A 57,295-nucleotide genomic window follows, 5' to 3' on the forward strand; every position below is an offset into this window, starting at 1 on the left:
GAAATTCCAGAAGGAAATGTTTCTAACATTCACGAAGCAAGACAACGAAAAAAAGAGAAAGTAGAAACCCAAAAGGAAGAAATTCCTAATATGGATGAAAGGGCCGCTCAAAGCAGGGCTGCAGGAAATACCCAACAACCCAGACCGCAGGTAACCGAGACCATTACAAGAAACCAACCTAAAATTGGCCGTAATGACAAGGTAACTATCAAAAATGTTATGAGTGGTGAGAATAAAACCTTAAAATATAAGCAGGCCATTCCGCTTATAGAAAAAGGAGATTGGGTGCTTGTAAATCAATAAGCTTATTTCAACAAAATAAAAGAGCTGTCTATAACTTCTAAATCATGAAGGCATATAGACGGCTCTTTCTTTTTTACACGTTTTTTTTGAATAAATTAGCTTTCTAAACCATTCATCAAATAGAAAAATGAAAAACTACCAAATAGAAATAAAGTGGGGCATAATCTTCTTTTTAATTTCTTTAGTCTGGATGTATTTTGAAAAACTAATGGGATGGCACGATGTGCTAATTTCCAAACACCCTATTTATACCAATTTCTTCGGTTTAATTGCAATCGCAATTTACTTTTTCGCCATGTACGATAAAAGAAAGAATTTTTTCCGCGGAAAGATGAGTTGGCAACAAGGTTTTGTTTCGGGCGTTATTTTAAGTATTGTTATCGCCCTGCTCTCTCCTATTGGCCAGCTTATTACCCACTACCTTATTTCTCCAGATTTCTTTAAAAATGCTATAGAGAATAGCGTAGCAAGAAATGCTATGCAAGCTGAAGATGCTGCCGCCTATTTTAATTTAAGCTCTTATATAGTGCAATCTATTGCAGGAGCCTTAATGTTTGGCGTGGTAACGGCGGCCATTGTTGCTCTTTTTGTAAAAAGAAAATAATTAAGCCTTTCTTAATTTAAGCAGGTAATTTGGGTCTGGACAATTTTGCAAATAAAAATCCAGGTCTTTTCTTGAAGTTACCCCCGGAAAATCACCTATTTTTTCATCCAAATCTTCAATAATCTGGAAATGTAAATGTGGGGCATAATCGCCATTTTCTTCGGCAGTTCCCAACTCCCCTATTTTCTCACCCTTTTTAATAGGCATTTCGGATTTTAGGTTCTCTAACGAGGCCCTACTTAAATGCCCGTAAAGTGAATAGAATTTCTTTTCCTGAAAACTATGTTCTATAATTATTGTGGGGCCATAATCGCCAAAGTTGTTATTATCGTTAAAACTATGAATTTTACCATCCAAAACCGCTAATACATCGGTATGGGCATCGGCCCAAAAGTCTAAACCTAAATGAATATTCCTATTAGAATCTTCATCCTCTGAAGCGGTAAAAAGTTCACTCCTTCTATAAAGCTTCCTAACCTCAGAATAACCACCAAAAGCCACTTTTTTCCCGAAGCTATTTAAGTACTCGGTTATATAATTAGAGAAAGCCCGGGAAGAAGAAACATCTACTTTCCCGAGCTCTATATTATTTTCAGATAAATCAATAACTATATAATCTTCTTCTTTTAAATTCACATCCAAAACCTGGGTAAACCCTGAAGTGAGCTGCGACAAAAATTCAGAAAAATTAAGCCTTTCCATAAGCGATTTTTCAAACCAGTTTTCTCGATAATAGAGAGCTACTTTTTAGAATCGCTAAAATTAAACTTTGCAATCTAATTTAACAAGACTTCGCTAAAATTAGCTTTAATACTAATATTCCCGCCTGAATCCTTAGCCTTATGATAACCGCTTAGTTTCTTATTATCATAAGACTCACTGCTGGTTAAATTTAATGCATTTGGGTGCTTAATATCGCTTTGTGTACCACTGTATATAAAATTGAAAGCCGAACCGGGCAAACCTAATGCCAAATCACTATTCTCTAAATTTATATCGAGGTTTTTAAAATTGGTATCAAGACGTAAGATATTTAACTCTCCAAAATTACCCGATAAAATACCAGTATCTTCCAATTCATCAATATTCACATTACTTGAATTTGAAGTGAGTTTAATGCTTTTAACTTTTTTAATAGTAAAGTTCTTTACATACTTAGCATCCATAATTCCATAAGACCAGTAATTGATATTAACCGGAGTATAAGCTGCTTCTACGCGGGTGCTTTTTCCTCCTATCCTATTTGCATTAAGTCTACTATGGGAAAGTTTAGCTCGTAAATTATTGCTGGTTCCTGAAAGTTTAACCCCGCCGTGTCGCACATCAAGCTTAAGCCTGGCATTCTTTGGAATATGCAGCTTCAGGGTCTTTTTAGCTTTAGAATCATGTAATGCAATTACCTTAGGTTCTCCTTTTGCAGATTCCCCAAAGCGGGCTTCCATTTGTGCTCCAAATGCCTCGCCCCAGGCTTCCATATCTTTCCCAAAACTTTCTGCCCATTCTTCCATCGACTTTTCAAGCTCCTTCTCGTTTATGTTCATTTTCATTTCAAAATTCTTTTCCCACTTTTCAGCGTTTTTCTCAAACTGGCTGGCCCACTTTTCCATAGATTTCTCAAAGTCCCCGTCAAGATTTGCTTCCATTTCTTTTTCAAATTTCGCAAGATATTTATCTCCATCTTTTTGGTAAGCTTCATAATCAAACTTAATTTCACCCATTTTCTCGCTAAATTCTGGAGGTAGGGGTGCGCCAAAACTTTCACCCATACTCTCCATTAACGGAGTCACCAAATTGTTTAATAGCGGCTCCAACATCTGCGGAAGGCTGGACAAAGGTTTTTCCAAACCGCTAAGATCTATATCCCCGTTCCAGAGCATCCCACCTCCCGATGAAATAGTAATTACCGAATTATTCCCTGAAGTATTCAAATCCCAGGAAGCGAGAAGCTCTTTTGTTTTTTCTTTTGTAGTATCATCGACTTCCAAAATGGCTTGTATTTGAACTTCATCTCTATCCCAGTATCCCACTTCTATATTGGTGTGACTGGCATCTATTTTCACCTCTACATCGTTAGAAGTTTTATAGATTTTATCCAATTTATTTAATTGGGCACTAAGCGTTAGCGGAAGGCAAAGTGCTAGTGCGAACATTAAATTATACCTCGTAGTTTTCATATTCTTTATCTTTTAATTCCTTGATTTCTTTTAATTTATTCTTCAATTTATACAGCAGGTCTAATCTTAATTGAAGATTTGCAATCATTGCTTCTAAAGTTTCTTCGTTTGGCCCGGTTTCTTTTATTTCAATATTTAAACGTTGATATTCTTTGTCCAGCTCGGCCATTTGCTTCATAAAAGAATCTATAAGCGCTTTATTCTCTGGGGTAATATTAATTTTAGAAAGCTCAATATTGAGGCTTGCCATATAGTAATCTTCTATTTTCTTGAATTCCGGGGAAACTTCACTTAGTTGAAAACTATTTTCATCGGGCTCTAATCTTGTTTCCTTTTCTCTAGAAGTTTCTTCTTCGGGAGTATCTACCACCGCCGGATTATCTGTAAAATTATCTCCATTAGAATTCAAGAAAAAGAATCCAACCCCCAGCGCGACAATAAGTATCGCAGCTATTTTTAGAAAAAAGAAAGATTTGTACTCCTTCTTCTTTGGAAACGCACTTCCCAAGCGGTCTTCAAAGCGTTTCTGATGCCCTTTGGGTAAAGTATTGGGTTTGGGCTCCTTATCGTTCTTAAACATTTCCCTAATATCCTGTGCCATTTTTTATAGTCTTTAATTCTTCTTTCAATTTTTTCTTACCTCTGTGTACGAGGGTCCGCGAGGCTACCGGACTAATATTTAAAATCTCCGAGATTTCTTCATGATCATACCCCTCCATTAAAAACAACATCAAAGGGTACTTATATTTCTCGGGAAGATTTTCCATACTTTGTTTTATCTCTTCCATTCCAATCCCGTCTGCTACTTGCCAATTATCCTCTTCCTCGGCGGTGGTAAGCACCTGTTCATTTATGGCTACTAATTCCATTTTCTTCGCCTTCAACTTGTCTATACATTTGTTAATTACAATGCGCTTAAGCCAGGCACCAAATGTAACTTCTCCCGTAAACTGCTGTAGTTTGGCAAAGGCTTTTATAAAAGCTTCCTGCATAGCATCTTCTGCTTCAAACGGGTCTTTCAAAAAACGTAAAGCCACATAATGCATCCCCTGACAATATTGATTATAGAGCTTTAGCTGCGCTCTACGATCATTATTTTTACAGGCTTCAATTAGTTTATGCTGTATCATTTTTGATGGTTGGTTTTCCCCCTTTAATAAGGGTTTTAATATGCTGGATACAAGCAGCTAAACATTTTGGTTGGTCATCAAAACACCCGACTTTTACCAGCTTGGTTTCATTATAAAGACGAAGCTATTTTTCTAATGTTGCAAACTTATCTTCAATTTTATTTTAAATTACACTTTTTATTATAGTTAGCTCTTAAAGAAGTTTGCACGTTTTTTGAATGGGTTATTGTAAATTGTATAAAAATGAATAAAAAAGTGAAATCTTTTTTAAAAATAGCAGGTGCAATTCTATTGTTGGCTACCCTTACCATACTTATTATGCGCTATAGTACTAAAGCCCATAGCCCTGAAGATACGGTATCTTATACCGATAAAGATTTAAAAATTGAAGTGTTTTATAACCGACCATACAAAAAAGAAAGGGTGATTTTTGGAAATCTTGTTCCCTATAATAAGGTTTGGCGTACCGGTGCCAATGAAGCTACTACTTTTGAAACCAATAAAGACATTTGGGTGGACGGTTCTCTTTTAAAAGCGGGAAAATATACCTTATGGACAATCCCCATGGAAAATTCCTGGAAAGTGATTTTTAACAACAAAATGTACCCCTGGGGTATAAACCTGGAAGAACAGGCCTATCGCAACCCTGAGTTTGATGCTTTAGTTCTGGAAGTTCCCACAAAAAATCTAAAAGAAACTGTGCATCAATTTAGTATTATTCTCGACGAGGAAAATGAATTGATTTTTCTAAAATTAGCCTGGGACAAGACCCTGGTTAGGGTCCCAATTAAACCGGAAAAGACATAAAAAAGACTGTTTGCAGTTTTAATTAAGATCTCGTCATTCTGAATTTATTTCAGAATCTAATATTTGTTTTGAACGTATTAGAACCTGAAACCAGTTCAGGTTGACGAAGAAATAAAACTTCAAACAGTCATTAAATTTTTAAATAAAAATGCTACTAATCTTCGTCTACCAAAAGGTTAAGTGTTACATCTATATTATCTCTAGTACCTCTGGAGTAAGGACAAACCACGTGAGCCTCATTTACTATTTTTTCCCCTGTTTCCACATCTACCCCCGGTAAATAGCAGTCTAAGACTACTGCAAGTTGTAGATTTCCCTCTTCAGTTTGCCCCAGTTCTACAACTGCGCTTACACTAAGATCTTCCCCCAGCTCAATATCATGTTGGTTTTTAGCTACCAACTGCAGCGCACTTCCAAAACAGGCAGAATATCCCGCACCGAATAACTGCTCTGGGTTGGTGTAATTTCCGCCATCACCGCCCATAGATTTAGGCATACTAAGCTGTATATCGAGTATTCCATCATCACTTTTCGCGTGACCTTTTCTTGCTCCTTTGGTTGTTACTGTTGTTTTATACAAGTTTTTCATGATTATTTGAGTTATATTAATTAAGGCTGAATATACCAAGCAAAAACAAGGCTTACAAAGAACGAATTCATAAATTTGTCATAAATAACCTTATTTTGAATAAAAAAAAGCACCCATCTGCACTTCATGAGTCTGGAAGTAAACCTACTTCAGCAAATGTAAACCCAAAATCTGTTGAAAGGATTAGAGCTTCAAGAAAACAAAAGTTTTCAGAAGAAAATCTTCTTCAGCAATTATTGGGTGGTAACAAAACGGCTTTAGGACGTGCGATTACCTTAGTAGAAAGTAATCAATTTTCTCATAGGGAAAAAGCGCAGAAACTTTTGGAAGCTGCTTTACCTTATTCTCAAAAATCTATTAGGATAGGCATTACCGGCGTTCCAGGGGTGGGAAAAAGTACTTTTATAGAAAGCTTTGGTTCTTATTTAATTCAACAAGGAAAAAAAGTAGCCGTACTGGCGGTAGACCCAAGCAGCAGCGTTTCCCACGGAAGTATTTTAGGAGACAAAACCCGTATGGAAAATCTGGTAAAGGAAGATCATGCTTTTATAAGGCCATCGGCCTCGGGAACTTCCCTTGGTGGTGTAGCCAAGAAAACACGGGAAAGTATCATATTATGCGAAGCAGCAGGATTTGATGTGATTTTAATTGAAACCGTTGGTGTAGGCCAAAGCGAAACTACCGTACACAGTATGACCGATTTCTTCTTACTGTTGAAACTCGCCGGCGCCGGAGATGAACTACAGGGTATTAAACGCGGAATTATAGAAATGGCCGATGCTATTGTAATTAACAAAGCCGATGGAGATAATATAAAGCAAGCACGTGAGGCAAAATTAGAGTTTAATAGAGCGCTACAACTATACCCGGCAAAAGAAAGTGGCTGGAAGCCTAAAGTAAACCTAAGCAGCGCACTGGAGCAAACCGGAATAGATAATGTTTGGGAACTTATTAAAGAATTTGAAAAGCAAGGAAAAGAAAATGGCTTCTTTCTAAAAAACAGAAAAGAACAGAACAAATTCTGGCTTTTACAAACTATAAACGAACATTTAAAAAACCGTTTTTATCAAAATCCGGTAATGAAAAAAGAACTCGAAACCCAGTTAAAAGCCATTGAGGAAAATAAAGTTACCGCCTTTGCCGCCGCCCGTCTTTTACTTAAAAAATTTGAGAATATATCCTAGGATTTTTTAAATGCCTGCGACTGTACCCATTGATGAAGCTTATAAAACAGGAAACCTAAAAGTGCTCCAATTAACATGCCTACAATGATATCTCCGGGATAATGGACTCCAAGATAAACCCTGCTATAAGCTACAAGTAGCGCCCAGGCCACAAGCCAAAAACCTATTTTTGGGATATGTTTTTTAAATAATAAGCTAAGAAAAACTGCTACTCCCATAGAATTTGCCGCGTGGGCAGAAAAGAAGCCGTAAGACCCACAACGTACCGCTACAAAACGTGCATATTCCATAATCCCTTCCTGTCGGCAAGGCCTAAGCCTTTCAAAACCGTCCTTAAACACGTTCCCCAATTGGTCTGTCGCTGTGATTAAAAGCGTAATAAAAACGACAGTAATTAGACTGGGTTTCCATCCAAAATTCTTAAAAATTAAAAATAAAAGAAGTGCATAAAGCGGTATGGCAGTCCATTTATCGGTAATAAGCAACCATAGCCAATCCCAGGATTCGTTGCCAAGGTTATTAAGCCAAAGAAATACCTCGTGGTCTAATTCAATTAATCTCTCCATTAATCTTCTTCGTATCTTGCTATTTCCCTATCATAAAATGCTGATGCCTCTTTGATAAGGTTTTCAGTTTCGTTCTCTAATTCCTTTTCGTCGTGTTGGTCAAACTCTTCTAACCATTCTACCTCATCGTTTTCAAGGTTGATAATAAATCGCGGAAATTCGGTATGTATCACGAAAATGGCCGTAGGATAATCAGTATTATCACCGAGTAAAAATTTAGGGAAATCCATAGTTATAATTTTGATTGTGCAAGTTCAGACTCTTGCAAAATAAGTTTTTTTGATAAATAGTTGAATCGAATGTACAACATTAATGCCGAAGCCGAGAGTCCCGCCAGGAGTCCCAACCAAATCCCCATACTTCCAAGATTTTCTGCCTTTCCATAATACCATGAGATTGGAAAGCCAATAATCCAATAAGAAATAAAACAAATAAAAGTTGGAATCTTTACATCCTGAAGCCCTCTTAAGGCTCCTAAAATAACAACCTGCAAACCATCACTTAGCTGGAATAAGGCCGCTATAATCAATAATTGAGCTGCCAAAATAATAACTTCTACATCATCTATATAAAACATAGGAAGCCAATCTTTTAGTAAAATAAATCCAAGGGCAAAAACAGCTTCAATTAAAAATACCAATAAAAAAATAGACATCGCTATTCTCCTTAAATCTTTAAAATTGGCCAATCCCTTTTGGTTACCTACCCTTATTGTAGCAGTTACACCAAGACCAACGGCTATCATAAAGGTCATAGACGAAAGGTTTAGGGCTATTTGGTTTGCAGCCTGTGGGTTTGTACCAAGTAAACCGGCTAAAAACACCGTAGCCGTAAATATCCCCACTTCAAAAAGCATTTGAAGGGCCGTTGGCAAACCTAGATCTAATATTTTTCTAAATATTTCAGAGTTTATAGATTCCTTCTTTCCCCATTTAAAATATTCAGAAAATTTCTTTTTTCGCCTCAAAATCTCCCATACAAACCAAAGCATAAAAAAGCGAGATATTAAAGTACCAATAGCGGCACCTTCCAACTCTAATCTAGGAAAGATCCAAATTCCATAAATAAGAAGGTAATTGAATAATACGTTCACCAGGTTAGCGATTATAGTCGCATACATGGCATATTTAGTTTGGGAAAGCCCATCTGCAAATTGCTTAAATGCCTGAAAAATCATTAAAGGAATCATTGAAAAAGCAACTATATTCAGATAGGGAATAGCCAAAGCCACTACCTCTGGCGGCTGATCTAAATAATGCAACACCGGCTTTGCTATTAACAAAGCAACAAACAATAAAACACCATTAATGGTACATAAAATTACGCCATGATGAAAATAACTACGTCCTTTTTGAATATCCTGAGCACCATCTGCTTCGGCAATTAAGGGTGTGATGGCGAAAGAAAAGCCAATACCAAGGGAAAGGGCTATAAATATCATGGAATTTCCCAATGAAACTGCGGCGAGTGGCGCAGCTCCCAACTGCCCTATCATTAAATTATCTACCAGGCCTACCAAAACATGACCCAACTGGCCAAGCATTATTGGAAAAGCAATGTGTAGATTTTTACCGAATTCTTTAGTGTAGGCGCTTAATTGCAAAACATAAATTTTGGCCGCAAAGATAGCAGGATTTTATGGTCGCAGAATGTAAAATGACATAAAGAATAAATTAAATTTATTATCTAGAGCTTTTTATCTGTTTGAAGGTTTATATGCCGCATTCCATACTTATCTACCAAGTAAATAAGAGAGGTCATAGTAGCTGCACCTAGCTCCAGTTCCCTTTTATTTACGTGTTCAAAAGTGTCTGTAGCAGCATGGTGATGGTCGAAATATCTTTGGGAGTCTGGCCTTAATCCTGCCAGCACAATATCTCCTTTTTTTAATGGACCAATATCGGCACCGCTTCCACCTCTTTCAAAATAATGAATCAAATATGGTTTAAAAAGCGGTTTCCAACTTTCAATTTGAGCAAATTGAGCATCATCGGCTTCAAAGGAAAATCCGCGTGGGGTAAAGCCCCCTGCATCACTTTCAAGAGCAAAAATATGATTCTCATTTTTGCTGTGTGCTATTTCGGCATATTTGTTCCCTCCACGTAAACCGTTTTCTTCATTCATAAAAAGCACCACTCGTATGCTCCTTTTAGGTTTATAACCGGTTTCTTTAAACAAACGTAAAACCTCCATAGATTGTACAACCCCGGCACCATCATCGTGAGAACCATCTCCAAGATCCCAGGAATCCAGGTGACCACCTACTACTATAAATTCTTCAGGAAACTCACTTCCGGTAATTTCGCCTATAACATTGTAAGATTGTACCTCTCCATGGTTTTCTGAACTTAATTTGTAATAAAATTCAAGGTCTTTTTTAAGCTTTAAGATACCCGAAAGATATTCGGCATCCTTGGTGCTTATGGCAGCAGCCGGAATTCTTTGGTCATTGGGTAAATCTCCGTAACTCATAGAACCGGTATGCGGATATTCATCTATCTTATGACTTAACGAACGGACAATCACTCCTACTGCACCATATTTTGCCGCCGCCTCGGCTCCGGAATAACGCTGATCTACACAACCACCATAAGCTTCAAAAGTCTGAATAAGCTCGGGTTTCATTGGGCGGTTATAAAAAACTATTTTACCCTTTATATCGTCTTTATAATTCTCCAGGTCTTCAATCCCATTTACTTCTAGTACCCTGGCTTTTAAACCTCCGGGACTTGTTGCGACCGATCCTCCAAGTGCCGTAATATTAACTTCAGTAGTCATTCCCGGACCGGTTTGAATATAAGCATGTTCTCGTGCACCACGTGTCCATTTGGGAACCATAACGGGTTGCAACCAAACTTTATCGAGACCAAGATCCTCTAATTCGGCTTTGGTAAACTCTACCGCTCTTTGTGCGCTTAAGGAACCAGATAACCTTCCTCCAATATTATTAGAAAGATGATCTAACCATTTATAGGCCTGCCCTTTTACCAAAGCCGAATTATAAAATTGCCGAATTTTAATGGAATCTTCTTTAACTTCATGGTTTTGGGCAATCAAACTTACACTAAATAGAATGCTGAAGGCGGTTATAATGTATCTTCTCATATTAGTTTCTTTAATTTACTAGGTAATCGAGATTTTAATGCGTTGAAATTTATTTTGTTTACTTAATGGCCCATTGCAGCGAAGAAAATTAATAAAATAAATCTTCCTTTGGAAGTTATTGTTGAAGCCTATATTTTTTGTTTGATTACTTCACTACATTATCGCAAAAGGATAAACAAAGAATATGCCCAAAATTTAAGAAACTACAATACATTTATACCTGCAGTTTATAAGCTTCAAAAAATATAAATTTTATATCTTCGCCGCTAAATTCTAGAGGTTTGAATAAAGCAGAAAAAGAGGAAATTATCACCAAAGTCACCCAGCTTTTAAAAGAAATCCCATCTTCCATGGATATCGTAAAAAAAGGTGGAGACCGGCATAAACGTTTTGAATATCTGGCAACTCATATGGTAGAAAAGGCCATTGAGAAAGATGCTCTTATTATTTCTAAAAACCGCATGGGAATTGCCATTTTATTTAAAACCAGCAAAAATGATGATAATTTCTTAAAGGATATCTGGACGCAAATCAAGCTTGTTTTAAATGTAACAGGAGTTAAAAATGCCTACCGCATTGTTAAAAACCAGAATTATATAAAAAAGCAACGCCCACAAAAAGGGGAATATCTTTATTGCTGGTTCTGGGGGATTCTGGCCGAGTCTCGTGGAGCTGATACCCAGGTAGGCAAAGAGATGAAAGATGAGTTTTACAGGCAGGCAAAAGAATATCAAATCCCTCTTTATGCCGAAACAAGAATGCGTAAAAATGCACTGGTTTATCAGCGCTTCGGTTTTGAGTTGTTTCACGAATGGGAACACCCAAGTGGGGATACTATGTATTTTTTAAGATACACCCCACCTGCAAAAGACTAACGTTTTTTTTAAAACTTACTTCCAAATAATTTTACATCTTCTTCGGTTATTTTATCTCCTCCAAGGATAATTAGGCGTTCTACTACATTGCGCAATTCCCGTATGTTACCTCGCCAATCATAAGCTTTAAGGGTTTTTAAAGCATTTTCCGTAAACTCTTTTTTAGTAGTACCATGCTCTGTAGAGATTTTTTCGCTAAAATAATCTATAAGTAAAGGAATGTCTCCGCGACGTTCGTTTAAGGAGGGTACTTCAATTAAAATTACAGCTAAGCGGTGATAAAGGTCTTCCCTAAATTTCTTTTCTTCAATTTCCTTTTTAAGGTCTTTATTGGTAGCTGCTACTACACGAACATCTACTTTAATATCTTTACCGCTGCCTACTCGCGAAATTTTGTTTTCCTGAAGTGCTCGCAATACTTTGGCCTGAGCCGAAAGACTCATATCGCCAATTTCGTCAAGAAAAATTGTACCACCGTTGGCCACTTCAAATTTCCCTGCACGATCTTTATTAGCCGATGTAAAAGCTCCCTTTACATGACCAAAAAGTTCACTTTCTATTAATTCTGAAGGGATAGCAGCACAATTTACTTCTACCATGGGTCCCTTGGCCCTATCGCTTTTTTGGTGCAACCAATGGGCTACCAACTCTTTACCGGTACCATTTTGCCCTGTAATTAATACACGGGCATCGGTAGGAGCCACCTTTTCTATTACCTCCTTAATACGTTGAATTTCTTCTGATTCGCCTATCATTTGAAAATTCTTGCCAACCTTTTTCTTTAGGCGGGTATTCTCTACTACCAGCTCTTTGCGGTCTAGAGCATTTCTTACTGTATTTAATAAGCGATTAAGGTCTGGTGGTTTCGATATATAATCAAAAGCGCCCATTTTCATGGTATTTACTGCGGTTTCCAGGTCTCCGTGACCAGAGATCATCACCACTGGAACTTCGGGCTTAATTTTCATGATTGCCTCCAGCACTTCTACTCCATCCATTTTTGGCATTTTGATATCACAAAGTACCAGATCAAAATCCTGATCTTTTATTTTTTCAATTCCTTCAAGGCCATCTACAGCTTCTTCTACTTTATAGTCCTGATTTTCTTCAGTAAGAATTTTCACTAAAACCCTTCGTATTGCTGCTTCGTCCTCAATTAATAAAATATGTGCCATATTATAAAATACTAAATTTTAAACCACTACGGGCATAGAATGTATTGGTATCGTCTATTGTATATAAATCTTCCCGGTCTTTATCCCGCAATCGAATATCGTTCATTACAGTATAACCGGTATATAGATAAAATGAAATATTATCGGTAAAATTATATTGGTATCCCAACCCACTTAATACTATGGTCATAGACATACTCTCTGCAAGCCGGTTGGAGTTAGGCTTTGTTTGCGGATATGGGTTAAAGTTTTTTTGAAGGTTGGAGAAAAAACCGTCTAGAGTAACAAAGCCCTGCATCTGGTGCTTATCATTAAAATAATGTATTAAGTTGGTTTTTGGAATACCAAGGGCATAAGACCATTTTTCATCAAAGCGTTTATAGTAATTTACTACAGGCAAAGGGAAAGGATATCCTGTGGTGGTAGAATAACTTAGTCCCAAAATTAAACGCCAGGGTTCTATATAACGTTCATCTTCTTTTATTTTAATAAAATATACAGAGCCTGTATAAATAAAATCGTCTCTAACCATCTCATTGGTTGTAAAGTTGGATGCAACTTTCACCCCAGTCTCAACGCCAAAACGCCATATGTTGTTCATTTTAAAAGTATAGCCTATTTTACCGGTAAAAGATTGAAAGCGATCCAGGTTATTTGTTGAAAAAGCTTCATTGTTTTTATACTTAAAGTTTACATTTCTATATTCTACCCCCGGTACCAAATAAGCATCGTTTTCATTAAGTTTTATCGGAAAATTCACAAATGTCCTAAACCTCCTAAATGAATTATCTGAATCAGATTGAGGGAAATAAGTGTATTCTATCCTGGCTAAATCTGTAGTTTGTGAAAAAGCCGGAAGAGTTACCGCCCCCAGTAAAAAAAAAGCTGTAAGGATAAAAAATTTATTCATTCTTTGCTAAGTTTTGGGTATAAGCTTTATTAGGGTAGAAATGTACATCTCGCTGTGGAAAAGGAATGCTAATATTATTCCTCCTAAATTCTTCATCTATTTTAAACCTTAGCAGGCTCTTTATTTTAGGGTCTACAAAGCTATCTTTTACATAGAAATGTAGGGAAAAATTAAGGGACGAATCTCCGAAAGCATCAAAAAGCACAAAAGGCTCAGGACTTCCCATAACATCTTTATTTTCCAGCGCACACTTCAATAAAATATTTTCAACTTTTTTTGTATCGCTTCCGTAGGCAACCCTCACATTAACAGACTCCCGGGTAGTTTTATGATTTTGTGTATAATTAAAAATCACATCACTCATAAATTTATGATTTGGTACAATCATCACCTTATCGTCTCGCGTTAAAGCCCGGGTGGTTCTAAGCTTTATTTCAAAAACCCGACCTACTCTTCCTTCCATTTCAATAACATCGCCTACTAAAAGAGATTTATCTAAAATAATAAAAACTCCTCCAATAACATCCTGAAACAATTCCTGTAAAGCTAAACCTATACCTACAAAAAGTGCAGCCGATGCTGTTAAGATTATGGTAATATTTATACCGGCTGAACTTAACGTAACAAGTATCACTACCAGGTAGACAATGTATTTAATAAATTTAAAAATGCTTATAAACTTAAGCTTATCTGTCTCTTGAAGCTTATTGGTAATAAAAGACCTTATTAACCTTAGCACAATACTGGTAATTACAAAAGCGAAGATTACCAATAGGATATTTCCTATAGTAATATTCACCGCATTTTCACCGGTTTTTATAGGAAAAAGCACAAAATCCCAAAACTCTATAAGGTTACCCCATATATCTTTTTCAACAACTTCTTTTATAACTTCTGTAGCTTCCGGGTTTTCCTGGTTCTGCATCTTTTAGTATTTAAGCCATTTAAATAATTCTTTGTAACTCGCTTTTTTACCATACATAAGAATTCCCACCCTATATATTTTGGCAGCCAACCAAACCACCGCAAAATTAGTTACGATTAAGATTGCAATTGAAATTGCTAATTCCCACCAGGGAACCCCAAATGGGATACGCATTAACATTACGATGGGCGAAGTGAGCGGAATCATAGAAAAAATAGTAGAAATGCTGCCATGCGGATTTTCTATTACCGAAAAGAAGCCCACATAAATCCCTAGCATTAATGGCAAAATAACCGGGAACATAAATTGCTGGGTATCGGTCTCACTATCTACCGCCGCTCCAATTGCAGCATAAATTGCACTATATAAAAAATAGCCGCCAATAAAATAAATAAGAAAAAATATTACCAGACTTAAAATTGGTAAATTAAGAATATCTACCATTAACTGAGCTATCTCGGGTTGCGCTATTTGTTCAACCGTCCCTAATTGGGATTTCTGAACTGTAAAGACATCTATTCCCAAAATGTAAAATGACAGGCTTGCCAACACACCAGCCAAAAGCACCCAAATACTAAATTGGGTAATTCCTGCCAGGGAAGTCCCCAGTACTTTGCCCAGCATAAGCTGTATTGGTTTTACCGAAGAAACTATAATCTCAATAATTCTATTGGTCTTTTCTTCAATAACACTACGCATCACCATATTTCCATAAATGATAATAAACATCATCAATAAATAACCTGCAGCACCCCCAAAGAACATTTTAATATAATTAGACATTTTAGAAGTTTGTTCTCCCGAAAAATTCTGGATTTCAATTCTAACCTCTGTCCTGGCATTGTTCAACTGGTCTACATCAATACCTCTCTCTATAAGTTCTTTTCGGGTTAACCTATCGGCAATGGTTTTCTCTATAGCCTGTATAGTCCCTAAACCGGGCGATTCATTCCCAAAAAACTGAATACCTTCAAGATCTTTCCCAATATTTGAAGGAATATAAATGAGGCCGTAATACTCCTGCTCATTCACCATTTTTTTTGCCTCTTCTAAAGATTTACCCGATAAATCTAAATATTGAACCTCCTTTTGGTCTTTAAATTCTGAAGTAAACATTTGGGTCTCATCGTACAATCCAATAATGCGCTGTTCACTACTATTAAGCATACTCAAATAAGCTATTAATGCAAACATCCCTATCAATATAAGCGGGCTCAGAAAAGTCATAATTATAAAGGTCTTATTCCTTACCCTTGCCAGGTATTCGCGCTGAATTATTAGCTTTAGGTTACGCATTTTGAGTGACCGTTTTAATGAATATATCGTTTACTGAAGGAATAACTTCTACAAAATGATTTACACGGGCCTTTTCTATAAGGTACTCCAATAACTGGTTTGGTGTTTCCCGGTTATTTAACTGAATTGTTACTTTAAGATCGTCGTTTATGCTCTTAAAGTTTGTATTTCCGACTACAAATTTCTCTTTCAAATCATTTAAAAGCACCATATTATTTTCAGACTCCAGGCCTACTTCGTAAGTATTGGACTTATAGGCTCGTTTAATCTCTGAAACCTTACCATCTAACAATTTATTTGATTGATGAATTAAAGCCATATAATCGCACAACTCTTCTACACTATCCATACGATGTGTGGAAAAAAGTATTGTTGCACCCTCCTCTTTTAACTGAAGGATTTCATTTTTAATTAAACCGGCATTTACAGGATCGAAGCCACTGAATGGTTCATCAAAAATCAACAATTTAGGTTGATGTAAAACCGTGATAATAAACTGTATTTTTTGTGCCATCCCTTTAGAAAGCTCCTGAATTTTTTTGTTCCACCAGCCTTCAATTTGCAATCTATCAAACCAATACTTTAGACGCTCTTCGGCTTCCGTTTTAGAAAGTCCCTTTAACCGGGCAAGATAAAGTGCCTGCTCCCCAACTCTCATAGATTTGTAAAGTCCGCGTTCTTCGGGCAGGTAACCTATATGCGCTACATCCCCGGGTTGCAAAGGTTTACCGTCTAAATAAACCTGCCCTCTATCTGGCATGGTAATTTGGTTAATTATTCTAAGAAGTGTGGTTTTTCCTGCGCCATTTGGGCCTAAAAGACCAAATATACTACCGCGTGGAATAGCTATTGAAACATTATTTAGTGCAGTAAAATTGCCAAATTGCTTATAGATATTTTCTGCGACTAAGAGGTTTTCCATATAGAAAATTGATATAAATAAATTGCTCGTTACAAGACTTATAGAAGGCTAAGGTTAAGAAACCCCAACCATAGCTTTGAATTAAAGGTTTTACACTTGTTTATGGGGTGAACCAGCCAAGAGCATGCTCACGAGATATTCTTTCGAAAAATTGTTTAATCTTCGAGACAAGCCTCAGGGCGTTTTAAGCTCGATTATCGAGTAAATATATTGAAATAGCTTGAGAGATGTTTTAGATTAAGAAAAAATTTGCTTTTCTAACTGCCCAAAAACAGAAAACCCACCCTTAAATAATTAAGGATGGGAAAAAAATTGCTATGAAAAAGAAAAATTATCACTAAAAGACTTAGTGATAATCAAATATATAAATTTTTTCTTAAAAGCGAGGTTCTAAGAAAACATATCTTTTACTTTCTCAAAAAATGATTTATCACTTTTCTCTGGGTTAGGCCTAAAATTATCATCTTCTGCCATTCTTTCAAAGAAATCGCGCTGTTCTTTATTAATGTTTTTAGGTGTCCATACATTTACATGTACCAGTAAATCTCCTTTTCCGTAACCATTAAGACTTCCTATACCTTTTCCTCTAAGCCTAAGAATTTTTCCAGATTGTACACCTTCTTCAATCTTTATTCTCACTTTTCCTGTCACGGTATCTATTTCTCTTGAAGATCCGAGCACAGCTTCCGATAAGCTAATGTATAAATCGTAATGAAGGTTATCGCCTTCCCTTTTTAGACTATGATGCTCTTTCTCTTCTATGGCCACAAGTAAATCGCCGGCAATTCCATTTCCGGGCGCCTCATTTCCTTTTCCGGAAACTTTTAGCTGCATACCATCTTCAACTCCTGAAGGAATTTTAATAGATACTGTTTCTTCTTTTTGTACCAAACCATGCGCATCTGCTTCAGGTGGCCTCTTATCTATTATTTGTCCAGAACCACTACAAGCGGTACAAGGAGAAGCTGTTTGCATTCTACCCAAAATAGTATTGGTAACACGTGTTACCTGCCCGGTACCTTTACAGGTAGTACAGGTTTTATAAGTAGTACCGGGAGCCTGAACCTTCCGTTTTACTTTTATCTTTTTCTCGGCACCTTTCGCTATTTCTTCCAGTGTAAGGCTTACCCTTATTCTTAGGTTACTTCCTTTTGCACGCCTTTGGCCACCACCAAAGCCGCCACCAAAACCAGAAAAGCCACCGCCTCCGCTAAAGCCGCCACCAAAGATATCTCCAAACTGGCTGAATATATCGTCCATATCCATACCGCCAAAGCCACCGCCACCACCGGCGCCACCTTCAAATGCCTGATGACCAAACCTGTCGTAACGGGCACGTTTATCTTCGTTGCTTAGTACTTCGTATGCTTCAGCCGATTTTTTAAATTTCTCTTCAGCCTCACTATCTCCCGGATTTTTATCTGGGTGATATTTAATGGCCATCTTTCGGTATGCCTTTTTAATTTCGGCAGTAGAAGCTCCTTTACTTATGCCTAATATGTCGTAATAATCTTCTTTCATGGTCTCGTTTTGCGAATTCTAAAAAAGCTGATTTATTTCCCGGTTACTACCTTAGGATATCTAATAATACGTTCCCCAAGTTTATAACCTCTTTCTACTACATCAACTATCTTGCCTTTAAGTTTATCTTTAGGCGCAGGTATTTGGGTAATGGCCTCGTGAAGCTCAGAGTCAAAAGTATCTCCCTCTTTCACCAGCATAGGCTCAAGACCTTTACTCTTAAGGGTTTCTTTTAGTTTGTTATGAATAAGTTCTACCCCATGGACCAAATTTTCATCTCCCTGTTTACGAAGCTCATTTAAAGCCCTGTCAAAATCATCCAGGACTGGCAACATGGCGGTCATTACTTCCTGATTGGCAGTTTTAAATAACTCTAATCGCTCTTTTGAAGTTCTTCTTTTATAGTTTTCAAATTCAGCAAAAAGCCTTAAAAACTTATCTTTTTCCTTTTTAAGATCTTCTTTTAATTTTTCTTCCTCAGTAAGTTCAGGCGTTTCCTCTTTCGCTTCCTTCTTTCCTTCTTCATTTTCAACTTCTTCTATAGCCTCATCTATAACGTCTTCTACTTGATCTTTTACAGGTTTATCCTGTAGTTCTTCATTTTTATTCTTGCTCATTTTTTCTTGCATTTTAATATATGCACAACGGGTCAAAATCATTGCCAATAATGATTCGGTGTCAAAATGTCATTATTACTATTTAATATTTTTTTAGCATTAAGCTTTTTCTAGTTTATGTAATTTCGCAACCTAAATAAAAACCAAATTTCTAACACAATGAAAAAATCAATTTTAAGCACTTTAATGATTGCAGCTTTTTTAACTGTAGTTGTAGGGTGTAAAAACGATAAAAATAAAGCAGAAACTTCTGATGCTAAAGATGCCGCCACTGCGCAGGCAGAAGCTATGGAGTTTAAAGTAGACACCGCAGCCTCTATCATTGAATGGAAAGGAAGCAAGCCAACCAATACCCATACCGGGACTATAAAATTTACCGAAGGTACTTTTAGTGCTAATGATAGTATTATTGAAAGTGGAAGTTTTGTCATTGATATGCTATCTATTAACGTTACCGATCTTGAAGGAAAAGATAAAAAGGATCTTGAAGCTCACTTAATGGGAACAGTAGAAGGGAAAGAAGGTGATTTTTTTAATGCTCCTAAATACCCGGAAGCTACCTTTGAAGTAACCGGAATTACTGAAAAAGAAGGTGAAAAACTTTTATCTGGCAATCTTACCATTAAGGATAAAACCAAAAATATTACTTTTCCGGTTAGCATAAGCCAGTCTAAAAATAGTATCGAAATTAGCAGTGAAGAGTTTAGTATAGATAGAACCAACTGGAATGTAAACTTTGGATCTAAATCTGTTTTTGACGGATTAGGAGATAATTTTGTAAGTGATGATATCATTTTAAAAATTAACCTAAAAGCTAATAAAGCTTAATAAGGTTCACATCTATTGAAATAGAAAAAAGGCTGTCGATTTTTTTTTGACAGCTTTTTTTTATTCCTAATTCCATAAGCTTTCTATTAAGCCAATAAATCTTCCAACGCTTTGGCAAGGTTTACATATTTAAAATTATACCCCTCCTGCTCTATCTTGTCACTGCTCACCAACTGGCTGGATAACACAAGGTGAGACATTTCTCCTAAAACAAGTTTAAGGGCTACTTTTGGAACATTTGGCAACCAAACCGGTTTCCCCATTTTTGAAGCTACCTCGTTCACTAATTCTTTATTAGTTACAGGATTGGGGGCCACAGCATTATAAACTCCGTTTAATTGATTTTCTAAAGCAAACATAAAAATACCGCTAATATCGTCTATATGAATCCAGGACTGCCATTGTTTCCCACTACCAAGTGGTGAACCTACATTAAAATTCACAGGCTCTTTGAGTTTTTGTAACATTCCACCATTTTGCGCAAGTACAAGGCCAACTCTAATCTTGGCAACCTCCAGCCCCAAATCCTTAAAATTATCTACAACCTCTTCCCATTTTACTACAACCTCACCTACAAAAGAGTTATCTACACCTTTATCTTCTTCGGCATATAATTTTTCTAAAGAACTGGGGTAAATCCCAATGGCACTTGCAGAAACCAGGTATTTCACCTGGTGCTTGTTTTCCTGTAAGCATTTGTAGAGTAAGTTTGCTGTTTCGGTTCGGCTTTTTAGAATAGTTTTTTTTTGTTTCGGTGTCCAGCGTTCAGCAATACTGGCACCTACCAAATTAATAATAGCATCAACACCTTTTATGGCATCACTATCAATTTCATTATTATTTGGATTCCAGTAAAACCCCTTATAATTTTCTTTACTTTCTAACTTTTCTTTGCTGGTAGAAAGATAGCAAACCTCTATTCCCTTGTCTAGACATAACTGACTAATTTTAGATCCAATTAAGCCAGTAGCCCCTGTAATTAATACGCGCATTTTTCCTTACAAGATAACAACAAGAATAAACCTTAGCTAAATATTACCACCTATTTAACAGGAATATTCGCTAGTTTTTTAAAGCTCTTAACATTTCACGTTTACCTGGCGGGCCTGGAAGCCTTTCTACTATAAATCCTGCCGTTTGCATAGCCCTTCTCACGCTTCCCTTTGCCGAATAAGTTACCAAAACACTATTTTTTTTCATAGCGGCAAACATTTTTTCGAAAATTTCTTCAGTCCAAAGCTCTGGTTGAACCCTGGCTCCAAAAGCATCAAAAAACACTAAATCATACTTATCACGATCTTCAATATCCTCAAATCGCTTTTGCTGTTTTTCAAGCTGAAAAGATTCGGAAATAGTCGCTACCTCATTCCACAATATTTCATGCATTTTATGAAATGAATGCAACTGGTTTTCTGCGGAAAGCATTTCAGCGTAATTCAAGGCATCTATTTCATTCTTAGCTACAGGATAGGCTTCTACTCCTGTATAATTTATATTTAGCTTAAGCTTTTTAGCTTCCAAAAAAGTGATAAATGCATTAAGGCCGGTACCAAAACCTATTTCTAATATAGAAAGTTTATTCTCCTTATTTAAGCCAACCCAATATTGCAATCCCATTTTTATAAAAACGTGTTGTGCTTCCTGTATGGCACCATGTTTAGAGTGGTATTGCTCATCCCACTCGCTTAAATGTATGGTAACCGACCCATCGCCGGTTTTTATTATTTTTCTTTCCACTTTATTGTTTTAGAAGTACCGCATTAGCTACAAAAGCCCTGGAGCTTTTTGGTGAAGTAATCGCAGCTATTTCTGCTTCAGACTTTCCCTCATCTTCTGCATAATGCTTTTGATCTTCAACCGACATTTCATTTAAAAAAGCTTTCCCTTTAACGATTACCTCAGTGTTTTCAATATTTTTTGGAACAAAAAAGCCGTAATCTTTAAAAGTTACCCTTACATCATTTTGTTCGGGGAGCTCTACCACCATCCAACAGCCCTTCTTTTTACAAACGCTCTTTATTTTTGATGCAAATTTAATCTCCAGAGTGTCACCGGGTTTTAATGAAGTATACCTTTCAAGGGCCTCAGCATTCGTTAGGCTATTTTCAGGTGAAATCTTTTCTCCATAAGAATTGTAAGAAACAGGAGTTGATTGGTCTATTACCTCAACCTCTGTTTTAGATTTTTCTCCTTTACAGGCTACAAAAATTAACGATAAACCAAGGAGGAACACAATTTTTCTCATATTATTATATTTAGTTAAAACACTGTAAGCAAACAAATTTACCAAAACTTTAGATTTTGATTCTGTTTTAATTTAGGTAAATTTGTGTGCTAAATTAATGATAATGAAATACGATACTAACCAGCTTGAAATAAACAAAGTCCAAAAGTCTAAAATTGAAGAAGTAAATTTTGACAATCTGGTTTTTGGCGAAATTTTCACAGACCACATGTTTGAATGTGATTATGATAATGGCCAATGGCAAACCCCTAAAATTAGACCTTATGGTTCCATAGAAATGGATCCATCGGCAAAAGTATTTCATTATGGACAGGCTGTTTTTGAAGGAATGAAGGCTTATAAGGATGAAGACGATCAAATTTGGCTTTTTAGACCGGAAGAAAATTTTAAAAGGATCAACAAATCCAGCGCAAGGTTAGCTATTCCGGAGTTTCCGAAAGAATTTTTCTTTAGCGGGCTGGAAGAATTGTTAAAATTAGATAAAGCCTGGATTAAAAAAGGATTTGGAAACTCATTGTACATTCGCCCGTTTGTTATTGCTACCGAGGAGGGCGTTTCTGCAAACCCGTCAACCAAATATAAGTTTATGATTATTTGTTCCCCGGCACAAGCCTATTACAGTGGCGAAGTAAGGGTTCAATTTTCAGAGAAATATAGTCGTGCTGCCAATGGTGGGGTCGGTGCCGCAAAAGCTGCCGGAAATTATGCCGCGCAATTTTACCCAACCAATCTTGCTAAAGAGGCCGGTTTTCAACAAATAATTTGGACCGATGCCAATACCCACGAATTCCTGGAAGAAGCAGGAACAATGAATATTTTCTTTAGAATTGGCGACAAACTAATTACCGCGCCTACAAGCGATAGGATTTTAGATGGAGTTACCCGAAAAAGTGTCATAGACCTGGCTAAAGATCTTAATATTGAAGTAGAAATAAGAAAAGTAAAAGTTTCTGAAATTGTAGAGGCGGCAAGAAATGGCGAGTTAAAGGAAATTTTTGGTTCTGGTACCGCAACGGTAATCAATCCTATTTCTGGCTTTGGATATAAAGACGAAAAGTTTGAACTTCCTGAGCTGGAAGATTCTTACGGAAAGTCATTTAAAGATCAGCTAATGAAAATTCAATACAACCAGGCCGAAGACAGACATGGTTGGAGATATTTGATAAAGTAAAATACCGGTATTTTCACAAAAAACAAAGAAGCTGTCTGAGAAGGCTTTAAAACCGTCACTTGAATTTATTTCAAAATCTAAGGTGGTGGTAATTAAAAGCAAGTTAGAAGTTGAAAAAAGTTCAGCTTGACGAGAATAGACTTTTCAGACAGCCTCTTTTTAATGGAATTAAAATTATCTTAATCTTTAAGTACTTTGGCTATATTAGGCTTTACATAGCCCGGCCCTTTAATTACTTTCCCGCTTTCATTATATAAGGGTTTTCCGTCTTTATCAAGCTTGCTCATATTACTTGCCTGTATTTCATTAAAAATTGCTTCAATTTTGTGTTCTAAACCGTGTTCTATAATAGTTCCGTACAAAACATATAACATATCACCCAGGGCATCGGCCACTTCCGTAAGGTCTCCCCTATTCACAGCCTCAAGGTATTCTTCGTTTTCCTCTTTCATTAACTCGTAACGTAAACGGTTCTTGCCTTTACCCAGGGAGGCTCTCGGTTCTTCAGAAATGCCTAATTTAAAGACCTTGTGAAATTGCTTTACTGCAGAGAGTCCTTTCTTCATTTTAATAAATTTTAAATCGATTATAGATTAAGCCTAAAACCTTAACTTTGCATAAAAGTATATAAAAATGTTTAGCACCGGCCAACTCGTTTTCGCAGGCTTATTTATAGTTGTTTTTGTAATTGTTATTACACTTAGTTACAAAAAAGATACTTTATTACACAAAAAGCAATATAAAGGAAGTATGTGGGTACTTGTAGCTTTTCTTGCTTTTATAGGTTTACTGTTTATACTCAAAACATTTTTGAATCCCTAAATACCTTATTTACAAAATATTGTTAAAATAAGTATCTTCGTTACCAAACCAACTCCTATGAAAATTTTAAAATACCTTTTCTTTCTCCTATTGATAGTAATTATTGCAGGGTCCATTTATATAGCCACAAAAGATGGAAATTATCAAATTGAAGAAACTAAAGTAATTACCGCTCCGGTAGAAATGGTTTTCCAGGAAGTAAATGAACTTAAAAACTGGGAAAATTGGGAACCATGGTCTACTGAAAACGATGATATGATTATTGAATATGGAGCAAAAACCAGTGGTGACAGCGCAAGTTATTCCTGGAAAAGTGAAGCTGCCGGCGATGGTGAGATAAAAACCATTTCTGCTAAGCCCTATGCTGAAATTGAACAGGAACTTGTTTTAAAAACACCTTTCGGAGAATCTACAAGCCAGGTATACTGGGAGTTCAATGAAATTAAAGATGGAACTGAAATTATTTGGGGAATAAAAGGACAACAAAGTTTTATGGAAAAACTGGCCTTTGTTTTTCAGGAACAAAGTATAACCGAAATGATGCGCCCAAAATTTCAGGAGGGACTTAACAATATAGAAAATGTAATCTTAAATAAAATGGACACTTATACCATTAATGTAGATGGCGTTATTCAGCATGGTGGTGGTTATTATATGTATACCACTACGGCAAGTAAAATTAGTCAAATAGACAAAAAGATGGCATCTATGTTTAGTGAAGTTTCTGGCTATATGGATAAAAATGAAATTGAGAAAAGCGGCAATCCTTTTATACTTTATAATCAATGGAACGAAACGGCAGGAACAGCCATTTTTTCGGCGGGAATATTTACCCCCAGTGAAGTTATCACTCCGGCCAATAGTGAAATTCTAACAGGGCTAATGCCTAATCAAAAGGTTCTAAAAACCACCTTAAAAGGGGATTATAAGAATCTTAAAGAAGCCTGGAACACTGCCTATAATTATATACAGGCCAATGAACTTGAAGTAGCCGAAGATGCCAATAATTTTGAGGTTTACTTAACTTCGCCCGAAGAGGTTGCAAATCCGGCTAAATGGATTACCCATCTTTATATTCCAATAAAATAAACCTCTATGTTTAAACAGCTATTATTGATTTTTGTAGGTGGTGGCCTGGGTAGTACATTTCGATATCTAATCAGTAAAAGTTTAAATTCTGAGCGTTTTTTTATACCCTATGGTACTTTTACCGCAAATATCCTTGGTAGTTTATTACTTGGTTTAGTGCTGGGCTATGCCGCAAAACATAATTTCCTTAATTCGAATACCGTTCTATTTCTTGCCGTGGGTTTTTGCGGGGGCTTCACTACCTTCTCTACCTTTGTCTTTGAAAATCAATCGCTCTTGCGGTCGGGAGATTATCTAAATTTCTTTTTTTATGCCTTTGGAAGTATAATTATTGGAATTTTAGCTGTTGTTCTAGGTCTTTTCCTTGGGAAACTCTCTTAACATACTCAAAAATTTTACAAACTACATAATTTTACCACTTTTCAAAAAACAACCCCTAATTTTATAGGGGTTGTTTTTAAATATTCAATATAAATTAACCAATACCCCCTATTTTTCTACAATAAAACCGATATTTTTATACTTTTATACAAACTAAAAGTAGATTTGTATGAAGAAAATAGAGGCAATAATTAGAAAGTCTAAATTTGATGAAGTTAAGAAAGCTCTCCACGAAACCGAAGTAAATTTTTTTACATATTGGGATGTTACCGGGGTAGGTAACGAAAAGCAAGGTCACGTTTATCGCGGCGTATCTTACAGCACCAGTGATATTCAACGACGCAAAATCTCTTTAGTAGTATCAAATCATAATTTAGAAAGAACGGTAGAAACCATCTTAAAAGTTGCATACACCGGCTCTGTGGGAGATGGGAAGATTTTTGTAAGCCCGGTAGAAGAAGCCTACCGTATAAGAACTAAAGAAAAAGGAACCGATTCGCTTTCCTAAATATCAACTCATTAAAAAATTTATCCTTATGGAATTACTTACTACTAACAATGTTTGGATGATGGTATGCACCGTCCTGGTATTTTTTATGCATTTAGGCTTTTCTCTTCTTGAGGTAGGACTAACCAGGCAAAAAAATGCCATTAACATCCTATTTAAAAATGTTTTTATTATTTGCGCGGGCTTATTAACTTATGCTATACTTGGATTTAACCTTATGTATCCAGGCTCATTTTTAGCAGGTATTATTCCCGATCATTTCTTTGACCTATTTGGGTTAAACGCCCCGATAACAGATGGTGCTTTAGATCTCACCTATAACAATGGGTATACCTACTGGACAGACTTCCTTTTCCAGGGCATGTTCGCTGCAACGGCAGCAACTATAGTTTCCGGGGCAGTGGCTGAAAGAATTAAGCTGGGAAGTTTTATGCTTTTCTCTATAATCTATATTGCCATTATTTATCCTATTATAGGTTCCTGGAAATGGGGTGGCGGATTTTTAGACGAAATTGGTTTTTACGATTTCGCCGGTTCCAGTCTGGTACATTCTGTAGGTGGATGGGGGGCCTTAATAGCTATTTACCTATTGGGTGCTCGTTTAGGTAAGTTTGGAAAAGATGGCCGGTCTCACGCCATTCCCGGACATAATATTCCTTTGGCAACGGCAGGTGTATTCATTCTATGGTTAGGTTGGTTTGGGTTTAATGGAGGCTCTGTCCTTTCAGCCGATCCTTCCCTAACCTCTATTACCCTTGTAACCACTTGTCTTGCTGCTGCATCTGGTGGGCTTGCTGCTTTTTTAGTTTCTACCATAGCTTATAAAAACTACGACCTAACCATGTTCCTAAACGGAATTTTAGGTGGGTTGGTTGCTATAACTGCCGGTGCAGATCTTATGTCTCCGCTAGAAGCTGTACTTATTGGCTTGATAGCCGGAGGAGTTATTGTATTTGGAGTTTCCTTAATCGATAAACTTAAACTGGATGATCCTGTTGGTGCGGTAGCCGTTCACCTTGCGTGCGGAATTTGGGGTACGCTTGCCGTAGGAATCTTCGGAACCCTGGCCGGTTTTGACCAGTTTCTTACCCAGCTAACAGGTGTGGGCATTATTGGTGCTTTTTCCTGTATTTCTGCTTATGTAATTCTCTCGGTTATTAAATCTACAATGGGACTAAGAATGGAAGAAAAAGAAGAAACCGAAGGTCTTGATACTCATGAACATGGCATGAATGCCTATGCTGAATTTGGAACAGCGCATAACAGATAAATAAACTACCTCAGTGCAAGCGCACGAGGCATTCGTTAAAAACAAATTTTTAATTTCGAGGCAAGCCTGATGGTATTAAGCCTTTATTATAGAGTAAATAAGTAACCGATTGAGATTATCGGGGGCACTTATTTAAACTTTTACACACCTGCCTTTATAGCTATTTCCCAATAGTTTTGAGTAGGCACTATAGGAACAAGAAAGTCTAAAGGCTTTATTAGAATTCACATAAATGAAATCACCCTCCGGTATCCTTAAATCAAGGTGTCGTCCGCCGGAGTAGGTGGTTTCTCTATTGGTAAGATTTGTAAACGGCAGAAACAGCTAATCATAGGATTCCGAATCTGAAATTAAATCCTAATAAAAAAACATTCAAATTAAACCCCCTTCCATTAGTGCTAAAGTATAATTCTTCATATTTCACTTAAACCGGTGTTCTTAGTACCTTATTTTTCAGTTTAAAAGAAACTTCAGACGCAGTTCTTAAAAAATGAACTATCACATTAAAAGTTGAATCAATTTTAAAAATACAGGTCTTTAAATTCAACTAAATCTTCTTTTGAAAACAGAATACGTTCAGGATACTTAAATCTCATCTTCATATCCCGCTGAAACTTGACTGTAATCTTTGGTTGTTAATTGAAGTATGGAGCAGCATTAAGAAATAAAAGCTTAATGATTTCATGTTAACTACCTGCCTTGTAATACTTTGCTGTACCCAGATACTCCCTAATTTTATCATTATATGCTTTACTTAGTTTTAGATCTAAAATACCTTCAATATTATATAGGGCATCCATATCCTTATAACCGGTTTTAAGTAAATCCTCAAGGTAAAGTAAAGCCGTTTCGTGATCTCCATCATGTCCCGCAATTTTAATAATAGTAAGATAAGCTGCAGGATCGTCTTTAGCGAAAATAGTGCGAAGCACACTCACAAAGATTTTGGATTTTGCTTTTGCCTGGGAGTTTATATATGCATTATAATAGGTTTCACTATAATTATCTAAAAACCCAAGAAGCCTACTAGCCATTTTTTGTTTGGGACCGGTTAATTTCTCTGATTGTTGCTTTAATTCTTCAACCTGGGCCACCCACCAACCTATATTTTCAAAATTGGAAATCGCCACATCGGCATCTAAATAATAAACATACTCCTCCTGCTTCTCATTTTCTGTATTGATAGCGTTACGATAATCACGTCTTTGTTGCTTAAAAGCTTTATTGCGCCTAATATTCTTTATTTGGTCACCCAAATCTACTTCAAGGCCAAAACCGTCATACTTGTCTTCAATTTGCTTTAATTTTTCAAAGGATTGATAATAATTGCGAGTACGCCTTAAAACCTGGGCATACTCAACTTCGGCATTATAGAGGGCTGTAATTAAATCTAAATCTGCAGGCCTTTTCCCATTTTTTATAGCTTGCAATGTAAAGCCTGCAACAGCGTTTTCTATCACATCCATGTTAGGCCATTCGGTTTTACCGTTACACGAATAAAAATTAATTTCTGTAGGAAAATTCTCTTTATCCAAAATATCTTTTATTTCAGTCAAAACATTCTTAGTATACTTATCATCACAGGCCACCGCGCTAAAAAAGAACTCTTTTCCAGTATTCAAATAATCAGTATTCAACCAGGAATTTTCTACCGCTAATACTCCTGCTATATTATTATAAATAAAAGGCAGTGCACTAGCTAATTGCCCACCTTCTGCCAGCCCTGCTAAAAAAACCTGCTCCCTATCTATAGCAAACATGCCATCTACCCGGTTAATGAGTGGTGCTATTTTAGTAATGTTGTTTTTTAAAGAATCTTGTTTAAGGTTTATATTAGACGCTGCAATTATATAAGATTGCTTTTCGGCTATGGTTCTAAAAAATTGGGCAGTTGACCGCCCCCTACCCTGAGGATCGAAAACAAAAATTACAGGCCATTCTTTCTTTTCATCAAAATTTCGAGGAAGATAAATTGCAAAATCGTCTTCTAAGGTATCGCTAACCGGAATTGAATCTACAATAGTACCGAAAGGAATTTTAAACTCCTGACTATTTCCCAATTGAGGAATAAAGATTAAAAGTAAAATTAGAAAAGGAATCTTTTTTATCATAATATGGTATAATTAGTATAAATATAAGCATAGATATCAAAGATCGTGCATAAAAAAACCCTCATCATTAGATGAGGGCTTATAAATGTTATATAGGATATCTTTTATTTTTTAACGCGTTGTAACCTTAAGTTGTCGTTTTTAAAAAAGAGGCGTGCAACTAGAGACACTACCAGTAAGTCTGCAAAGACTAGAAATAATACTCTTACTACTTCAATCCCTTCAAAGTTTAAACCTGAAAATCCTATTGCACCGGTTAAGGCTGCCATAATTAGAAATAACGTACTATACTTTCTCATAATGCAATTTCTTTTAAACAAAAATAGCCAGAGTATAGTCGTGGTAATATTAATAAAATTACAATTTGCTATTATTTAACTAAAGACAATACAAGCTTCAAAATATAGTTAAAATAGACTCAAAAATTCAAACAATTTAACTGAAGTATATAAAACAGAACAAAAATATTCTTCTATAGCCTTAATAACTAAGACAAAATCATCCCTAATTTTTAAGGGAATTTGGCATTATTCTTATTTATAGGAGCAAAGGCTACCACTTGAGAAAGAACGATATGTGTTTTGGTCTCACCATAAGTAATTAGTTTATCTATTAATTCTTCTAAATGAGACTGGTCTCTTAAAATAACTTCCATTATAATATTTTCGTTCCCGGTAATACGATAACAATTAATCACTTCCGGAAACTCCTTTACCTTTTCTAAAAAAGGTTTTAACCTCCCCATAAAAGCACGAAGAGTGATCACGGCTTTTAACTGATGCCCTGTTTTATTGTAAGATATTTCAGTTTTATAGCCTTTTATGATCCCCGCATCCTCCATTTTCTTCACTCTTTCTGCTACTGCCGGGGAACTTAAACCTATTTCCCTCCCAATTTCCGCAAAAGAATATCGGGCGTTTTCCTGTAGGCGAGTTAGAATAGCCCAATTAAGCTCATCAATTTGCATATTAAAGTTTTATTTAAGTAATACCATCTAATCAAAGGTAAAATATAATTCTAAGTTTAAAACATTAAGTCAGGCTATTTAATTTCTCGCTAATTTTATACTGAAATTAATATTTTATGGCGCAGGTATTTCCCAACAATACAACTCAAACCCCGGTTTATCGTAAAGCATTGGAAATCTTTAGGCTTTCCAGGGCAATGGCTGTACATTTTACGCAAGACAAACACATATTGGAAATGAGTATTTCCAATTGCCCCAAAAACAGGTATGCCGGAGACCTTATAAATGAATCCCTTCAACTGGCTCCGGGTGTTGCCTCTATAGCTACGGCTAAAAACTATAGCTCTAGATTAGAACGTGTTAGAAATATTAGAAAAGCAAGTAAAAGCCTAAAACTACTTTGTAAAAACCTGGAATTTTCTGGTGTAAGGGAAAGTGAGTTTTTAGTTTTATTGAAAAAAGAAATTCATCTTTTTGATAAAATGATTGCTGAGTGGATTCAACAACTTAGAAAAATTTAGTATATCTAAGCTTGTTATTCATAAAAAGCAATTTTAATACCTTCTATAAGCATATTAGTTCCAATAATAGCTATAATTAAGCCCATTATTTTTTCGATCACAACAATTTTATTCTGACCTATAAATCGTACTAAATACTCACTGGAAATAAAAGCGAGGTGATTTAAAAACATAATTAAAGCAAACATGGCCACCACAATTCCCATATCCATATAACTGGCAGTTGTAGTATAGTTTACTGCAGTTACAATAGTTCCTGGCCCGGCCAGAATTGGAATTGCCAGTGGAGAGATAGAAATGCCTTCGTTAAAATCTACTTCTGTCTGGTTATCAATACTTGACTGTTGTGCCCTTATCATTTCAAAACCTACAAAGAATACCAAAATCCCACCCGTAATTTTAAAGGCGGGAATAGTTAATCCAAAAAGCTGAAAAATATATTTCCCCAACAATACAAAGCCTGTTACAATCACAAAAGCCGTAAAAGTTGCCTTCTTTGAGATAAACCGCTTTCTTTTACCATCGGCCTGCTTTGTTAGGCTTAAAAAAATAGGAATATTCCCTACCGGATTATTAATTGCAAAAAATGCGGTAAACGCGCCTATGGCATATAACCAGATATTTTCCATAGCAATATGTTTTTGAAACTTACGCAGTTACAGGTTAAAATTAATAATTTGCAAAACTAATCTGAAATTTTAGCTCTACCCAATAAAAAGGATAAAAGTTTTAAGTACTATGCAATTAGATAATTATAGAAAACTACCATTATTTCAAAAAGCAGAAGAAATCTGCAGCATGGTTTTCCCGAATTGTAGACTTCATCCAGGAAGAAAATGAAATACTAAAAAGCACCGGCGATTTTATGATGGCAAATGCTTTAAAACTGCCGGCTAAAATTGCAGATACCGAAACAAATTCACAAACATTTTGCCAGTAAAGATCCCTATTTCGCTGCGATCTTCGGGATAAGCGATTCGCACACTTTTCCAAAGCTATGGCTTTGGAAAAGTGGCTCTCTGCTTACATATTTCTTCTATACTGCCCGCCAACCTCGAACATTGCCTGGGTTATTTGGCCCAGGGAGCAAACCTTGGTGGCTTCCATTAATTCTTTAAAAATATTCTTGTTTTTAATAGCTGCCTCTTTAATTTTCTCTAAAGCTTCTTCGGCCGAATCCTCCTTGGCTTTATGCAGGGTATTCAAAGTTTTAAGTTGATGCTGCTTTTCTTCTTCTGTTGCTCTAATTACTTCTCCCGGGGTTACAGTGGGAGAACCGGTAGAACTTAAAAAAGTATTTACACCAATAATTGGGTAATCGCCATTATGTTTTAAAGTTTCATAATGCAAACTTTCCTCCTGAATTTTACCGCGTTGGTACATAGTCTCCATAGCACCAAGCACACCTCCCCTTTCGGTAATTCGGTCAAACTCGGTTAAAACGGCTTCTTCCACAAGATCGGTTAATTCTTCAATAATAAAAGAGCCCTGAATTGGATTTTCATTCTTGGCAAGTCCTAATTCCTTATTAATAATCAACTGAATCGCCATTGCCCTTCTTACCGAAGCTTCTGTAGGTGTTGTAATAGCCTCATCGTAAGCGTTGGTGTGAAGCGAATTACAGTTATCGTAAATAGCATAAAGCGCCTGGAGGGTTGTTCTAATATCGTTAAAATCTATCTCCTGGGCGTGTAATGACCTACCAGAAGTTTGAATATGATATTTTAGCATTTGTGCTCTGGGGTTTGCCCCATATTTATGCTTAAGTGCTTTAGACCAAATTTTACGTGCCACCCTTCCTATTACCGCATATTCGGGGTCAATTCCGTTAGAAAAGAAGAACGAAAGGTTTGGACCAAATTTATTGATATCCATTCCCCTGCTTAGGTAATATTCAACATAGGTAAACCCATTGGCCAAAGTAAATGCCAACTGGGTAATTGGATTGGCTCCGGCTTCAGCAATATGGTATCCTGAAATTGAAACCGAGTAGAAGTTTCTTACTTTTTCTTTTATAAAATACTCCTGTACATCTCCCATTAGCCTTAAAGCAAATTCTGTGGAGAAAATACAGGTATTTTGTGCCTGGTCTTCTTTTAAAATATCGGCCTGTACAGTACCGCGAACCACATTCATGGTTTTCTCCTTTATCTCCCGGTAGACCTCTGCCGGTAGTACCTGGTCTCCGGTAATTCCCAATAGCATTAAACCAAGTCCATTGTTACCTTCGGGCAACTCACCGCGATAAGCAGGACGATCCAGATTTCGATCGTCATAAAGCTCTTTATATTGTTCTTCAACCTTATTTTCCAATCCATGCTCCTTAATATACTTCTCGCATTGCTGATCTATGGCTGCATTCATAAAGAAACCAAGCAACATAGGTGCCGGCCCGTTTATGGTCATACTTACCGAAGTCATCGCATCGGCCAAATCGAAGCCTGAATAGAGTTTTTTAGCATCATCCAAACAACAAATAGAAACCCCTGAATTACCAATTTTCCCATAAATATCGGGACGTTTATCCGGATCATTTCCATAAAGCGTAACCGAATCGAAAGCGGTTGAAAGCCTTTTTGCAGGCAAGCCCATACTCACGTAATGAAACCGCCTATTGGTTCTTTCGGGGCCACCTTCACCGGCAAACATACGGGTAGGATCTTCTCCCTGTCTTTTAAAAGGGTAAAGACCGGCGGTATAAGGAAATTCTCCCGGAACATTTTCCTGAAGGCACCATTTTAAAATATCACCCCAGGCTTTATATTTTGGAAGGGCAACTTTTGGAATTTGAGTATGCGAAAGCGATTCGGTATGCGTATCTATTTTTATCTCTTTGTCGCGAACCTTAAATGAATAAATGGGCTCTACATATTTATTTACCTTTTCCTGCCAGCTCTGAATCACTTCCCAGTTATAAGGATCTAAATCCATTTTCACACGATCAAACTCTGCAAAAAGCAATTTTAGAAAATCCTTTTGAGAGTCCTGAGAAAACACCATAATCTCTTCCTGATCAAGACCGTGCTTTTCTAAGTATTTAGATTGATTACCTGTCATTTCCAAACCGGAAACCGACTCGATTGTTTTAAAAACTCCGTATAGTTTTTGCGCTACTTCTGCCTGGTTAGCGGCTTTTTCGTCGTAACTCCTGTTATTTTCAGCAATTTCTGAAAGGTAACGGGTTCTTTTGGGCGGAATCACAAAGATTTTCTCACTCATTTCAGCTGAAATCTCAAAAGTAGAATCAAGATCGGCTTTTGTTTTTTCGACAAGCTTATCCATAATTTGGCGATACAGGGTATTCATACCCGGGTCGTTAAATTGGGAAGCTATGGTTCCAAAAACCGGTAATTTCTCAGCATCTTCATGCCATAATTGATGATTTCGCTGATATTGTTTTTTTACATCCCGCAAGGCATCCTGTGCACCGCGTTTATCAAACTTATTAATAGCTACCAAATCAGCAAAATCAAGCATATCAATCTTCTCCAGCTGGGTAGCGGCACCAAACTCAGGGGTCATCACGTATAAAGCCACATTAGAATGATCCATAATTTCGGTATCACTTTGACCGATTCCTGAGGTTTCCAGGATTATCAAATCAAATTCGGCTGCCTTCAGTACTTCAACAGCCTCTGCCACATATTTTGAAAGTGCCAGGTTAGATTGGCGGGTAGCCAAAGAACGCATATAAACGTGTTTATTGTTTATAGCATTCATTCGTATTCTATCGCCCAGCAAAGCCCCACCGGTTTTACGTTTAGAAGGGTCTACTGAAATAATCCCAATATTTTTCTCCGGAAAATCGCTTAAAAACCTACGTACCAGTTCGTCTACTAAACTGGATTTTCCCGAACCACCGGTTCCGGTAATTCCAAGTACAGGAATTTCGCTGCTTTTATTATTATCTCTTATAGGCTGAAAATGTTCTATAAAGGTATCGTGCCTGTTTTCGGCCAAAGAAATAAGTCTGGCAATTGTATTTACATTTTTATTTTTTAAATCTGAAGCAACAGAGGTTTCTTCAACTAAATTGGGCGTTTCAGAATCTACGCGCTTCACCATATCATTAATCATTCCCTGCAACCCCATTTCACGGCCATCATCCGGGGAGTAAATACGGGTAATTCCGTAGTCCATCAACTCCTTAATTTCTTCAGGAAGGATTACGCCTCCGCCACCACCAAAAATAGCGATATGACCGGCATTTTTCTCCTGAAGCAAATCGTACATATATTTAAAATATTCGGTATGGCCACCCTGGTACGAGGTCATGGCAATAGCCTGTGCATCTTCCTGTATAGCGCAGTTAACCACTTCATCTACACTACGGTCATGACCAAGATGAATCACCTCAACCCCGGTAGATTGAATAATACGACGCATGATATTTATAGCCGCATCGTGCCCATCAAAGAGCGAAGCCGCGGTTACAATTCTTATTTTATTTTTAGGTGTATATGGCTTTTGTTGTTCCATTGCTAATTATCTCTGAAATTTTGAGCTGCAATTTACGAAAATTGTAATTCTAAAGCGGCTGCTATGATATTAATATAATTCTGAATACTACTATTCTGAAACATTCGGAAATGTGTAATTTTAAAACCTTAAAGCCTAATCATGTCTAAAATCACCCTTTTAATTCACTGCCCCGATACTTCTGGAATTATCGCCCATGTTACTTCCTTCTTTTATAAAAGACAGGGAAATATTTTTTATATAGACCAATATGTAGACCGGGAGAATACGGTTTTCTTTATGCGTTTAGAATGTGAATTTACCAAGCAAACCAATATTAGGAATATTAAAAATGAGTTTAGGGAAACTGTAGTAGAAAAATACAAAATGTCATGGGAAATATACTCAGACCATACTAAACCTAGAATGGCAGTTTTTGTTTCTAAATACGACCATTGCCTTTACGACATTTTAAGCCGGTATAAATCGGGCGAACTCGAAGTAAGTATTCCTTTAATTATTAGCAATCACAAAGATCTTGAGCAGGTAGCCAAAAATTTTGGGATTCCGTATTATCATATTCCGGCAACCGCAAATACAAGGGAGGAGGCCGCTAAAACCCAGCTTGAATTACTTCAAAAGGAAAACATAGATTTTATTGTTTTGGCCCGGTATATGCAAATAGTACCCAAATCTTTAATAGCGGCCTTTCAGAATAAAATAATCAACATTCATCATTCTTTTCTACCTGCATTTGCCGGAGCCAAACCCTATCACCTGGCCTATAAAAGAGGGGTGAAAATAATTGGAGCTACCAGCCATTATGTAACCGAAGAATTGGATGCAGGCCCTATAATTGAGCAAGACATTACACGAATTTCGCATAGTCACTCAATTAAAGATCTTATTTTAAAAGGTAGGGACCTGGAAAAAATTGTCCTGGCCAGGGGTATAAAATATCATATTGAAAGAAAAACCCTTGTTTACAATAATAAGACTATAGTTTTTATCTAGACGATACTTTCCCGGACAGTCTTTGATCTAAAAAATGATACATTTGCAAATTAGCTCGAAAAAAATCTACCGGGCATTACAATAAAAAAATGGAATTAGAGGCAAGCCCCAGTGCATAAAGTCTCGATTATCAAGAAAAAAATCGTTATGAAAAAACTAACTCTTATCTTTTGTGTTTTATTGTTTTCATCCTGTGCCGAGCTTCAGCAAATCGCCAGTCAATACCCGCAGGTTGGTGTTAGTAATACAGAAATAGCTTCCGGGTTACGCCAGGCGCTGGATATGGGTATAGAGAAGCAGGTGAGCAAACTTACCAAAGAAAATGGCTTTTATAACAATGAATTAGTTAGAATAACTTTACCTCCAGAATTACAAAAAGTAGATAAAACACTTCGTGATGTAGGTTTAGATGCTTTGGCCGATGAAGGCCTAAAAGTACTAAACAGAGCTGCCGAAGAAGCCGTTAAAGAAGCGACCCCAATTTTCGTGAATGCTGTAAAGGAAATAAGCTTTAATGATGCCAGGAATATTTTATTGGGACAAAATAACGCAGCCACCTTGTATCTTACCAATAAAACTGAAAAACCACTTTACAATAAATTTAATCCGGTTGTAACCAATTCACTCGAAAAAGTTGGAGCCACCAGGGTTTGGAACAATATTATTACTCGATATAACAACTTACCCCTAACTAATAAGGTTAATCCAGACCTTGCAGATTATGTTACCAACAGAGCCCTTGATGGTGTTTATACAATGATTGCGGTAGAAGAAAAGGAAATAAGGGAAAAAGTAGCTGCAAGGAGTACCCAGCTTTTACAACGTGTTTTTGCATTACAGGATAGTCAATATTAAACCTCAACATGGTGCCCTAAAAAAACAACCAATCTCACAGTGAAGGGAATTATATAATATTTTAACATTTAAAAAGCTAAGTATAAATATTTTAGAGGAAGATTAACGCATACTTAGTAATGCTTTGTGGTTGTGCAGCTTAACTTTGCAACCAAGACAAAAGCAGTATTATGTTTAAAATCTTTGAGACAAAATCTAAGGAAGAATGCCTTTGTGATAAGTATAAGAGCCTTATGCACAAATCTTATAAGGTGGCTCTTACCGATAAAGAAGAGAGCGACCGATTAAATGCAAGAGCAAAAAAAATTTTAAAAGAGCTTAAAAGAATGCGGTACGATAAAATAGACCGCTAAAAATTAAGTGCTTTAAAATAATCCATCGCTTTTACTAGCCGGGAACCGTACCAACTAAAATATTCACCATCTACCAATTTTATTTCAATATTTAATTCTGAAAAGTAAGGTTTATGCTTCTCTGCGAATGGAAAGGGCTCAGACGAAAGCAACAATAAATCGGGTTTTTTAGCTTTTATTTCCTGTAAAGAAGTTTCGGGATATCTAGAAGTGTTAAAAACATTTTCCAGTTTATTCAATTTCAAAAGTTCATCTACAAAAGTATCTTTCCCCGCCACCATTAAAGGTTCTTTCCAAATAAAATAAGCAATCCGTTTAGCGGGTTTATGCTTTAGTTGTTCCTGAAGTTTCCCCATTTTTTCCCTAATGGAACCAATTATGACTTTCACCGGGGCTTCTTTATCAAAAATCCTGGCATACTGTTGCATTAACTCGAAAGAATCTTCAATCTTAATAATATCTGAAACATGTACAGGAGCTATTTCCTGAAGCTCTTCTACCATTTTCTTTGTGTTCTCTTCTTTATTACACAAAATGATATCGGGTTTTAAAGCTTTTATCCTTTCCAGTTTTACTTCTTTTGTACCCCCAACAATGGTTTTGGTTTTTCGAAGATGTACAGGGTGTACACAAAATTTGGTAATTCCTACCAAATTTTCTTCTAAACCAAGGTCTACCAAAAGTTCGGTTTGGCTGGGAACTAGAGAAATAATTCGTTTAGGGACTTCCTGTAGGCTAAGTGTTCTATGTAACTGATCTATGAGCTCCATTAGAACTTAAAGCTGACTTAACTCTTCGGCCATTTGTTGCTGTAACACTTCGGCTTTGGCTCCGGCGATTTCAGCAAAATTTGAAGATTCGGAAGCATAGATAATTTTTCGGGAAGAATTTACCAGGAGACCTACATTTTTTGTCATTCCGTATTTACAAACATCTTCAAGTTTGCCTCCCTGAGCACCTACCCCGGGTACCAAAAGAAAGTTTTCGGGAATAATTTGCCTTATTTCCTTTAAGAATTCGGCTTTGGTAGCTCCCACTACGTACATTAAATTTTCTGAATTCTTCCAGGTTTTTGAAGTTTTAAGTACTTTTTTATACAGTTCTTCCCCGTTAACCTGTTGTGTCTGGAAATCGAACGCCCCTTCGTTAGAGGTTAACGCCAATAAAATGGCCTGCCTGTTTTTAAACTCCAGAAAAGGCTCTACCGAGTCTTTCCCCATATAAGGTGCCACGGTTACCGAATCGAAACCAAGATCCTGAAGAAAAGTTTTAGCATACATTCTCGAGGTATTTCCAATATCGCCACGCTTGGCATCGGCAATAGTATAAATTTCAGGATATTGGTGATGAAGGTAGTTTATTGTTTTTTCCAGCGCCTGCCAACCTTCAACCCCATTGGCCTCATAAAAAGCAATATTAGGTTTGTAGGCTACACAAAATTTATGGGTAGCATCTATAATGGCCTTATTGAATTCGAAAATAGGATCGTCTTCCGATAGCAGATAGGTAGGAATCCTATCTATATCTACATCAAGCCCCACACATAAAAATGATTTTTTCTTAAAGATTTGTTCAGTTAATTCTTGTGGAGACATAGGTAATGATTTGTAGTTAGTATAATTTAAAATATAAAAGAAAATTCCGCTTTCGCGGAAAGGTTTCTTGAAATAAAAATTCTTTTCAATAAGAAAACAGGCCTCCGCCTTTGCGGAGGTGATTGTTGTTAGAATATATCTGAGTTTTCCTTTAGTTTTTCGGTATTTTCTACCAATCGCAATTCATCAATTATTTTTTGAATATCCCCATTTATGATATTTGAAAGATCATAAAGCGTAAGGTTTATACGGTGATCTGTAACCCTTCCCTGGGAATAATTATAGGTTCTAATTTTAGCACTACGGTCCCCGCTGGAAACCATAGAATTTCTTTTAGCGGCATCGGCTTCCTGCTTTTTGGCAAGTTCCATTTCGTATAAACGAGAACGCAATACCCTAAAGGCTTTTTCTTTGTTTTTATGTTGCGATTTTTGATCCTGGCATTGTGCTACCAAACCGGTTGGTTCGTGGGTTAAACGCACCGCAGAATAAGTGGTGTTTACAGATTGCCCACCGGGACCGGAAGAACAGAAATAATCTATTCTTACTTCTTTTGGGTCTATCTCCACATCAAACTCTTCAGCCTCCGGAAGCACCATTACCGTAGCCGCCGAAGTATGTACACGCCCCTGGGTTTCGGTTTGCGGAACACGCTGTACACGGTGCACACCAGCCTCAAACTTCATAGTTCCATAAACATCTTCGCCTGAGACTTCAAAAATCATCTCTTTAAAACCACCACTGGTACCTTCGCTGTAGTCTACAATAGTATGCTTCCAGCCTTTACTTTCAACATATTTAGTATACATTCGGTAAAGATCTCCAGCAAAAATACTGGCTTCGTCCCCACCGGTACCGGCCCTAATCTCTATCACCACGTTTTTGGCATCTTCCGGATCTTTAGGCACCAGCATCATCCTAATCTTTTCTTCCAACTGCGGAAGTTCCTTTTCGGCCTCTTCCAATTGCATCTTGGCCATTTCGGTCATCTCGGCATCACTACCGTCGGCAATAATCTCTTTGGCTTCCTCTATATTATTGGTGAGCTCTATATATTTTTCACGCTCATCCATTAAGGCCCTAAGGTCCTTATATTCTTTGTTTAATTCTATATATCGTTTTTGATCTGCTATCACATCGGGTTGAATAATCAAATCATTCACCTCATCAAAACGCTGCTTTACTATATTAAGCTTCTCGATCATATAATCACTCTGATTTTAGGAGAACAAATTTACGATAATTTGATCGATTTATTAGATTGAAAAAAGAATTGTAATTTGAAAGTCTAAAAGACACTAAATAATGACCAAAATCAGGGCGGTTTTCTATTTCTATCGGCAATTTATTTTAATCTCTGTTTCCCTGAATTTTCTTTTTCTGCTCTTCGAAAACCCTGTAATATTTATCTTGCTTATTAAACTTTTTTTAAGTGTAGCCCTCTATTACATTTATAAAAGCTCTCTCAATCATTTGTTCCTATTTTACCAAAACCTTTCCTTAAGCAGCTTTCAGCTATTTTCTTTTGGATTTCTAATCGAAGTTATTTTGCTACTTATTTCTGCGGAAATTTATTTGAAATTGATAATATTGAACTCTACTTTGGCAATAGGCAAATCTTACACGGAGTTTACCTAAAAGCTGAAACGGGAAAAATAACCGGGGTTCTTGGCACAAACGGTTCCGGAAAAAGCAGTTTACTAAAGCTTTTCTTTGGTAGCCTGAATTCCAGGCATAAACTAGTAAGAATAGATAATAACCCCTATTTAAATCTGGATTAGCGAAGTATTTAGCACAACAAAGTTTTATTCCACCTGAGATGATGAAGCTAAAAACCGGTTTTCATTTTTTTAAAGTAAGCCTTAAGAAATTTACACATATTTTCCCCGAATTTAAAACACAGAAAAACAGCGGATAAAAGAATTTTCTAGCGGGCAACGCCGACTTATAGAAATTTATATTTGCATAAATAGCCGGGCTAAACTCATTCTTTTAGACGAACCTTTTTCACATCTTTCGCCATCGCATATTGAAAAAATTAAGGAATTGCTCCAAAAACTAAAGAAAGAAAAAGCGATAGTTATCACAGACCATATGTATAAGCATATGCTAGATGCAAGTGAGGAGCTCTATCTAATAAAAAACGGCTGTTCTAAATTAATTAAGAAAAAAGCGATTTAGAAGATTATCGTTACTTAAACCCCAAAACTTTGCAATAAAATACAAATCATAGCTTTAAATCCTGCTGTTCTATATTATTATATGCAGAACCTTCTAAAGGTGTTACCCCGAAAAGAAGAATTAGCCCCAAGGCTAGAATATGAAAAAACCTATCGGGATAATAAAATGAAGGTACTTCCAGGTAAAAAGCGATAAAAAAATTAACATCAGACAGGGCTAAAAAAAGTGTTCCTAGCAAAAAGTAAAAGCTTCTTCTACTACTAAACCTATTATTATAGGTAAATGCAAGGCCTATTAATAATATTGTTAAGGCCGTAAGCATTAAATAAGCCGGGGAAAACGAATTGTATAAATAAGCTTCAGGCACCATACCCAACAACTCAAATGACAAGTAAATATTAATAGCTATTACGACAATGCCCAGGATCAATTCGAAAAAATTAAATTTCACCGATCGAATCTTAGGAAAAACAATAAAGATCAATAAGAAAAAAATAAGTGACCTGGCTAGAAATGTTATAAAATTAAAAACAGCAATTTCATAATAAACCAGGGCTATATCGCAAATTAAATAAGCTATTAAAACATAGTTTATTTTTGGTTTTAAAACTCCTAAAGAGCAACTCCAAATTAAAAAATAAAGTGAATTTGCCACTCTAAACCACCTACTATCTTCTTCAGCTAAAAAACAAATACTAACTAGATTAATAATCACCCAGAATAGTGTAGAAGCAATTATAAATTTAGGGCTATAAAGGTTCTGTGTATTCGACAAGTGGATACGTTTTAAAGTAATTAAAAAGATGCTTAAAAAAATTACAGTCGTTACAAAAGTTTGTTTGCATCCCAAACTTTTTTATAAACTAATGTTTCGGTTCAAATAAAATGGAGTCTCTATTTAAATCAACCTCTATTAAGTTAATCTTTTTATTTAGGGTTTTAAAATAAACTATAAAAACTTTAATAGTGAAACTCCCCCAGCTCACTCTTTATAGTAAGTTTTTTCTCTTCCGAAGCCTCTACCCTTCCAATAACCTGTGCCCCTACGTTAAAAGATTTTGATATTGCAATAATCTCATCGGCTATTTTAGGATCTACATAAAGCTCCATACGGTGCCCCATATTAAACACCTGGTACATTTCTTTCCAATCGGTTTTACTTTCCTGTTGAATAAGTTTAAAAAGTGGCGGCACTTCAAACATATTATCTTTAACGATATGCAAATTATCTATAAAGTGAAGAATTTTGGTTTGTGCCCCCCCACTGCAATGTACCATTCCATGAATTTCCTTGTTACTAAATTTAGTAAGTATTTTTTTTATGATAGGCGCATAGGTTCTGGTTGGGGAAAGCACTAGTTTCCCGGCATCTACAGGTGCGTCTTCAACTAAATCTGTTAAGTTTTTGGTTCCTGAATAGATTAAATCTTCAGGAATATCGTTATCAAAACTTTCAGGATACTTTTCGGCTAAAACCTTAGAAAAAACATCGTGCCGCGCAGAGGTAAGTCCGTTACTTCCCATCCCTCCATTATATTCTTTTTCGTAAGAAGCCTGCCCAAAAGAAGCAAGGCCAACAATTACATTTCCCGGTTTAATATTGGCGTTATCAATAACCCCGGCTCTCTCCATTCTGGCAGTAACCGTAGAATCTACAATAATAGTACGTACCAGATCTCCTACATCGGCAGTTTCACCACCGGTAGAATGAATGTCTACACCAAATTCTTTTAATTCGGCAATCAATTCTTCGGTACCATTAATTATTGCTGAAATCACCTCTCCCGGAATTTTATTTTTATTCCTACCAATAGTAGAAGAAAGCATAATATTATCTGTGGCACCCACGCAAAGCAAATCATCAATATTCATTATCAGGGCGTCTTGCGCTATTCCTTTCCAAACCGAAAGATCTCCGGTTTCTTTCCAATACATATATGCCAGAGAAGATTTTGTTCCAGCACCATCGGCGTGCATAATTAAACAATGCTCATTGCTACCGGTAAGATAATCGGGCACAATTTTACAAAATGCCTTCGGGTACAAACCTTTATCTACATTTTTAATTGCATTGTGTACATCTTCTTTACCTGCTGAAACTCCGCGTTGCGCGTATCTTTTACTTACTTCCTGACTCATAATTCTTGTATTGAGGCCTCAAAGATAAACAGATTAGATTAGCCACTGAAGTAATCTAAAGTAAAAAAAACGCTAACAAATAAATTACTATGATAATTAAAGGGAAAAGTTTATTGAACTACCTCCCGGCAAAGCCTAGAGCCAATATTTATGTTTTTTTAATTCGCAGCAATATTTAGAAGCATTTAAATACTGGTTTTAGGCAAATCAAGTTTCTATTTCTACAAAAAAACCACGTGCATTAACACGTGGTTTTCAATTTAATTTTAACAACTTACCCGGTAAATTACCTGCAGTAAGCTAACAAAATATTAACTCTAGATTATCGAGTAAAAAGCAACTCTCTATATTTGGTTAGTGGCCAAAGCTCGTCGTCTACAAGCAGTTCCAGCTTATCGCAGTGATATCTTATTTCATCAAAATAAGGTTTTACCTCATCGCAATAAGCGAAAGCACGTTTTTCTGCATCATCAATTTTATTGGCCACTTTTCTGGCTTCTATCATCGCTTTCACACCGCTGTTAATTTTAGCAATATGTGCAGAAATTTGTTCAATAAGATCTAATTGTTCGTTAGAATGTTTTTTAAAGTCTTCGTTGTAAATATGCTTTAAACCTTCTACGTTTTCAATTAGAATATTCTGGTAACGCACCGCGGTAGGAATTACGTGGTTTCGGGCTATATCGCCCAAAATTCTACCTTCAATTTGAATACGCATTGCATAATCTTCAAGCTGAATTTCATGGCGGGCTTCCAATTCAATTTTATTCATCACCTTTAAATCGCTAAAAAGGGATATGGTTTTCTCAGAGATAAGAGCCTTCAACGCCTGAGGGGTTGTTTTGTTATTGCTTAAACCACGTCTTTTTGCCTCTTTTTGCCATTCCTCACCATAGCCGTCTCCTTCAAATCTAATATTCTTAGATTGCTTGATATATTCTCTAAGAACATTAAAAATAGCATCATCTTTCTTCATTTTCTTGCCTTTTATCAAGGCATCAACTTCTTTCTTAAATTCGTTGAGCTGCTTTGCCAGGATGGTATTTAAGATAGTCATTGGGTTTCCGCAGTTAGCGGTAGAACCTACTGCCCTAAACTCAAATTTATTACCGGTAAAAGCAAAAGAAGAAGTACGGTTACGATCGGTATTATCAAGTAAAATTTCAGGAATTTTACCTACAACATTTAGTTTTAATTCGGTTTTCTCTTTTGGAGACAATTTACCATCGGTAACCTTTTCCAATTCATCAAGGACTTCGGTTAATTGCGACCCGATAAACGCTGAAATAATTGCCGGTGGTGCTTCTTGCGCCCCCAATCTATGATCGTTAGATGCACTGGCAATTCCCGCTCTTAAAAGCTCTTCATTATCATGTACCGCTTTAAGAATGTTGATAAAGAAAGTAAGGAATTGAAGGTTCTTCATAGGAGTTGAACCCGGAGCCAATAAATTAGTACCGGTATCTGTAGCCAAAGACCAGTTATTGTGTTTACCACTACCATTTATTCCTGCAAATGGCTTCTCATGTAAAACCACCTTAAAGCTATGTTTTTCGGCAATTTTACTCATAATATCCATAAGCAAGGAGTTATGGTCTACGGCAAGGTTTCCTTCTTCAAATATTGGGGCTAGCTCAAACTGATTTGGAGCTACCTCGTTATGTCGCGTTTTCACCGGAATACCAAGTTTCATACACTCAATTTCCAGATCGCGCATATAGGCTAACACCCTGGAAGGAATAGAACCAAAGTAATGATCGTCTAACTGCTGCCCCTTTGCCGGCGAATGCCCAAGCAAGGTACGTCCTGCCAGGCTAAGGTCTGGACGTGTAGCGGCCAAAGCCGAGTCTATAAGAAAGTACTCTTGTTCCCAACCTAAAGTAGCGGTAACCTTGGTAACATTCTTATCAAAATATTTTGCCACAGCCGTTGCTGCGTGATCTACAGATTGTAATGCCCTTAAAAGCGGTGTCTTATAATCCAGGGCTTCACCGGTATAGGACACAAAAATTGTAGGAATACAAAGTGTTGTTCCCCAAATAAAAGCGGGAGAAGTAGGATCCCAGGCTGTATAGCCACGAGCTTCAAAGGTATTTCTTATACCTCCACTGGGGAAACTTGAGGCATCTGGTTCTTGTTGCACTAAAGCACCGCCACCAAACTTCTCTATCGCACCTGTATCGCCCTGTGTTTCAAAAAAAGCATCGTGTTTTTCGGCGGTTGTTCCGGTTAAAGGTTGAAACCAGTGGGTATAGTGGGTTGCCCCCTTAGAAATAGCCCATTCTTTCATTCCGGTAGAAATATGATCAGAAATTCTTCGGTCAATCTTCTTACCGGTTTTAATAGCTTCCATTACATTTTCGTAAGCTTCCTTGGTTAGGTATTGCCTCATAGAGGTTTCGTTGAACACATTTGTTCCAAAAAGTTCCGACCTTCGGGCCGGTTCTTCTATCTTAACCGGCTTTCGGTTAAAAATTTCTTTTAAAGCTTCAAATCTTAAAGTTGACATGACTGTGTTGTTTGGTAATTTTAAATTTCAGCAAACAAATGTAGATATTTTTCACTACACCCCACCAAACAACCACCCATTGATTGAAATTTTTATGATTTTATTAATACACCCCCCTAAATTTAACCCAAAAATGCAAGACCCGTAAAAATTACATAGCTTACAAATAAAATTATTCCCTTGTAGCGGCTAAAAAGAAACTTTTTTGGAAGAAAAGCCAGGGGAGCAACTACAAAAGCAACTCCTATCATCCAAAAAATATCGCTGGTAAGTATTTGATCTGATTGAATATAGATTGGTTGAATCATGGCCGTAATACCCAAAACTGATGCAATATTAAAAATATTTGAACCTATAAGGTTTCCTAAAGAAAGTGCTTTTTCCTTTTTTAAGGCAGCAATTACAGAAGCAGCAAGCTCGGGAACACTAGTTCCAATCGCAATCATAGTAACCGAAATAACCCTTTCACTCACACCAAGCATCGTGGCCAGGTCTACGGCACCATCTACCAAAAGCTCAGATCCGCCCCAAAGCGCAACCCCTCCAATTAATAACCATATTATCATTTTAAAGTTAGAAGTTTGCTTTAAGGAATCATCTATACCTTCTACCGCTATTTCAGTTTTTCTACGAGACCTTTTTATAAGTAAAAATAAAAAGACCACGAGTCCCAAAAATAAAATTAAACCTTCTAAACGAGATATATTCTCTCCGCTACTTAAAAAGTAATAAAGCACAATTGAAAACAGCATCATTGCAGGCCAGTTAAACCTAAAAAACTCCCTATCTACCGCAATAGAGGATATTATGGCCGTAATACCAAGTACTAAACCTAGATTAGCAATATTCGATCCTATTACATTTCCCAGAGATATATCTGAAAAGCCCGAAAGTGCAGCCTGCAGGCTCACCAAAAGTTCGGGGGCCGAGGTTGCAAAGGAAACCACCGTTAACCCAATAACCATTCTGGAAACGTTCAATTTAAAAGATAAGGCCACCGAAGCCCTAACCAGAAATTCCCCACCTACTACCAACAAAACAAGCCCAACAAGAATAAAAATAATACTCATCTATATTTTTTTTGCGAAGATAAAATAATCCTGTTAGCTACACTTAAAAGCATCATAAATCAAAAAATAAACTATTATTTTAGTAGACTAACTACTTTTTTCGTTATATTTGAAATAAGTAAAATCAATAGCATGATAAAACTAACCAACAAAGAAGAAGAGGTAATGCGTATTCTCTGGCAATTAGAGAAAGCTTTTGTAAAAGAAATATTACCCAAAATTAAAGATCAAAAATTACACTATAACACTGTCTCAACCATTGTAAGACATTTAGAAGACAAAGGTTTTGTATCACATAAGGCCTATGGCAATACCCACCAATACTACCCTGTAATTTCAAAAGAAGAATATAGAAAACATATTATGAGTTTAACCTCTAAGCGATTTTTTGATAACTCCTATAAAAGTATGGTATCATTTTTTGCTCAGGAGGAAAAAATTAGTGCAAAAGAACTTCGGGAAATACTTGAAATTATAGAAAAAGAAAAAGAGCAATAGGTATGGAAGCATTAATAACCTATACCTTAAAAAGTGCCGGGATTTTAAGTATTTTTTACCTGGTATATATAGCTTTACTTAAAAGAGACACATGCTTTACAACCCATCGAAGGTTTTTAATAGCCGGGATTTTGGCATCGGTCATTTTACCTTCTATTTATTTTACCAGAAAAGTAATTGCGGGAGCTAATAATTTCCCTGTTAACGAAAACATTTTAAGTACTCAAAAAGTTTCAAAAGAACTAACAGCCTGGTTCGGTATCTGGGAAGTGCTTGGCAGCATTTACCTATTGGTAGCTGCCTGTTTATGTGCAAAAATAATTGTACAGCTATACGGCGTTTTTAGGGTAATTTCAAATAGTAATCATTATAAAAGCAAAGGTTTTAAATTTATTGAAACCGAAGCCGCGATAAGTCCGTTTTCATTTTTCAAATACATTGTATACAATCCGGCATCACATTCAAAAAAAGATCTTGAAATAATCTTGCTGCACGAAAAAATTCATGCGTCCCAACTGCATTCTTTAGACACCATGGTCGCCAACCTTATTACTGCTTTACTTTGGTTTACCCCTGTTAGCTGGTTATATAAGAAAAGCATTGTACAAAATTTAGAATATATAGCCGACAAGGAAACGGTAGCAGTTTCGGGAGAAAAGAAATCATATCAACTGGCACTTTTACATATTTCCAATACTCATTTACAACCAGCCATTACTAATCATTTTTATCAATCATTTATCAAAAAACGAATTCTTATGTTAAACAAAAAATCACCACAACAACCAACTGTATGGAAAGTAGGACTTGTATTTCCATTAATCCTTGCTTTTATGCTCACATTCAACGTAAAAATTGAAGCAAAAACTGATAAAGAAGCCCCCGTTGAAGTGAAAACCGGTAAAGAAATCCAGGGCGACCCAATTTATATTTTAAACGGCGAGAAAACCAAAAAAGGAATCATAGACCTTATTGATCCAAAGTTTATACTGAGTATGAAAGTACTAAAAGATGAAAGTGCAATTTCGCTTTATGGCGAAGAAGCCAAAGATGGCGTGGTAATTATCACAACAAAGGTTTTAAACAAATCTAAAGAGAAAGCTCCTGGAACTAAGAAGAAACATTCTCTGGGATTTCAGCGATTCGAGAAAAAAAGTAATTCTACAAACAATTTTCAGATAAATAAAAACGAAAAAGTTTCTCCTTTAGTAATTATTGATGGCAAAACAAAAGACAAGCGTTTTATGGAAGATGAATTACAACCAAAAGATATTGAGAACGTAAAAGTCTTAAAAGGAAAGGCAGCCATTGCAAAATATGGCAAAAAGGCTAAAAATGGTGCAATTGAAATCACTAAAAAGAAAGACAAAACACCTACAGAATAGCTCTAATTTTAATATGAAAAATGAGTAAACTACCTCGGGGCAAGCCCACGAGGCATTCGTTGGAAACAAATTTTTAATTTCGAGGCAAGCCTCGGGGTATTTCACCCTTTGGCGATGCCAATAAAAAGGCAGGTTCATTCCCTGCCTTTTTCTTTTAACCGATTTTCAATATATTTGAAGTAAAGCCTTCTTTAAAAGCTGCTAAATCCAGGATTAAAATATTTTTTGAGTCTGGTCTTTAGGCAATGAATCTCGATTATCGAGTAAACCAACCAATTATGAAAAAGAAATTTTTTAAAGTTCTTTCTAAACTCAATAAAAAGATATTGCCCAGTTATACCAAAAAGCAATTAGACCTTAGAAAGGCCAGTAAAGTGCAAATGGCGATAATTGGCTGGAAATCCTGGGTAACAAGAAATTCATTAGATTAAAATAAACTTAATTCTAAACTCATTTAAAATCTAAATCCGTAGTTTCGGTATAAGCTTTTGGGCTTTATTAAAAGTAAGCATGTAAAAAGGCCTAAATATATCGACCTAAAACCCAATAAGTTTTAATTATATATTGATGGTTAAATTTAAGCTCTAAAGGAAATTATCAAGGGAAAGACAACGAGACATTAAATAGGAATATTTTTTGATTTTAAGGCAAACCCCAGGGCATTAAGTATTGATTATCGAATAATTTGAGAAATACAATTCTAATTTTAGATCAGTTCACCTTATATCTAGTATAAACCCTTTAAGATGAAAAAAAACCTGCTGCTTAGCCTTTTTTGCTTTTCGGTTATTAGTCTATATTCCCAATCCTGGAAAAAACTTCCTACCAATGCCAATGCCCATAAACGCCATGAGAATGCTTTTGTACAAACAGGGAAACATTTTATTCTAATTGGTGGTCGCGGCAATAAGGCAATAGATGTTTATAATAGCGAAAACCAAACCTGGAAAAAAGCTGCACAACCACCTATAGAGATGCACCATATGCAAGCTGTAGACGTAGACGGACTTGTTTATATTTTAGGAGCATTTACCGGAAGTTGGCCTAACGAAAAGCCAATTCCCAATATTTATATTTATGATCCCCTGGAAGATCTTTGGATAAAAGGCCCCGAAATACCCAAAGAGCGTAGACGTGGCTCGGCGGGAGTAGCTGTAAAAGATAAAAAAATCTATCTGATAAATGGTATTACAAACGGGCATACCTCTGGTTGGGTAAACTGGTTTGATGAATACGATTTATATAAAAACCAGTGGAACAGGCTTCCAGATTCGCCCAACGAAAGAGATCATTTTCAAGCTGCAATTATTGATAACATGCTGTTTGTTGCCGGCGGAAGAAAATCGGGAAGTGTAGCCGGTAACGGCTTTGCAGGAACCGTAAAGCCCACTGATATTTATGATTTTTCAACAAAAAAGTGGACCTCTACTACACCTATTCCTACCCCAAGGGCAGGCACTTCCATTGGAGTGATAGATAATAAGCCTGTAATTATAGGAGGAGAAAGCGACACACAGGAAACTGCGCATACTGAAGCTGAGGTTTTTAATCTATCTAAAGCAAGCTGGAGCAGTTTGCCTCATTTAAACGAGGGAAGGCACGGAACCCAGGCCATAAGTCTTAACCAACAAATTATAATTGGTGCCGGCAGTGGAAGTCGGGGTGGCGGCCCTGAGTTGAACAGCTTCGAAATATTTTCGTCAGATAACAAGCTTAATTTTAGTACGCAAGCCATATTGGCTGGAAATCTAAAAGCCTCTGATCTAGAACTTGATTTTTCAAAAGAAAAAACTAAGAGCTTACAAATTTCCAATAAGGGAGGTAACCAGGCTATAGTGATTACAGAAATTAAAATAAGTGATAGTTTTAAAATTTTAAATCCAAAGAAATTACCATTTGTATTAGCGCCCCGCTCAACATTTGAATTAAAAATACAGCAGACTAATCAAAACCAAGGAAAGCTTAACATTTTAAGAGCTGGTAGAAAAGAAGCTACTGTTATTAATTTAAGCATTAAAAACTAAAGTGATTTTTAACCCGGCTAACCCGAGCTCTTTTTTTTTCATCTGCAAACAAGTCTTAAAATAATCGTTAAAATTTAACCTGGGTTACAATAAACTTTTTTTTGTAATTTATTTTTGCAATTAAAATACATATAATTTATAGATCTCTATAGTATTACTTAATGAATAAAACCAAACCAGGCACAAGCGTAAAACGACTTTGGAACCTACTTAAATTAGATAAACGTGATGTAAAACATATACTATTTTATGCTCTTCTCGCCGGTTTAATAAACCTGGCCGTTCCTTTAGGAATACAAGCTATTGTAAACCTTATCCAGGGAGGTAGGGTAAGCACCAGCTGGGTTATTTTGGTTATCCTCGTTACCCTTGCCGTAGGAATGGTTGGTGTTTTTGAACTTCTACAGCTTAGATTGGCAGAAAATATTCAGCAAAAGATTTTTACAAGGTCTAGCTTTGAATTTGCTTATCGTTTTCCGAAAATTAAAAGTGAAGCATTGCAAAATATTTATCCTCCCGAGTTAGCAAATCGCTTTTTTGAAACCATTACTGTACAAAAAGGTGTAAGTAAAATTTTATTAGACCTCCCCGCAGCAACAGTTCAAATTATACTGGGCGTAGCTTTGCTTTCCCTATACCACCCATTCTTTATCTTATATGGATTATTGCTTGTTTTACTACTTTACCTTGTTTTTAAATTTACGGCAGCAAAAGGTTTAAAAACAAGCCTGGACGAATCTAAAAACAAGTACCAGGTTGCCTATTGGATACAGGAAATAGCCAGAAACCTAAAAAGCTTTAAAATTTCAGGAAGGAGCAAATTGGCAATAGAAAAAAACGACCGATTAACTGCAGAGTACCTGAAAGAAAGGGAAGACCATTTTGGGGTGTTAAAAATGCAGTATGTTAAACTAATTGTCTTCAAAATCCTTGTGGCAGGCGGATTATTGGCTATTGGAGGACTTTTGGTGCTAAATCAACAAATGAATATTGGACAATTTGTAGCCGCCGAAATCATTATTTTATTGATAATTTCTTCGGTAGAAAAATTAATTAGGGGCTTAGAAGATATTTATGATACCCTAACTTCACTTGAAAAGATTGGGCAGGTAGTAGACAAACCACTGGAAGCTTTTGAAAATCAAAACTCTGTAGACATCTCCAATGGAATTAAGTTAGAATTAAAAGACGTAGCCTTTGAACCTGATGGATATTCGGTTCTTAAAGGAATTAATTTCACCCTGGAAGCGCAAAAAACTTTATTAATTACTGGGCCTGCTGGTAATGGACGTACCAGTCTTTTAAAACTTATTTCAGGTATTTTCACCCCTACCAACGGAAAAATTTACATTAATGACACTGCAAGGCACACACTGGTTTTAAATGAATACAGGCAACATTTGGGTACCGTTCTACCCGATGAAATTCCCTTTGAAGGCAGCCTTTGGGAAAATATAACCTTTGGAGATACCTCTATCTCAGATCAGGATATAGACTGGGCACTGGAACATTCGGGACTAAAAGATTTTGTAAAAGACCAACCCGATGGAATCTTTTCCCAAATCCATCCGGAAGGTAGGTATCTTTCTACCTTAATAGCCAAAAGAATCATTTTGGCCCGTGCCATTGTTAGGAAGCCTTCAATTATAATCCTAAAAGAACCTTTGGAAAAATTTGAACCCCGGGAACAGAAAAGAATATTTAAGTTTTTAACTGAGCCTACAAATAAATGGAGCCTTATAGTAGCCAGTAACGATGAGATTTGGACAGAGGTTTCCGATACACGCATAGAATTGCGGGAAGGTAGAATCGTTAAATCCCTGTAGTTATGCTGAATATTTCTGAAGAAAAATTAAATGAACGAATAGACATCACTGATTCCAAATCGGGGAAATTTGTATTTTTTAGAAAACATTACACAATATTCAATAAAGTACTTATTGGTCTTTTTGTTGTATTTGTTATTATTCTCTTTTTACCCTGGACACAAAATATTAGAGCTACCGGAAATGTTACTACCTTAAGCCCAGAGCACAGACCGCAAACCATACAATCTCCAATTCCGGGGCGTATTGAAAAATGGTATATAAACGAGGGGGACTTTGTAAATAAAGGAGATACCATTCTACAAATTTCGGAAGTTAGTAGTGACTATTTTGACCCTAATCTTATAAGCAGAACTTCCGGCCAGATTGCTGCTAAAAACCAATCGGCTTCAACTTACGATGAAAAGATTGCTGCGTTAGGAGAGCAATTGGCCGCCCAGCAAAACGAAAGGGAATTAAAGCGTAATCAGGCTATTAATAAAATGGAGCAATCCCGTTTAAAGGTAGTTAGCGACAGTATAAAACTTGAAGCGGCAGAGACACAGGTAGAAATTGCCCAAACGCAATTTGAGCGCACACAAACCCTTCAGCAAGAGGGCTTAAAATCGTTAACCGAATTAGAAGCCAAACGTTTAAAACTTCAAGAAGCGCAAGCTAAATTAATTGCCCAGCAAAATCAGCTATTATCCAGTAGAAATGAAGTGATAAATGCCGAAATTGAGATCAATAGGATTAAGGCCGAATACGCCGATAAAATTTCAAAAACCCGGCAGGAAATTTTCACTTCCAAAGGCAATCAGTTTAGCACCAGGGCCGAAGTAGACAAACTTGAAATTCAACTTTCCAATTACGAGCAGCGCAGTAAATTATATTATATCCTTGCTCCGCAAGATGGTTATGTTAATAAAGCTTTGCGCGCAGGTTTAGGCGAAACTTTTTCCCAGGGCGAACAATTAGTAGGTATTATGCCTTCAAATTACCAAATGGCAGTAGAAACTTTTGTAAGACCTTTAGATTTACCTTTAATTCACGTTGGCGAAGAAGTTCAGGTTCAATTTGACGGCTGGCCTGCAATTATATTTAGTGGTTGGCCAAACCTCTCCTATGGTACTTACAGTGCAAAAGTAGTAGCAGTAGAAAACTATATTTCTCCCAACGGTAAATACCGCGTATTACTAGCCCCCAATCCAAATGATAACCCGTGGCCAAAACAAATAGGTATTGGAAGTGGAGCCCAAACTATTGCTCTGTTAGAAAACGTACCTATTTGGTACGAAATATGGCGAAACTTAAATGGTTTCCCCCCAAATTATTATGCGCCAAATGATAGCCCACAAGAGAAACCGGTAAAGAGCAAAACTAAAAAATAGAATAAAAAATGCGTTTAGCACACTATTTATTAATGTTGTTTTTTGTTTGCTCCCAGGCATGGGCACAAACAGAGCACTTAAGCTATACCGAGTTTTTAGAAAAGGTAATTAGTGAGCATCCTGTGGTGAAACAGGCAAATCTTGTAAGCGAAATTGGCGATGCCAGGGTTCAAACTTCCAGAGGTGGTTTCGATCCGCGTTTTGTGGTAGATTATAAAGAAAAACAATACAAAGGCACCGAATACTACAAACTTTTAGATGCTCAATTGCAAGTACCTATGTGGTATGGCCTAAAATTAAAGGGCAATTTTGAGCAAAACCAGGGTACTTATATAAATCCGCAAAACAAAGTCCCTGAGGCCGGACTTTTTCAAGCAGGAGTAATTTTATCCCTTGGTGAAGGCTTATGGATAAACTCCCGAATGGCAGGTTTACGCAAAGCCCAGGCATATAACGCACAAAGCAAAGCTGAACAACAACTCTTAGTAAATGATATTCTTCTAAAGGCATCTTTTAGTTATTTTGAATGGCTACAAGCCCACGAAAAACTGGCAATTTTTGAAGATTTCCTAAGCAATGCAAACCAACGCTACCGTGGGGTTAAACGAAGTGCAGAAACCGGCGATATTGCAGGAATAGATACTGTTGAAGCGAGGCTTAACATACAAGAGCGCAAACTGCAGATGAACCAGGCGGCAGTAGAGCTAAGGAAAGCGAGGCTAAAACTCTCTACCTATTTATGGAGCCAGGATCAACCCCTACTTTTACAAAATGGTGTGGCACCGGTAAATACAGATGTCATTTTAGGAGACCTACTTGCGGAAATTCCTGAATTAAATTTTGAAACCCACCCACAATTGGCCTTTTATCGTCAAAAAATAAAAGCGCTACAAATAGAAAAACGCTATCGCTTTAATAAGTTATTACCGAAGGTAGATGTTGAGTATAATTTTCTATCGGAAGAACCCGAAAATTTTGAAACATTTAATGCCGATGCCTATAAGGCCGGTTTAAAAGTTTCTATGCCTTTATTTTTAAGAAAAGAACGTGGAGATCTTAAAATTGCGGAATACGAGTTACAGGATGCCAGGCTGGAACTTAATCTTAAAAATAATCAGCTAGAGGCTAAAGTTAATGCTTTGCAGCAGCAGCTTCAGGCTTTTTTACAGCAAATAGACATGAGCAAGCAAATGGTAGCTGATACGCAAACCTTATTAGATGCCGAAGTACGAAAATTTAATTTTGGCGAAAGCTCAATCTTTCTTATAAACACTCGCGAAAATAAATTTATAGAATCCAGGCTGAAGCAATTAGATATTCAAATAAAGTTTTTAAAAACCCAGGCCGAATACCTACAAGCACTTGGTAGCAATGCCCTACCCTAGAATTCAAAATTTTTAAAGTTACCAAAAAGCCTAATGAATTCAATACTTATCCCAAAAACGGGATTTGATGTTCCCAGGCTTGCCAAGAGGTAATTTACTTCTGCTATTATTTAAGGTATTTAAAAATATGTAGATAAGCCAGGCTATTAGCCTAGAATATACAGCAACAAGCCTTACTGTATCTCATCCCTTAATATTTGTGATCTAAGGGTTTTAAACTAACACCACAACCGGGTTGCCTATTTTTATTACTTCCCATAGCATACTTCAAAAGATTGTACTCAATTCAATTTAAAAAACTTCCTTGTTGTAAGGTTTTAGGGAACTCATTTTATTGTTTTGGTTGCTGGCTCCCGAATATCCAACTTTTCAGTAAGAACCTGATGAGTATCATAGCACCACAAAATATTTATAAGTATAGGCCTCTATCTTACAGAATTTTATGTAACAAAAGTAACTGTAATACACGGGCTTTAAGCTTAGTTTTGCAACTGAAAATCAAGAAATTATTTATTTAAAAATAATGATGATGAGCACAAAAGAAGAATTAAGCAAAAGTACCGGCGGTAGCATTGTAGATGTTCGTACGCACCAGGAATTTATGGGCGGAAGTGTTTCCGGCTCGGTTAATATTCCGCTTCATGAAATTCCACACCGAGTAGATGAACTAAAACAAATGCAAGCACCCTTAATTTTATGCTGTGCCTCGGGAAACCGAAGCGGACAGGCAGCGAATTATTTGAGCAGGCAGGGCATAGATTGTATTAATGGCGGCTCTTGGCTGGAAGTAAATTACCTAACTCAGCAAGAAGTATAAATATGATTGCAAAACTTAAACAACTATTAGGCATTAAACCTGCACCCAATTATAATGAGCTTTTGGAAGAAGGCGGACTAATAATAGATGTAAGAACCAAAGCAGAATTTGTAGGTGGGCATATTAAAGGATCTAAAAACATGCCTTTACAAAATTTAGGTACAAGCCTTACTAGTTTAAAAGACAAAGATAAACCCATTATAACCTGTTGCGCATCGGGAATGCGCAGTGCTTCTGCGAAAAATCTCTTAAAGTCTAACGGCTTTACCCGGGTATACAACGGCGGCAGTTGGGCTCGGCTTCAAGAAAAAATTTCTTAAGCTTATGAAAACAAGAATCACGAGCGGCTGGACCTGGATTCGGGCTGCCTACTTATTTATTGGCATTTTGGTAATGATACAAAGTGCTTTAGAAGGCCAATGGATTGGTATAGCCCTTGGTGCCTGGCCGGCTGCAATGGGTCTTTTTGGACTTGCCTGTGCAGCAGGAAATTGTTCTACGGGAAATTGTGAAGTTCCTCATAAAGAAAAACACATTAGTAAATAACTTTAGAACAAGCTCACAAAGCATGAATATTTGAAAATATGATTTGCTTACGAGGCAGGTCTCAGAGGATTAAATCTGGATTATAGAGTCAAAATAATTGCTCGCCACCAGGCGGGCTTAATGCTTTTACGCTTTTAGAAAACCAGGTATACCAAATTTCTTTCTCCTACAAGCCCCCCAAAATACTATAAAAAAGCTTCCTGTATCTACGCTAGCCTTATAATTCAATATAAGAGGAACTTTAAAAGCAATAAATCTTTTCTGGTTACAAAAACCTGGCTTCCACATACCAGCTAAGGGTTTTCCCCTATTTTTTATAGGTTTTTATACTTATTTTTAGTAATTATGTTATACACATTTAGGTCACCCTACTTTCCTAAGAGTAAAACCAACACTAAAAATTAATTTACAATAAAAAAGAAAAATCCCACGGAGTACGCAGGATTTAAGATTTTTCTTCGGCTTATAGCCTTATTATGAATTGCTTTCAGATTACTAATATAAAAATAAAATAATTCATGAGCAACTTAACTTTAGGAATTGACCTTGGCACAAATTCAATTGGATGGGCAATTAGAGATATTTCAGCATTCGAAAATCAAATTATAAAAAATGGGATTCTTATTTTTGACAAAGGTGTTGGTGAAGAAAAAG

At 36.5% G+C, this 57,295-nt stretch carries 62 protein-coding genes (2 of these 62 only partly in view); 28 read left to right on the plus strand and 34 right to left on the minus strand.

What is annotated here, in order from left to right:
- Together secA and I6U49_RS03500 are read left to right on the plus strand one after the other, a co-directional pair.
- Positions 1-303, plus strand: partial view of a preprotein translocase subunit SecA gene (gene secA / locus I6U49_RS03495; RefSeq protein WP_193711098.1) — the final stretch only. It extends 3,054 nt beyond the left edge of the window; the window shows 303 of its 3,357 coding nt (coding positions 3,055-3,357); its start codon lies off the left edge, out of view; its stop codon occupies positions 301-303.
- Positions 304-430: 127 nt separating this feature from the next.
- Positions 431-907, plus strand: coding sequence for a DUF4199 domain-containing protein (locus tag I6U49_RS03500; protein ID WP_198627588.1), 477 nt, complete (start codon positions 431-433; stop codon positions 905-907).
- Here I6U49_RS03500 and I6U49_RS03505 read toward each other — a convergent pair whose 3' ends face one another.
- From I6U49_RS03505 to I6U49_RS03520, 4 genes are all read right to left on the minus strand, one after another.
- Positions 908-1,609 carry a peptidoglycan DD-metalloendopeptidase family protein gene (locus I6U49_RS03505; protein WP_198627589.1) on the minus strand — a complete coding sequence of 234 codons (702 nt, stop codon included), beginning with the start codon at positions 1,607-1,609 and terminating at the stop codon, positions 908-910.
- A 74-nt stretch (positions 1,610-1,683) separates the two neighbouring features.
- Positions 1,684-3,081, minus strand: a complete 1,398-nt coding sequence (locus I6U49_RS03510; RefSeq protein ID WP_198627590.1) for a hypothetical protein — start codon at positions 3,079-3,081, stop codon at positions 1,684-1,686.
- A complete protein-coding gene (locus I6U49_RS03515; RefSeq protein WP_198627591.1) occupies positions 3,062-3,682 on the minus strand; it encodes a hypothetical protein in 621 nt (206 codons plus the stop codon). The genes I6U49_RS03510 and I6U49_RS03515 overlap by 20 nt, the downstream gene beginning before the upstream one ends.
- Positions 3,666-4,211, minus strand: coding sequence for an RNA polymerase sigma factor (locus I6U49_RS03520; protein WP_198627592.1), 546 nt, complete (start codon positions 4,209-4,211; stop codon positions 3,666-3,668). Before I6U49_RS03520 ends, I6U49_RS03515 begins: the two co-directional genes overlap by 17 nt.
- 243 nt (positions 4,212-4,454) lie before the next feature.
- Here I6U49_RS03520 and I6U49_RS03525 point away from each other — a divergent pair, with 243 nt between their 5' ends.
- A complete protein-coding gene (locus I6U49_RS03525; protein WP_198627593.1) occupies positions 4,455-5,018 on the plus strand; it encodes a DUF2911 domain-containing protein in 564 nt (187 codons plus the stop codon).
- Between the two features lie 154 nt (positions 5,019-5,172).
- Here the strand turns inward: I6U49_RS03525 and I6U49_RS03530 are convergent, their stop codons facing one another.
- Positions 5,173-5,607: an organic hydroperoxide resistance protein gene (locus tag I6U49_RS03530; RefSeq protein WP_198627594.1), complete on the minus strand. Its 435-nt coding sequence runs from the start codon at positions 5,605-5,607 to the stop codon at positions 5,173-5,175.
- Between the two features lie 95 nt (positions 5,608-5,702).
- Here I6U49_RS03530 and meaB point away from each other — a divergent pair, with 95 nt between their 5' ends.
- On the plus strand, positions 5,703-6,791 hold the full coding sequence (gene meaB, locus I6U49_RS03535; protein ID WP_198627595.1) for a methylmalonyl Co-A mutase-associated GTPase MeaB: 1,089 nt from the start codon (positions 5,703-5,705) through the stop codon (positions 6,789-6,791).
- Here the strand turns inward: meaB and I6U49_RS03540 are convergent.
- From I6U49_RS03540 to I6U49_RS03555, 4 genes are all read right to left on the minus strand, one after another.
- Positions 6,788-7,357, minus strand: coding sequence for a phosphatase PAP2 family protein (locus tag I6U49_RS03540; RefSeq protein WP_198627596.1), 570 nt, complete (start codon positions 7,355-7,357; stop codon positions 6,788-6,790). The two genes, meaB and I6U49_RS03540, sit on opposite strands and share 4 nt — an antisense overlap.
- Complete coding sequence (locus tag I6U49_RS03545; RefSeq protein WP_193711108.1) at positions 7,357-7,587, minus strand: hypothetical protein; 231 nt, start codon at positions 7,585-7,587, stop codon at positions 7,357-7,359. The genes I6U49_RS03540 and I6U49_RS03545 overlap by 1 nt, the downstream gene beginning before the upstream one ends.
- A 2-nt stretch (positions 7,588-7,589) precedes the next feature.
- A complete protein-coding gene (locus I6U49_RS03550; protein WP_198627597.1) occupies positions 7,590-8,960 on the minus strand; it encodes an MATE family efflux transporter in 1,371 nt (456 codons plus the stop codon).
- Between the two features lie 83 nt (positions 8,961-9,043).
- Positions 9,044-10,462 carry a M20/M25/M40 family metallo-hydrolase gene (locus I6U49_RS03555; RefSeq protein ID WP_198627598.1) on the minus strand — a complete coding sequence of 473 codons (1,419 nt, stop codon included), beginning with the start codon at positions 10,460-10,462 and terminating at the stop codon, positions 9,044-9,046.
- A gap of 281 nt (positions 10,463-10,743) precedes the next feature.
- On the opposite strand from I6U49_RS03555, the gene I6U49_RS03560 reads away from it, so the two are divergent.
- Positions 10,744-11,337 carry a hypothetical protein gene (locus tag I6U49_RS03560; RefSeq protein ID WP_198627599.1) on the plus strand — a complete coding sequence of 198 codons (594 nt, stop codon included), beginning with the start codon at positions 10,744-10,746 and terminating at the stop codon, positions 11,335-11,337.
- 8 nt (positions 11,338-11,345) lie between these two features.
- Here the strand turns inward: I6U49_RS03560 and I6U49_RS03565 are convergent, their stop codons facing one another.
- From I6U49_RS03565 to I6U49_RS03595, 7 genes are all read right to left on the minus strand, one after another.
- Positions 11,346-12,512, minus strand: a complete 1,167-nt coding sequence (locus I6U49_RS03565; protein WP_198627600.1) for a sigma-54-dependent transcriptional regulator — start codon at positions 12,510-12,512, stop codon at positions 11,346-11,348.
- 1 nt (position 12,513) lies between these two features.
- A complete protein-coding gene (locus tag I6U49_RS03570; protein ID WP_198627601.1) occupies positions 12,514-13,422 on the minus strand; it encodes a DUF6268 family outer membrane beta-barrel protein in 909 nt (302 codons plus the stop codon).
- Positions 13,415-14,347 carry a mechanosensitive ion channel family protein gene (locus I6U49_RS03575; RefSeq protein WP_198627602.1) on the minus strand — a complete coding sequence of 311 codons (933 nt, stop codon included), beginning with the start codon at positions 14,345-14,347 and terminating at the stop codon, positions 13,415-13,417. The genes I6U49_RS03570 and I6U49_RS03575 overlap by 8 nt, the downstream gene beginning before the upstream one ends.
- A 3-nt stretch (positions 14,348-14,350) precedes the next feature.
- Complete coding sequence (locus tag I6U49_RS03580; protein ID WP_198627603.1) at positions 14,351-15,643, minus strand: ABC transporter permease; 1,293 nt, start codon at positions 15,641-15,643, stop codon at positions 14,351-14,353.
- Positions 15,636-16,565 (minus strand): ABC transporter ATP-binding protein, encoded by a 930-nt coding sequence (locus I6U49_RS03585; RefSeq protein WP_198627604.1) that lies wholly within the window; start codon positions 16,563-16,565, stop codon positions 15,636-15,638. Before I6U49_RS03585 ends, I6U49_RS03580 begins: the two co-directional genes overlap by 8 nt.
- A 390-nt stretch (positions 16,566-16,955) precedes the next feature.
- Positions 16,956-18,086, minus strand: coding sequence for a molecular chaperone DnaJ (dnaJ, locus tag I6U49_RS03590; RefSeq protein WP_193711117.1), 1,131 nt, complete (start codon positions 18,084-18,086; stop codon positions 16,956-16,958).
- A 32-nt stretch (positions 18,087-18,118) separates the two neighbouring features.
- Entirely contained in the window at positions 18,119-18,703 is a 585-nt protein-coding gene (locus I6U49_RS03595; protein WP_198627605.1) for a nucleotide exchange factor GrpE, read from the minus strand.
- Between the two features lie 159 nt (positions 18,704-18,862).
- On the opposite strand from I6U49_RS03595, the gene I6U49_RS03600 reads away from it, so the two are divergent.
- The gene (locus I6U49_RS03600) at positions 18,863-19,531 is read left to right on the plus strand and encodes a YceI family protein (RefSeq protein ID WP_193711119.1); all 669 of its coding nucleotides are present in this window, start codon (positions 18,863-18,865) and stop codon (positions 19,529-19,531) included.
- An 86-nt stretch (positions 19,532-19,617) separates the two neighbouring features.
- Here I6U49_RS03600 and I6U49_RS03605 read toward each other — a convergent pair whose 3' ends face one another.
- From I6U49_RS03605 to I6U49_RS03615, 3 genes are all read right to left on the minus strand, one after another.
- Positions 19,618-20,523, minus strand: a complete 906-nt coding sequence (locus I6U49_RS03605) for a TIGR01777 family oxidoreductase (RefSeq protein WP_198627606.1) — start codon at positions 20,521-20,523, stop codon at positions 19,618-19,620.
- Positions 20,524-20,593: 70 nt separating this feature from the next.
- Entirely contained in the window at positions 20,594-21,268 is a 675-nt protein-coding gene (gene mnmD / locus I6U49_RS03610) for a tRNA (5-methylaminomethyl-2-thiouridine)(34)-methyltransferase MnmD (RefSeq protein WP_198627607.1), read from the minus strand.
- Between the two features lies 1 nt (position 21,269).
- Positions 21,270-21,776 carry a DUF4920 domain-containing protein gene (locus I6U49_RS03615; RefSeq protein WP_198627608.1) on the minus strand — a complete coding sequence of 169 codons (507 nt, stop codon included), beginning with the start codon at positions 21,774-21,776 and terminating at the stop codon, positions 21,270-21,272.
- Positions 21,777-21,879: 103 nt separating this feature from the next.
- On the opposite strand from I6U49_RS03615, the gene I6U49_RS03620 reads away from it, so the two are divergent.
- A complete protein-coding gene (locus I6U49_RS03620; RefSeq protein ID WP_198627609.1) occupies positions 21,880-22,947 on the plus strand; it encodes a branched-chain amino acid aminotransferase in 1,068 nt (355 codons plus the stop codon).
- Between the two features lie 179 nt (positions 22,948-23,126).
- Here the strand turns inward: I6U49_RS03620 and I6U49_RS03625 are convergent, their stop codons facing one another.
- Complete coding sequence (locus tag I6U49_RS03625) at positions 23,127-23,513, minus strand: pyrophosphohydrolase domain-containing protein (RefSeq protein ID WP_193711124.1); 387 nt, start codon at positions 23,511-23,513, stop codon at positions 23,127-23,129.
- 313 nt (positions 23,514-23,826) lie between these two features.
- Here I6U49_RS03625 and I6U49_RS03630 point away from each other — a divergent pair, with 313 nt between their 5' ends.
- The 4 genes from I6U49_RS03630 (at position 23,827) to I6U49_RS03645 (ending at position 27,017) form a co-directional block, all read left to right on the plus strand.
- Positions 23,827-24,858 (plus strand): SRPBCC family protein, encoded by a 1,032-nt coding sequence (locus tag I6U49_RS03630; protein ID WP_198627610.1) that lies wholly within the window; start codon positions 23,827-23,829, stop codon positions 24,856-24,858.
- Positions 24,859-24,864: 6 nt separating this feature from the next.
- A complete protein-coding gene (crcB, locus tag I6U49_RS03635; protein WP_198627611.1) occupies positions 24,865-25,239 on the plus strand; it encodes a fluoride efflux transporter CrcB in 375 nt (124 codons plus the stop codon).
- A 169-nt stretch (positions 25,240-25,408) separates the two neighbouring features.
- Positions 25,409-25,747, plus strand: coding sequence for a P-II family nitrogen regulator (locus tag I6U49_RS03640; protein WP_198627612.1), 339 nt, complete (start codon positions 25,409-25,411; stop codon positions 25,745-25,747).
- 28 nt (positions 25,748-25,775) lie between these two features.
- On the plus strand, positions 25,776-27,017 hold the full coding sequence (locus I6U49_RS03645; protein ID WP_198627613.1) for an ammonium transporter: 1,242 nt from the start codon (positions 25,776-25,778) through the stop codon (positions 27,015-27,017).
- 132 nt (positions 27,018-27,149) lie between these two features.
- Here I6U49_RS03645 and I6U49_RS17270 read toward each other — a convergent pair whose 3' ends face one another.
- From I6U49_RS17270 to I6U49_RS03665, 4 genes are all read right to left on the minus strand, one after another.
- Entirely contained in the window at positions 27,150-27,341 is a 192-nt protein-coding gene (locus I6U49_RS17270) for a DUF1684 domain-containing protein (protein WP_198627688.1), read from the minus strand.
- Between the two features lie 362 nt (positions 27,342-27,703).
- Positions 27,704-29,128 carry a hypothetical protein gene (locus I6U49_RS03655; RefSeq protein ID WP_198627614.1) on the minus strand — a complete coding sequence of 475 codons (1,425 nt, stop codon included), beginning with the start codon at positions 29,126-29,128 and terminating at the stop codon, positions 27,704-27,706.
- A gap of 104 nt (positions 29,129-29,232) precedes the next feature.
- Positions 29,233-29,427, minus strand: a complete 195-nt coding sequence (locus tag I6U49_RS03660) for a DUF1328 domain-containing protein (protein ID WP_198627615.1) — start codon at positions 29,425-29,427, stop codon at positions 29,233-29,235.
- Positions 29,428-29,639: 212 nt separating this feature from the next.
- On the minus strand, positions 29,640-30,095 hold the full coding sequence (locus I6U49_RS03665; protein WP_193711131.1) for an Lrp/AsnC family transcriptional regulator: 456 nt from the start codon (positions 30,093-30,095) through the stop codon (positions 29,640-29,642).
- Positions 30,096-30,211: 116 nt separating this feature from the next.
- Here I6U49_RS03665 and I6U49_RS03670 point away from each other — a divergent pair, with 116 nt between their 5' ends.
- Positions 30,212-30,616 (plus strand): hypothetical protein, encoded by a 405-nt coding sequence (locus tag I6U49_RS03670; protein WP_193711132.1) that lies wholly within the window; start codon positions 30,212-30,214, stop codon positions 30,614-30,616.
- 14 nt (positions 30,617-30,630) lie between these two features.
- Here I6U49_RS03670 and I6U49_RS03675 read toward each other — a convergent pair whose 3' ends face one another.
- From I6U49_RS03675 to I6U49_RS03685, 3 genes are all read right to left on the minus strand, one after another.
- Complete coding sequence (locus tag I6U49_RS03675; RefSeq protein WP_193711133.1) at positions 30,631-31,245, minus strand: MarC family protein; 615 nt, start codon at positions 31,243-31,245, stop codon at positions 30,631-30,633.
- A 139-nt stretch (positions 31,246-31,384) separates the two neighbouring features.
- Positions 31,385-31,609 carry a hypothetical protein gene (locus I6U49_RS03680; protein ID WP_198627616.1) on the minus strand — a complete coding sequence of 75 codons (225 nt, stop codon included), beginning with the start codon at positions 31,607-31,609 and terminating at the stop codon, positions 31,385-31,387.
- Between the two features lie 30 nt (positions 31,610-31,639).
- Positions 31,640-35,095 carry a methylmalonyl-CoA mutase family protein gene (locus tag I6U49_RS03685; RefSeq protein ID WP_198627617.1) on the minus strand — a complete coding sequence of 1,152 codons (3,456 nt, stop codon included), beginning with the start codon at positions 35,093-35,095 and terminating at the stop codon, positions 31,640-31,642.
- A 141-nt stretch (positions 35,096-35,236) separates the two neighbouring features.
- Between I6U49_RS03685 and purU the strand changes: the two genes are divergently transcribed.
- The 3 genes from purU to I6U49_RS03700 all read left to right on the plus strand — a co-directional run bounded on the left by purU (position 35,237) and on the right by I6U49_RS03700 (position 37,296).
- Entirely contained in the window at positions 35,237-36,088 is an 852-nt protein-coding gene (gene purU, locus I6U49_RS03690) for a formyltetrahydrofolate deformylase (RefSeq protein WP_198627618.1), read from the plus strand.
- Between the two features lie 147 nt (positions 36,089-36,235).
- The gene (locus I6U49_RS03695; RefSeq protein ID WP_193711137.1) at positions 36,236-36,943 is read left to right on the plus strand and encodes a DUF4197 domain-containing protein; all 708 of its coding nucleotides are present in this window, start codon (positions 36,236-36,238) and stop codon (positions 36,941-36,943) included.
- Positions 36,944-37,113: 170 nt separating this feature from the next.
- Positions 37,114-37,296, plus strand: coding sequence for a Lacal_2735 family protein (locus I6U49_RS03700; RefSeq protein WP_198627619.1), 183 nt, complete (start codon positions 37,114-37,116; stop codon positions 37,294-37,296).
- Here I6U49_RS03700 and I6U49_RS03705 read toward each other — a convergent pair.
- From I6U49_RS03705 to prfA, 3 genes are all read right to left on the minus strand, one after another.
- The gene (locus I6U49_RS03705) at positions 37,293-38,066 is read right to left on the minus strand and encodes an ABC transporter substrate-binding protein (protein WP_198627620.1); all 774 of its coding nucleotides are present in this window, start codon (positions 38,064-38,066) and stop codon (positions 37,293-37,295) included. The two genes, I6U49_RS03700 and I6U49_RS03705, sit on opposite strands and share 4 nt — an antisense overlap.
- A 6-nt stretch (positions 38,067-38,072) precedes the next feature.
- Positions 38,073-38,891 carry an orotidine-5'-phosphate decarboxylase gene (gene pyrF, locus I6U49_RS03710; RefSeq protein ID WP_198627621.1) on the minus strand — a complete coding sequence of 273 codons (819 nt, stop codon included), beginning with the start codon at positions 38,889-38,891 and terminating at the stop codon, positions 38,073-38,075.
- Between the two features lie 128 nt (positions 38,892-39,019).
- Positions 39,020-40,096 (minus strand): peptide chain release factor 1, encoded by a 1,077-nt coding sequence (prfA, locus tag I6U49_RS03715; RefSeq protein ID WP_193711141.1) that lies wholly within the window; start codon positions 40,094-40,096, stop codon positions 39,020-39,022.
- A 411-nt stretch (positions 40,097-40,507) separates the two neighbouring features.
- Between prfA and I6U49_RS16970 the strand changes: the two genes are divergently transcribed.
- Positions 40,508-40,672 (plus strand): ATP-binding cassette domain-containing protein, encoded by a 165-nt coding sequence (locus I6U49_RS16970; RefSeq protein WP_394370299.1) that lies wholly within the window; start codon positions 40,508-40,510, stop codon positions 40,670-40,672.
- 172 nt (positions 40,673-40,844) lie between these two features.
- The gene (locus tag I6U49_RS17275) at positions 40,845-41,072 is read left to right on the plus strand and encodes a P-loop NTPase family protein (protein WP_394370300.1); all 228 of its coding nucleotides are present in this window, start codon (positions 40,845-40,847) and stop codon (positions 41,070-41,072) included.
- Between the two features lie 46 nt (positions 41,073-41,118).
- On the opposite strand, the gene I6U49_RS03725 is transcribed toward I6U49_RS17275, so the two are convergent.
- The 4 genes from I6U49_RS03725 to I6U49_RS03740 form a co-directional block, all read right to left on the minus strand.
- Positions 41,119-41,847, minus strand: a complete 729-nt coding sequence (locus tag I6U49_RS03725) for a hypothetical protein (RefSeq protein WP_198627622.1) — start codon at positions 41,845-41,847, stop codon at positions 41,119-41,121.
- Between the two features lie 185 nt (positions 41,848-42,032).
- On the minus strand, positions 42,033-43,211 hold the full coding sequence (locus I6U49_RS03730) for an AIR synthase related protein (protein ID WP_198627623.1): 1,179 nt from the start codon (positions 43,209-43,211) through the stop codon (positions 42,033-42,035).
- 322 nt (positions 43,212-43,533) lie between these two features.
- Positions 43,534-45,720 carry a glutamine synthetase III family protein gene (locus I6U49_RS03735; RefSeq protein WP_198627624.1) on the minus strand — a complete coding sequence of 729 codons (2,187 nt, stop codon included), beginning with the start codon at positions 45,718-45,720 and terminating at the stop codon, positions 43,534-43,536.
- A 122-nt stretch (positions 45,721-45,842) separates the two neighbouring features.
- Complete coding sequence (locus I6U49_RS03740; protein WP_193711146.1) at positions 45,843-46,790, minus strand: calcium/sodium antiporter; 948 nt, start codon at positions 46,788-46,790, stop codon at positions 45,843-45,845.
- A gap of 132 nt (positions 46,791-46,922) precedes the next feature.
- Here I6U49_RS03740 and I6U49_RS03745 point away from each other — a divergent pair, with 132 nt between their 5' ends.
- From I6U49_RS03745 to cas9, 11 genes are all read left to right on the plus strand, one after another.
- On the plus strand, positions 46,923-47,288 hold the full coding sequence (locus I6U49_RS03745; protein WP_193711147.1) for a BlaI/MecI/CopY family transcriptional regulator: 366 nt from the start codon (positions 46,923-46,925) through the stop codon (positions 47,286-47,288).
- 2 nt (positions 47,289-47,290) lie between these two features.
- Positions 47,291-48,673 carry a M56 family metallopeptidase gene (locus tag I6U49_RS03750; protein ID WP_198627625.1) on the plus strand — a complete coding sequence of 461 codons (1,383 nt, stop codon included), beginning with the start codon at positions 47,291-47,293 and terminating at the stop codon, positions 48,671-48,673.
- 278 nt (positions 48,674-48,951) lie between these two features.
- Positions 48,952-49,104, plus strand: coding sequence for an SsrA-binding protein (locus tag I6U49_RS03755; RefSeq protein ID WP_198627626.1), 153 nt, complete (start codon positions 48,952-48,954; stop codon positions 49,102-49,104).
- A gap of 315 nt (positions 49,105-49,419) precedes the next feature.
- Positions 49,420-50,697: a Kelch repeat-containing protein gene (locus I6U49_RS03760; protein ID WP_198627627.1), complete on the plus strand. Its 1,278-nt coding sequence runs from the start codon at positions 49,420-49,422 to the stop codon at positions 50,695-50,697.
- Positions 50,698-50,858: 161 nt separating this feature from the next.
- Entirely contained in the window at positions 50,859-52,523 is a 1,665-nt protein-coding gene (locus I6U49_RS03765) for a peptidase domain-containing ABC transporter (RefSeq protein WP_198627628.1), read from the plus strand.
- A 2-nt stretch (positions 52,524-52,525) separates the two neighbouring features.
- Positions 52,526-53,893, plus strand: coding sequence for an HlyD family secretion protein (locus I6U49_RS03770; RefSeq protein ID WP_198627629.1), 1,368 nt, complete (start codon positions 52,526-52,528; stop codon positions 53,891-53,893).
- An 8-nt stretch (positions 53,894-53,901) separates the two neighbouring features.
- On the plus strand, positions 53,902-55,278 hold the full coding sequence (locus I6U49_RS03775; RefSeq protein WP_198627630.1) for a TolC family protein: 1,377 nt from the start codon (positions 53,902-53,904) through the stop codon (positions 55,276-55,278).
- A gap of 529 nt (positions 55,279-55,807) precedes the next feature.
- Positions 55,808-56,095 (plus strand): rhodanese-like domain-containing protein, encoded by a 288-nt coding sequence (locus I6U49_RS03780; protein ID WP_198627631.1) that lies wholly within the window; start codon positions 55,808-55,810, stop codon positions 56,093-56,095.
- A 2-nt stretch (positions 56,096-56,097) separates the two neighbouring features.
- A complete protein-coding gene (locus I6U49_RS03785; protein WP_198627632.1) occupies positions 56,098-56,415 on the plus strand; it encodes a rhodanese-like domain-containing protein in 318 nt (105 codons plus the stop codon).
- 4 nt (positions 56,416-56,419) lie between these two features.
- The gene (locus tag I6U49_RS03790) at positions 56,420-56,641 is read left to right on the plus strand and encodes a hypothetical protein (protein ID WP_193711156.1); all 222 of its coding nucleotides are present in this window, start codon (positions 56,420-56,422) and stop codon (positions 56,639-56,641) included.
- Positions 56,642-57,159: 518 nt separating this feature from the next.
- Positions 57,160-57,295, plus strand: partial view of a type II CRISPR RNA-guided endonuclease Cas9 gene (gene cas9, locus I6U49_RS03795; RefSeq protein WP_198627633.1) — the 5' portion only. It continues 4,130 nt past the right edge of the window; only the first 136 of its 4,266 coding nucleotides appear in the window; it begins with the start codon at positions 57,160-57,162; its stop codon lies off the right edge, out of view.

This window comes from Salegentibacter maritimus (assembly GCF_016236915.1).
GTDB lineage: Bacteria > Bacteroidota > Bacteroidia > Flavobacteriales > Flavobacteriaceae > Salegentibacter > Salegentibacter maritimus.

Excerpts from the sequence above, each read along its gene's own strand:
- I6U49_RS03500 (WP_198627588.1), top strand. The coding sequence starts at position 431 with ATGAAAAACTACCAAATAGAAATAAAGTGGGGCATAATCTTCTTTTTA.
- I6U49_RS03675 (WP_193711133.1), bottom strand. The coding sequence starts at position 31,245 with ATGGAAAATATCTGGTTATATGCCATAGGCGCGTTTACCGCATTTTTT.
- I6U49_RS03505 (WP_198627589.1), bottom strand. The coding sequence starts at position 1,609 with ATGGAAAGGCTTAATTTTTCTGAATTTTTGTCGCAGCTCACTTCAGGG.
- I6U49_RS03740 (WP_193711146.1), bottom strand. The coding sequence starts at position 46,790 with ATGAGTATTATTTTTATTCTTGTTGGGCTTGTTTTGTTGGTAGTAGGT.
- I6U49_RS03585 (WP_198627604.1), bottom strand. The coding sequence starts at position 16,565 with ATGGAAAACCTCTTAGTCGCAGAAAATATCTATAAGCAATTTGGCAAT.
- I6U49_RS03605 (WP_198627606.1), bottom strand. The coding sequence starts at position 20,523 with ATGCGCGTATTAATTACAGGGGCTACTGGCTTAATTGGATCTAAAATT.
- I6U49_RS03625 (WP_193711124.1), bottom strand. The coding sequence starts at position 23,513 with ATGAAGAAAGGACTCTCTGCAGTAAAGCAATTTCACAAGGTCTTTAAA.
- I6U49_RS03615 (WP_198627608.1), bottom strand. The coding sequence starts at position 21,776 with ATGAGAAAAATTGTGTTCCTCCTTGGTTTATCGTTAATTTTTGTAGCC.
- I6U49_RS03565 (WP_198627600.1), bottom strand. The coding sequence starts at position 12,512 with ATGGCACATATTTTATTAATTGAGGACGAAGCAGCAATACGAAGGGTT.
- I6U49_RS03595 (WP_198627605.1), bottom strand. The coding sequence starts at position 18,703 with ATGAGCAAGAATAAAAATGAAGAACTACAGGATAAACCTGTAAAAGAT.
- I6U49_RS03750 (WP_198627625.1), top strand. The coding sequence starts at position 47,291 with ATGGAAGCATTAATAACCTATACCTTAAAAAGTGCCGGGATTTTAAGT.
- I6U49_RS03790 (WP_193711156.1), top strand. The coding sequence starts at position 56,420 with ATGAAAACAAGAATCACGAGCGGCTGGACCTGGATTCGGGCTGCCTAC.
- I6U49_RS03665 (WP_193711131.1), bottom strand. The coding sequence starts at position 30,095 with ATGCAAATTGATGAGCTTAATTGGGCTATTCTAACTCGCCTACAGGAA.
- I6U49_RS03765 (WP_198627628.1), top strand. The coding sequence starts at position 50,859 with ATGAATAAAACCAAACCAGGCACAAGCGTAAAACGACTTTGGAACCTA.
- I6U49_RS03520 (WP_198627592.1), bottom strand. The coding sequence starts at position 4,211 with ATGATACAGCATAAACTAATTGAAGCCTGTAAAAATAATGATCGTAGA.
- crcB (WP_198627611.1), top strand. The coding sequence starts at position 24,865 with ATGTTTAAACAGCTATTATTGATTTTTGTAGGTGGTGGCCTGGGTAGT.
- I6U49_RS03620 (WP_198627609.1), top strand. The coding sequence starts at position 21,880 with ATGAAATACGATACTAACCAGCTTGAAATAAACAAAGTCCAAAAGTCT.
- I6U49_RS03540 (WP_198627596.1), bottom strand. The coding sequence starts at position 7,357 with ATGGAGAGATTAATTGAATTAGACCACGAGGTATTTCTTTGGCTTAAT.
- pyrF (WP_198627621.1), bottom strand. The coding sequence starts at position 38,891 with ATGTCTCCACAAGAATTAACTGAACAAATCTTTAAGAAAAAATCATTT.
- I6U49_RS03685 (WP_198627617.1), bottom strand. The coding sequence starts at position 35,095 with ATGGAACAACAAAAGCCATATACACCTAAAAATAAAATAAGAATTGTA.
- I6U49_RS03655 (WP_198627614.1), bottom strand. The coding sequence starts at position 29,128 with ATGATAAAAAAGATTCCTTTTCTAATTTTACTTTTAATCTTTATTCCT.
- I6U49_RS03745 (WP_193711147.1), top strand. The coding sequence starts at position 46,923 with ATGATAAAACTAACCAACAAAGAAGAAGAGGTAATGCGTATTCTCTGG.
- I6U49_RS03770 (WP_198627629.1), top strand. The coding sequence starts at position 52,526 with ATGCTGAATATTTCTGAAGAAAAATTAAATGAACGAATAGACATCACT.
- I6U49_RS03570 (WP_198627601.1), bottom strand. The coding sequence starts at position 13,422 with ATGAATAAATTTTTTATCCTTACAGCTTTTTTTTTACTGGGGGCGGTA.
- I6U49_RS03645 (WP_198627613.1), top strand. The coding sequence starts at position 25,776 with ATGGAATTACTTACTACTAACAATGTTTGGATGATGGTATGCACCGTC.
- I6U49_RS03780 (WP_198627631.1), top strand. The coding sequence starts at position 55,808 with ATGAGCACAAAAGAAGAATTAAGCAAAAGTACCGGCGGTAGCATTGTA.
- I6U49_RS03545 (WP_193711108.1), bottom strand. The coding sequence starts at position 7,587 with ATGGATTTCCCTAAATTTTTACTCGGTGATAATACTGATTATCCTACG.
- I6U49_RS03785 (WP_198627632.1), top strand. The coding sequence starts at position 56,098 with ATGATTGCAAAACTTAAACAACTATTAGGCATTAAACCTGCACCCAAT.
- prfA (WP_193711141.1), bottom strand. The coding sequence starts at position 40,096 with ATGATCGAGAAGCTTAATATAGTAAAGCAGCGTTTTGATGAGGTGAAT.
- I6U49_RS03695 (WP_193711137.1), top strand. The coding sequence starts at position 36,236 with ATGAAAAAACTAACTCTTATCTTTTGTGTTTTATTGTTTTCATCCTGT.
- I6U49_RS03735 (WP_198627624.1), bottom strand. The coding sequence starts at position 45,720 with ATGTCAACTTTAAGATTTGAAGCTTTAAAAGAAATTTTTAACCGAAAG.
- I6U49_RS03755 (WP_198627626.1), top strand. The coding sequence starts at position 48,952 with ATGAAAAAGAAATTTTTTAAAGTTCTTTCTAAACTCAATAAAAAGATA.
- I6U49_RS03580 (WP_198627603.1), bottom strand. The coding sequence starts at position 15,643 with ATGCGTAACCTAAAGCTAATAATTCAGCGCGAATACCTGGCAAGGGTA.
- I6U49_RS03775 (WP_198627630.1), top strand. The coding sequence starts at position 53,902 with ATGCGTTTAGCACACTATTTATTAATGTTGTTTTTTGTTTGCTCCCAG.
- I6U49_RS03530 (WP_198627594.1), bottom strand. The coding sequence starts at position 5,607 with ATGAAAAACTTGTATAAAACAACAGTAACAACCAAAGGAGCAAGAAAA.
- I6U49_RS03515 (WP_198627591.1), bottom strand. The coding sequence starts at position 3,682 with ATGGCACAGGATATTAGGGAAATGTTTAAGAACGATAAGGAGCCCAAA.
- I6U49_RS03640 (WP_198627612.1), top strand. The coding sequence starts at position 25,409 with ATGAAGAAAATAGAGGCAATAATTAGAAAGTCTAAATTTGATGAAGTT.
- I6U49_RS03575 (WP_198627602.1), bottom strand. The coding sequence starts at position 14,347 with ATGCAGAACCAGGAAAACCCGGAAGCTACAGAAGTTATAAAAGAAGTT.
- I6U49_RS03670 (WP_193711132.1), top strand. The coding sequence starts at position 30,212 with ATGGCGCAGGTATTTCCCAACAATACAACTCAAACCCCGGTTTATCGT.
- I6U49_RS03760 (WP_198627627.1), top strand. The coding sequence starts at position 49,420 with ATGAAAAAAAACCTGCTGCTTAGCCTTTTTTGCTTTTCGGTTATTAGT.
- I6U49_RS03730 (WP_198627623.1), bottom strand. The coding sequence starts at position 43,211 with ATGAGTCAGGAAGTAAGTAAAAGATACGCGCAACGCGGAGTTTCAGCA.
- I6U49_RS03600 (WP_193711119.1), top strand. The coding sequence starts at position 18,863 with ATGAAAAAATCAATTTTAAGCACTTTAATGATTGCAGCTTTTTTAACT.
- I6U49_RS03630 (WP_198627610.1), top strand. The coding sequence starts at position 23,827 with ATGAAAATTTTAAAATACCTTTTCTTTCTCCTATTGATAGTAATTATT.
- I6U49_RS03555 (WP_198627598.1), bottom strand. The coding sequence starts at position 10,462 with ATGAGAAGATACATTATAACCGCCTTCAGCATTCTATTTAGTGTAAGT.
- I6U49_RS03705 (WP_198627620.1), bottom strand. The coding sequence starts at position 38,066 with ATGGAGCTCATAGATCAGTTACATAGAACACTTAGCCTACAGGAAGTC.
- I6U49_RS03525 (WP_198627593.1), top strand. The coding sequence starts at position 4,455 with ATGAATAAAAAAGTGAAATCTTTTTTAAAAATAGCAGGTGCAATTCTA.
- I6U49_RS03510 (WP_198627590.1), bottom strand. The coding sequence starts at position 3,081 with ATGAAAACTACGAGGTATAATTTAATGTTCGCACTAGCACTTTGCCTT.
- purU (WP_198627618.1), top strand. The coding sequence starts at position 35,237 with ATGTCTAAAATCACCCTTTTAATTCACTGCCCCGATACTTCTGGAATT.
- I6U49_RS03660 (WP_198627615.1), bottom strand. The coding sequence starts at position 29,427 with ATGAGAAAGTATAGTACGTTATTTCTAATTATGGCAGCCTTAACCGGT.
- I6U49_RS03700 (WP_198627619.1), top strand. The coding sequence starts at position 37,114 with ATGTTTAAAATCTTTGAGACAAAATCTAAGGAAGAATGCCTTTGTGAT.
- dnaJ (WP_193711117.1), bottom strand. The coding sequence starts at position 18,086 with ATGAAAGAAGATTATTACGACATATTAGGCATAAGTAAAGGAGCTTCT.